Genomic DNA, 57,058 nt, shown 5'->3' on the forward strand with positions numbered 1-57,058 from the left:
GGACGCCGTCCTGGCGCCCGCCGCGTGGGGGATGTTCAGGATGAAGGTGAGCAGCGACCCGGCTCCGGAGAGCTGGACGACCAGAAAGGGCAGGGTCGCCGAGAGCGTCACCACGCAGGCCGCGATACGCACGGCCCGTCCGGGCATGGTGCGGGCCAGGACGTCGCCCATGGTGAACCTGCCGGCGTTGCGCAGGGGTTCGGCCAGCAGGAACATCAGCAGCACCAGGGACAGGGCGGTACTGACCGCGAGGACATAGCCGTCGTATCCGGTGAGCGCGATGATGCCGGTGGTGCTCAGTACCGTGGCCGCGGAGATGTAGTCGCCCGCGATCGCCAGGCCGTTCTTGAGCGGGGTGAGCGACAGGTAGCCGGTGTAGAAGTTCGTCAGGTCGTCGCGGTCCGGTCCCGCCATGACACACATCATCAGCGTGACGGTGACCAGCGTGGTGAACAGAACCAGGACGGTGCCCTGCGTCCCGGAGCTGAAGTCGTTCATCTGGTCACCCCCGCGTTCCGGCCGGCGGGGACCGCCCGCTCCCTGACGGCGCGGGCCAGCGGATCCACCGAACGTTGTGCGCTGCGTCCGTACCACAAGACGGCGGCGAAGGTGACGACGAGCTGGAGGACGCCCAGGGCCATGCCCAGACTCAGTTCTCCGGTGATCTTGGAACCCATCAGGCCGGGCGCGTAGCAGGAGAGCAGGACGTACACCACGAAGGAGCCGAGCGCGGTGAACGTGGAGATCCGGCGGAGCAGGCGGTAGGCCGAGCGCAGGGCGGCGAGGTCGGCGTCGGGCCGACGAGTCTCGTGCGCGTAGGCGGCGTCCCAGGTGGTGGGCCGCCCGTACGCGTCGTATCGCGGGACGTCGTGCCCGTACGGCTCCGGCCACGAACTCTGCCCGTACGTGTCGTGTCCGGAGGGGATCCGGTGGGGTTCGGGGTGCGGCGGCGGCCATCCCGCGGGTGCTGATGGTGGGTACCGGTTCTCGTCGGCGTACGTCATCGCCTGGCCTTCCACTGCGGCTCGGATCCGTGCGGTGAACAGAGAAGAATGCTTCAGGCGGCGCACCATACCGACTGGTTGGCATGTGAGTAAGCCTGCCGTGGGTCACGTTTCGGGATTGATGTGGTCTCCGGGTGGAGGCCGGCCGGCGGTGGCACCGACGGTGAACTCCGGCTGACGGCGATGTCATCCACGAGTGCGCGCAGTGGTGCGCTTTCGGCGACGTGTGGTTCATCACAGCCGGTTATGTTGTGCACAATTTAATTGCTGGCTAGCGTCTGAGGTCACGGCACCATCACAGGAGGCAGCACCATGGACTTCGTCCGCTACGAGGATTACCGCCCCGCCGAACGGCCGACCTATCAGCAGGAGTTGGAGGCAGTGGTCGCCCAGGTGGCGCAGCGCACCGGCACCTCGGTCGAGCGCGAGGCCGTCGGCCGCGCCGTCCGCACCGCCCACGGGAAGACCTATGGCCTCCTCAAGGCCACGGTCACGGTCGGTGAGAACCCGGACTTCCACGGGCAGGGCATCTTCGCCCGGCCCACCGAGTACGACGCTGTCGTCCGCTACTCCAACGGTCTGGGTCACCAGCGTCCCGACCACCAGCTGGGCGCGGCGTGTGGGATGGGCATCAAGATGTTCGGGGTCCCCGGTTCCACCCTGCTGGCCGACGAACCGGACACCGGTACCTTCGACCTCAACCTGATCAACAACGAGGTCTTCTTCGCGAACACCGCCTACGACTACATGGTCATCGAGGAGTTGTTCGCGGAGCTGCCCGAGGGCCTGGCAAACCCCGCCCGCCGCAAGACGTGGATGGCGGAGTTCCTGACCCGCCGGGGTACGCTCACCGATCCCGACAGCTGGCTCTGGGACGAACTGTTCGCCATGCTCTCGTTCACCACCGTCCCGCGCAGGAACCTGCTGTCGTACAGCTACAACAGCATGGGTGCCTTCCGTTACGGCGATCACATCGCCAAGATCCGCACCGTGCCGACGGCCGAGTCCCTGGCCGCCCTCACACACCAGATCGTGGACGTGCACGCGGACAACGAGGCGTTCCGCCGCACCCTGGTCGCGGAGGCCGCGGAGCGCGACCACTCCTTCGAGCTCCAAGTGCAGCTCAACACCGACCTGGCTCGCATGCCGGTGGACAACACCTCCGTGAAGTGGCCCGAAGAGTTGTCCCCCTGGGTCACCGTCGCCCGTGTCGATCTCCCGCGGCAGGACATCGGCGGGGACGACAACGTGGCGGCCGCCGACGCCACGTCGATCACACCGTGGCGCTCGCGAGAGGAGCACCGGCCCATCGGCGAGATCCAGCGGGTGCGGCAGGAAGTGTACCGGCGCTCGTCCATCGAGCGGCACCACATCAACGGACAGCAGCGGAGCGAACCGGTCGGCAGCGCGCAACTGCTCGGCTGAGCCGGTCAAGGCGCGTGCCGGGCAGCGGATCCCCGGCCCCGCGCGGGCGGCGGTGGGCAGGATCAGCGGGTGGGGTCGAGGAGGATCTTGCGGACGCCCTCGGAGCGGCCTGCGAACAGTTCGTACGCCGCCGGGCCTTCGGAGAGGGGGAAGTGGTGGGAGACGACCACCTCCGGCTTGATCCGGCCGGCGAGGGTGAGCGCGATCAGGGGCGGGAGTTCGTAGTGCACCGAGCACAGCCCGATGGCGAACTCCAGCTCCTTGATCTGCGCCAGTCCCATGTGGAAAGGGAACGCCTTGCTCTGGCTGACCCCGACGACGCTCACCCGGCCCGCCTGTCGGACGGCCTTGAGGGCGAGTTCGATGGTGGCGTCCGAGCCCACGGCTTCCACCACGGCGTCCGGTCCGCGTCCGCCGGTCATCTCCCGTATGGCGGAGCGTGCGTCGTCGCCCTCGACCGGCTCGGCACCCAGGGTGGCGGCGAAGGCACGGCGCTCCGCGACCAGGTCCGCGGCCAGCACCCGCGCGGCGCCCATCGAGTAGGCGGACTGGACGGCCATGAGGCCGACCGGCCCGAGGCCGATGACCAGGACGGTCTCACCGGGCTGGATGCGGGCACGGCGGCAGCCGTACCAGGCCGTGGGGGCGTTGTCCGTCAGGACGACGGCGGCCTCGTCTGAGATGCCCTCGGGCAAGTGCACCAGATTGACGTCGGCGTAGGGCACCGCCAGGGCCTGAGCCTGACTGCCCGGCAATTGCGGGCTCACTCCGTAGCAGAGTTCGGTGCTGGACTTCGCGCGCTCGCAGCGGGCGGTGAACCCGGCCGCGCACGACCGGCACAGGGCGCAGCCGACCGAGGCGGGCACGAGTACCCGGTCGCCGGGCTTGAAGCCGGTGACCTGGTCGCCGGTTTCGAGCACCACGCCGACGCACTCGTGTCCCGGCGAGTAGCCCAGTTCCGGGCTGAACGGGTTGCCGTGGTAGATGTGGAGGTCGCTGCCGCAGATGCCGGCCGCGGTCACCTGGACCACCGCGTCCGTGGGACGGGTGACGGCCGGGTCCGGAACATTCCCGTAGCGGATGTCGTGACGGCCGTGGTAGCTCAGTGCTTTCACCGGATCTCCCCTTCCGCTCCGCCCGGTCAGTCCGCGATCTGCAGCACGAGCTTGCCGTGGTTCTCACCACGGAAGAGCCGCATCAGGGTTTCGGGAAACGCCGCCACTCCGCCCTGCACCACGTCCTCCAGGGACTTCAGCCGGCCCTGCGTTCGCCACGTGGCCAGTTGCGCGATCCCCTCGGCGTACCGGTCGGCGTAGTCGAACACCACCAATCCCGTCATGGAGGCGCGGTTCACCAGCAGCGATAGGTAGTTGCCGGGGCCTTGCGGCTTGGTGCTGTTGTACTGGGAGATCGCGCCGCAGACGACGATGCGGGCACCGCGTGCCAGTCGAAGCAGCACGGCGTCCAGGACATCACCGCCGACATTGTCGAAGTACACGTCGACGCCGTCGGGGGCGTGCTCGCGCAGCGCCTTGCGGACGTCCTCCTTCTGGTAGTCGATCGCGGCGTCGAACCCGAACTCGTCGACCACCAGCCGGCACTTGGACTCGCCGCCGGCGATGCCGATGACCCGGCAGCCCAGGATCTTGGCGATCTGGCCGACGACGCTGCCGACCGCCCCCGCCGCTCCGGAGACGACGACGGTCTGACCGGGCTCGGGACGCCCGATGTCGATCAGCCCGAAGTAGGCCGTCAGGCCCGGCATGCCGAGAGCGCCGAGGTACGTCGGCAAAGGGGCGGCCGCCGGATCGACCTTGGTCACGTCGCGGCCGTCCGACACGCAGTACTCCTGCACGCCGAACGAGCCCGAGACATGGTCGCCGACCGCGAACCCGGAGTGCCGCGAGGCGATCACCCGTCCCACCGCGCCGGCGCGCATGACCTCGCCGATCTCCACGGGGCGGATGTAGGACCTGCCCGCGTTCATCCAGCCGCGCATCGCCGGGTCGATCGACAGACAGAGCACCTGCACCAGGAATTCACCGTCGCCCGGCTCACCGGCCGGCTCCTCGACATGCTCCCAGTCGGTGGGTCGTGGTTCTCCCACGGGACGTGCGGCCAGGCGCACCTGGTGGTTGGTGCTGCTCATCTTCGGCGGCTCCTTCGACGGTCGCGTGGGATCGGCGGCCAGTGCGGCCACGCGGGCCGCCGTCGCCGCGTATCGACGCGATTTTGCGTGGCATACCGTCCAGTCGGTATGGACGGTGAGCGTACGATGCCGTCACGTCGGAGGCAAGAGCCGCCTCGTGATCGCCTTCGAGGTGCCCGGGTTGTCGCCGTACAGCCCCTCGGAGACCTCCTCCGTCGCGGATCGCCGTCTGGTTCACCCCGGTGCTCTGCCTGCCGGTTCAGATGGGACGAAGAGAGACACCCGTGCGCGGCGGAGGGCGCCTGACGGGCCATCTGCCCAGGTCAGGCGCCCTTTCTTCGGTGTCTAGAAGAAGCCCAGCTTCTTCGGTGAGTACGACACCAGCAGGTTCTTGGTCTGCTGGTAGTGCTCCAGCATCATCTTGTGCGTCTCCCGGCCGATCCCCGACTGCTTGTAACCGCCGAAGGCGGCGTGCGCCGGGTAGGCGTGGTAGCAGTTCGTCCAGACGCGGCCCGCCTGGATCGCCCGGCCCGCGCGGTACGCCGTGTTGATGTCACGCGTCCACACTCCGGCGCCGAGGCCGTACAGGGTGTCGTTGGCGATTTTGACGGCGTCGTCGAAGTCGTCGAACGAGGCCACCGAGACGACCGGTCCGAAGATCTCCTCCTGGAAGACGCGCATCCGGTTGTCGCCCTCGAAGATCGTCGGCTGGACGTAGTAGCCGCCCTTCAACTCGCCGTCGTACTCCGCGCGTTCGCCGCCGGTGAGTACCTTGGCGCCCTCCTGGCGGCCGATGTCGATGTAGGAGAGGATCTTCGACAGCTGCTCGCTGGAGGCCTGCGCGCCGATCATGGTCTCGGTGTCGAGGGGGTTGCCCGGCTTGATCAGCGCGGTGCGGGCGACCGCCGCCTGGAGGAAGTCGCCGTAGTTGCCGCGCTGGATCAGTCCGCGCGACGGGCAGGTGCACACCTCGCCCTGGTTCAGCGCGAACATGGTGAACCCCTCGAGGGCCTTGTCGCGCAGATCGTCGTCCTTCTCCCAGATGTCGTCGAAGAAGAGGTTCGGCGACTTGCCGCCCAGCTCCAGCGTGACGGGCTTCAGGTTCTCGGCGGCGTACTGCATGATCAGCCGGCCCGTGGACGTCTCGCCCGTGAACGCGACCTTCGCCACCCGGGGACTGGAGGCGAGCGGCTTGCCCGCCTCGGGGCCGAAGCCGTTGACGATGTTCACCACGCCCGGCGGCAGCAGGTCCGCGACCAGGCTCATCCAGTAGTGGAGGGAGGCCGGGGTCTGCTCGGCCGGTTTGATGACCACCGCGTTGCCGGCCGCCAGCGCCGGCGCGAGCTTCCACGCGGCCATCAGAATCGGGAAGTTCCACGGGATGATCTGCGCGACGACGCCGAGCGGCTCGTGGAAGTGGTACGCCACCGTGTCCTCGTCGACCTCGCTGAGCGAACCCTCCTGCGCGCGCACCGCCCCGGCGAAGTAGCGGAAGTGGTCGATGGCCAGCGGGATGTCCGCCGCCAGCGTCTCCCGGACCGGCTTGCCGTTCTCCCAGCTCTCCGCGACCGCGAGGGGCTCCAGAGAGGCCTCCATACGGTCGGCGATCTTCAGCAGGATGTCCGAGCGCTCGGTCGCCGACGTACGCGCCCAGCCGGGCGCGGCCGCGTGCGCCGCGTCGAGAGCCCGCTCCACGTCCTCCTCCGTGCCGCGAGCCACCTCGGTGAACGGCTGCCCGTTGACGGGAGACGGGTTCTCGAAGTACTGCCCGCGGGCCGGCGGCACGTACTCGCCGCCGATGAAGTGGTCGTAGCGCGCCTGGTAGGAGACGATCGCGCCCTCGGTGCCGGGCGCCGCGTAACGGGTCATGCCGGTGTGCCTCCCTCAGCAGGGCCGCCCGCCGTTGGGCGGCTCTGGCGGGAGGCTAGGGACGCGGACGTTGCAGCGACGTTGCGGTGCCAGGTCCTGTCGTCACCTTCCCGTCTGCCGTGCGACGCCCGGCACGACCTGGCGGCGCGCCCAGCGCTCCGGTGCCGTCAGTTCCTTCTCCAGCGCCGTCAGGCGCGCCCGTATCGCCGCTGTCGGGCGGACCGCCGCCAGCGCCCGCCAGACGGCGAGGTCGTCCTCGCCCCACGGCGAGTGCGCCCAGTCCGCCAGCAGGTCGGGGTCCTGGCCGGCGATCAGCGCGGCGCGCAGACCGTCGGCGAGGCGCTCCCGGAGCCGTACGACCGCCGGCGCCTGCGAGGCCGGCAGCAGCGGCCCGGTGTAGGCCGCCAAAGCCGCCGTCAGCGCGCCCGAGGCCAGCCGCCGTTCGACCACCGAGACGTCGGACTCCAGGGGAACGGTGAGCCGGTAGGGGCGCGACGCCAGCAGCCCGGGGCCGAGCACCCCGCGCAGCCGGGCGAGTTCCGCCCGCAGGGTCACCGGCGTCACCGACTCGTCCTCGTAGAGCGCGCACAGCAACTCGTCGCCGGTCAGGCCCTCCGGGTGCCGGGCCAGGAGCACCAGGATCTCGCTGTGCCGGCGGCTGAGCCTGATGCCGCCGCCCGAGGTGACCAGGCGTGCCTCGTCCCTGCCGAGCGCGGTCAGCTCCGGCATGCCGGCCCGCGGCCGCTCGGGGGTGAGCAGCGCCAGCTGGGCCTCCGCGGCCCGCGCGACCGCCTGGACGAAGCCCAGGCTGTGCGGATGGGCCAGCCCGTCGCCGCCGGTGATGTCCACCGCCCCCAGCACCCTCCCGGTCCGTGGATCGTGCACGGGCGCGGCGGCGCAGGTCCACGGCTGCACCCGCCGGATGAAGTGCTCCGCCGCGAACACCTGCACCGGACGGTCCACGGCGACCGCGGTACCCGGCGCGTTCGTCCCGACGGCGCTCTCCGCCCACCGCGCGCCCGGCACGAAGTTCATCCGCCCCGCCTGCCTCCGCGTCGCCGCGTGCCCCTCGACCCACAGCAGCCTGCCGTGCGCGTCGCACACCGCGAGCAGGTGCTCTCCGTCGGCGGCGAACGTGCCCATGAGTTCGCGGAACAGCGGCATCACCCGGGCCAGCGGATGCTCGGACCGGTACGTGCCGAGATCGCCGTCGGTCAGTTCCACACTCGCGGTGCCGTCGGGACCGACCCCGGCCCGCGCCGAACGCCGCCACGAGTCCGCCACGACGGCCCGCACCGGCCTCGGTACCGTCCCCGCCTCGGTGAACGTCTGGTGCGCCCGGCGCAGGATCCGTACCCGCTCGGCAGGGTCGGCCCCCGGCTCCAGGGCCACCCACGGATCGCTCGGCAACTAGCCCTCCCGGCAGACGACACGGCTGGGGACATCGTCACGCCGGGTGTGCGGTGCGACAACCGTTTGGACAGGGTCGTCCGAAGTCGGGCATCCCGGTCCGGTCCCGACCGGGTCCGCCGCCCTTCAGACGCGGTTCACGAGTCTCATGTACCGTCCCCAGTCCCAGTTCGGACCGGGATCGGTGTGGTCCGTGCCCGGCACCTCGTAGTGGCCGATGATGTGCGCGCGGTCCCGGGGGATGCCGTACCGCGCGCAGACCGATGCCGTGAGCCGGGCGGACCGCTCGTACATCGCGTCGGTGAAGGAGGCGGGCCGGTCCACCCATCCCTCGTGCTCGATGCCGACGCTGCGGGTGTTGTACTCCCAGTTCCCCGCGTGCCAGGCGATGTCGGACTCGCGTACGCACTGCGCCACATGGCCGTCGGCGGAGCGCACGACGTAGTGCGCGGACACCTTCTTCTTCGGGTTCTGGAAGACGGACAGGGCCTGGGCGTAGTCGGTCTGTGTGACGTGGATGACGACACGGTCGATGGGGTGGGCGGCGGGGCGGTCGGAGGGGGTGCGGTTGGAGCCGGTCGCGGGCTGCCACTCGGCGTGCCGGTAGTCGACGGCCTGGGTCTGCGCGCCGGCCGGTGCGCCGGGGAGGAGGGTGTACGGGACGGCGACGAGGGCGGCGCCGGTCAGCATCCGCCGCCTGGTGGGCCCCGACTGGGTTACTGCTTGCCTGATGTGAGGGTCGCTCATGGCTGCGCTCTCCGTTCTGCGGAGACCGACGGCTCGCCCCGCGGGGATCACGTTACGGCGCTCACCGGTCGGGCAGCGGGAGGCTGTGGAGTTCGGTGGACACAAGCCCCCTTGTGGACAACTCGCTCACCCGAACGTGGAGTTTCGGCCCAGCGCAGCTCGCGGGCGGTCCCTCGGCGCCCGCGCCTTTCCCGGGCCCTCGGTAGTCCGTCACCCGCCAAGGCCCTCGGCCGTCGGTCGCCCGGCAGCCCTCGGCCGTCCGTCACGACCCAGGGCCTCGGCCACCCGGCAACCCTCGGCCGTCCGTCACGACTCAGGCCGGCCGGCGCGGCGGTGGTGGAGGCGGGCGCGGAGGCGGAGGCGAGGCCCTCGGCCACCCGTCACCCGTCAGCCCCCTGCCGCCCGCAGGCCGCGACCCTCGCGCCCCCGAGACCCAGCGCCCCGTGACCTCACGCCCCCGCCCTCCCCCGTGACCTCGCGCCCCCCGTGACCTCGCGTCCCCACCCTGACCCGTGCGACCTTTCAGGCCCCCTCCGCCCCCACCGCGGCCGGGTCGTCCAGCACGGCTCGCACCACCGAGTGGGCGGCCCCCAGCAACGGCCCCTCGGGGCCGAGCCGGGACACGGAAACGGGGCGTGCGGGGCCGGCCGAGCGCCGGGCGAGTTCGGATTCGAGTGACGGCAGCAGCCAGGGGGCGAGCCCGGCCAGGGCGCCGCCGAGCACGACGCTCTCGGGGTCCAGCAGGTTGAGCGCCCCGGTGAGGGCGATGCCGAGCGCCGTTCCCGCCTCGCGCAGGGCCCGCCGTACGTCAGGGTCGCCGTCCGCCGCGCGCCCCGCGAGGAGTCCGACGCGGTCGCCGCCCGGTTCGAGCCCGGCCGCCCGCAGCACCGCCTCCTCGCCGGCGTACTGCTCGAGACACCCCCGGCCGCCGCAGACGCACTGCGGCCCGTCGGGGTGGACCGGCACATGCCCCAGTTCGCCCGCGAAGCCACGGGTGCCACGCAGCAGGCTGCCGTCCACGACCAGCGCGGCGCCGATGCCGATCTCGGCGGAGACATGAAGGAAGTCGCGCGGCGTGCGCTCGCCGAGCCAGAGCTCGGCCAGCCCGCCGAAGTTGGCCTCGTTGTCCACCGTGAGCGGGTAGTCACCGGGCAGCAGGGCGCCGAGGTCGATGTCGTGCCAGTCGAGGTTCGGGGCGCGTACGACCGTCCGGCCGTCGCGGGCGACCAGGCCGGGGACGGCGACGGCGAGCCCGGCCGGCCACAGCCCCTCGGCCGCCGCCTCGGCGACGACCTCGCGCAGCAGCCCGGTCAGCTCCTCGATCACCGGTTCGGGGGAGCGACCCCGGTTCGTCCCGTGCCGCACGGCGCGCGCCCGCACCTCGCCGCGCAGGTCGACGGCGCAGACCGCGAGATGGTCGACGCCGATCTCGGCGCCCAGCCCCGCGGGGCCGCGTCCGCTCACCGCCAGCGCCGATCCGGGCCGGCCCACCCGGTTGGGCCGCTCCGGGCCCAGCTCCTCCAGCAGGCCGGTGCGTATCAGCTCGTCGACGAGCGTCGACACCGCCGCGCGCGTCAGGCCGATGCGGGAGGCGACCGCTGCCCGGGACAGCGGCCCCTGGGCGCTGACGGCGTGCATCACCCGCGCCAGGTTGCGGCGGCGCATGCCCTGCTGGGTGTCGGGCAGCGCACGCCCCGGGCCGGTGGCGCGGGCCTCGTGCGGAGGTGCGGTCATGCCTGAGTCGATTCGTCGTCGATGGTCAGTGGGTGGGCCGGCTCCGCTCCAGCAGCGGGGCCGCGTCGGAGAGTACCCCGGCGATCCTGGCCAGCGCCGCCTCGTCCCGCTCCACGGCGTCGAGGACCGGACCCCGCGCGGTGTTCCAGCGGCGGGCGACGGCGGCCGGGTCCTCGCCGGTCAGCAGCCCGGCGGCCTGTGCCGCCGCGCCGAGCGCGACGAGTTCCTTCGCCTCGGGGATCTGCACCGGCCGCCCCGACAGCCGCCGTACCGTCTGCTGCCAGGCCGTGCCGCGGGCGCCGCCGCCGATCAGCAGCAGCGGAGCCGAACGGTCGGCTTCCTCGTCGAGGACCAGGTCGAGCGCGCCGAGCAGCGAGTGCACGGCACCGTCGTAGGCGGCCTGCAGGAGTTGCCCGGCCGTGGTGTCGTGGCGCAGGCCGTGCAGCAGGCCCGAGGCGTTCGGCAGGTTCGGGGTGCGCTCGCCGTCCAGGTAGGGCAGCAGCGTGAGCTCCTCGGTGGCCTCCACCGCCTCGCGGTCCAGGCCCAGCAGCGCCGCGAGCCGGTCCACGGCGAGCGTGCAGTTCAGGGTGCAGGCCAGCGGCAGCCAGTCGCCGTGGGCGTCCGCGAAGCCCGCCACCGTGCCGGTCGGATCGGTGGGGCGGCGCTTCGCCACCGCGTACACCGTGCCCGACGTGCCGAGGCTCAGCACCGGAGTGCCGGGACGCAGCCCGAGGCCGAGCGCCGCCGCCGCGTTGTCGCCGGTGCCGGGCGCGACCAGGGTGCCCTTGGAGAACGGCAGGTCGTGGCTGTCGCGCACGGTGCCCGCGATCTCACCGGGGCGCACCACGCGGGGGAGCAGTGCCGGGTCGAGCCCGACATGGGCGAGGATCTCCTCGTCGTAGCCCTCCGTCGCGGACGCCCACCAGCCGGTGCCGGAGGCGTCGCCGCGGTCGGTGGTGCCCTCGCCCGTGAGGCGCTCGGTGAGGTAGTCGTGGGGGAGCCGGACGGCCTTCGTCGCACGCAGGGCCTCCGGCTCGTGCTCGGCGAGCCAGGCCCACTTCGTGACCGTGAAGGAGGCGGCCGGGACGGACCCGGTGCGCTCCGCCCAGAACTTCGCCCCGCCGAGCTCCTCGGTCAGCCGCCGGGCCTGGGGGGCCGAGCGCACGTCGTTCCACAGCAGCGCCGGCCGCACCGGCTCGCCGTGCCCGTCCAGGGTGACCAGCCCGTGCTGCTGCCCGCCGATCGACACCGCGGCGGCCTCGCGCGCCGCGTCACCGCACTGGCGCAGCGCCTCGTGCAGGGCGTCCCACCACTGACGCGGGTCGCTCTCGCGGCCGGCCCCGGAGGACACGGTGTGCGGGGCCTGGCCGCTCGCGACGACCTCGCCGGTGGCCGCGTCGACGACCAGCGCCTTGGTGGACTGGGTGGACGAGTCCACGCCGACGACGAGCGGACCCTCGGCTGCTGACATCGGGCTCTCCCTCAAGTTTTTCCGCGGCTCTGCGGGATCTGTCTTCCCAGAGATGCGTTCGCATACTAATTTGTAAACGGCCATGACGAAATAGTCAGCGAGACAGTCTTCAAGCAAGGAGCCGCGGCATGAGCTACCAGCCCACCCCCGAGGACAGGTTCACCTTCGGCCTGTGGACCGTCGGCTGGCAGGGGAGGGACCCGTTCGGCGACGCCACACGGCGCGCCCTCGACCCGGTCGAGACGGTGCAGCGCCTGGCCGAGCTGGGTGCCTACGGCGTGACGTTCCACGACGACGACCTGATCCCGTTCGGGTCCTCCGACAGCGAGCGCGAGGAGCACATCAAGCGCTTCCGCCAGGCCCTGGACACCACCGGTATGACCGTGCCGATGGCCACCACCAACCTCTTCACGCACCCCGTCTTCAAGGACGGCGCGTTCACCGCGAACGACCGCGACGTGCGTCGTTACGCCCTGCGCAAGACGATCCGCAACATCGACCTGGCCGTCGAGCTGGGTGCGAAGACCTACGTCGCCTGGGGCGGCCGTGAGGGCGCGGAGTCCGGTGCCGCCAAGGACGTACGCGTGGCCCTCGACCGGATGAAGGAGGCCTTCGACCTCCTCGGTGAGTACGTCACCTCCCAGGGCTACGACCTGCGCTTCGCGATCGAGCCCAAGCCGAACGAGCCGCGCGGCGACATCCTGCTGCCCACCGTCGGCCACGCCCTGGCCTTCATCGAGCGCCTGGAGCGCCCGGAGCTGTACGGCGTCAACCCCGAGGTCGGGCACGAGCAGATGGCCGGGCTGAACTTCCCGCACGGCATCGCCCAGGCGCTGTGGGCGGGCAAGCTCTTCCACATCGACCTCAACGGCCAGTCCGGCATCAAGTACGACCAGGACCTGCGCTTCGGCGCCGGCGACCTGCGCTCGGCGTTCTGGCTGGTCGACCTGCTGGAGAGCGCCGGTTACGCGGGCCCGAAGCACTTCGACTTCAAGCCGCCGCGCACCGAGGACCTCGACGGCGTGTGGGCGTCCGCCGCGGGCTGCATGCGCAACTACCTGATCCTCAAGGAGCGCGCGGCCGCGTTCCGCGCCGACCCGGAGGTCCAGGAGGCCCTGCGCGCCTCCCGCCTCGACGAGCTGGCCCAGGCCACCGCCGCCGACGGCCTGCAGAGCCTGCTCGCCGACCGCACCGCGTTCGAGGACTTCGACGCCGAGGCGGCCGCCGGCCGGGGCATGGCCTTCGAGCGGCTCGACCAGCTCGCGATGGACCACCTGCTCGGCGCCAGGGGCTGACCGGCGCCCCCGGACGAACCTCCGCACGGAATACGCCGGAATCATGCCCTCCCTGGCATGACCCCGTATCAACTTCCGTGTGGGGGTCGTCCCTCGTGCGGTTCGCGGGGACGCTGGACACATGGCCACGCCACCCGTACCGCCCCAGCCGCCCGGACCGCCGAGTGACACGCCGCCTCCCGGCGGCTTCGGACCCCCTCCCTCCGGTTACGGCGCCGGCGGCCCCCGACGGCGCAGGAACCCGCTCGTCGTGGTGCTCGCGCTGCTGGTCACCGCCGGAGCCGTGCTCGCCGTCGTCCTGATGGCCTCGGACGGTGACGACTCACCGGACGACGAGCCGACCGGGAGCCGCACCGGTTCCTCTCCCGCCCCTTCGATCAGCCTTCCGGTGGAGCTGCCCAGCGGGTTGCCGAGCGAACTGCCGTCCGGACTCCCGAGCACTCTGCCGACCCGGCTCCCGAGCACCCTGCCGACCGAGATCCCCAGCGACCTGGAGTCGCTGCTGCCGTCCCTCAGCGCGCTGCTGCCCTAGCGTCCCCCGCGCGCGTGGAGGTGCCGGCACCCACACGCGCGCGTACTCCGGACGCGGGGCGCGATCAGGCCGTCACACGCCCCGCGGCAGCCGCACGTAGACCACACGCGTCTCGACACCGCTGTCCACCAGCCGGCCCTGCGCGTCGAACGCGCCCGCGCCGTCCGTCATCCCGAAGTCGTTGTCGTTGATCAGGGCGAGCGTGTCGTGGTCCACGCGCGCGACGCCCTCGATCTTCCCCGGCACCCCGGCCACCGTGCCCAGGTCGACGACCAGCCGCTTGGACAGCACCGGGACCCCCGAGGCCGCCGGGTCGTCCAGTTGTTCCAGCGACGGCGACGTCGCGGCGTCGTCCCAGCGACTGCCCAGGATGTCCGCCCCGCGCCTCAGACGGACCTCCTGCAGGCGGGCGGCCTTGTCCGTCCGCTCCTCGACCAGCAACCGGTCGCCGCCCACGGCGACCACCGAGGAGATCTTGAGCTCAGAGGGGTCGTCCTCGCCCGGGTCGACGACGTTCACCGGGTCGAAGCGGTACGCGTACTCGGCGGTGACCGCCATCTCGCGCGGTGAGAAACGCAGCAGGCGCGCGGTGCGCGAGCTCTCGCCGGCGTCCGTGTCGGGCAGCGACAGGGGGCTCTGGACGGCCAGCACCAGATCACCGCCGGGCAGTTGGGCGAGCCCCTCGAAGCCGCGGTTGGTCTTCCGGTGGAGCAGCACCGGGGGCAGCGCTTCCACCACCGGGTAGTCCGCGCCCGTCAGGTGCAGCCCCTCGGGGACGTAGCGCGTCAGCACCTCCCCGCGCGCGGACACGTGCACCAGCGAGGGACCGTACTCGTCGGCGAGCCAGAAACTCCCGTCCGCGGACCGCACGATGCCCTCGGTGTCCAGCCCGTCCGGGTTGTACGACAACGGTGTCCGGGCGTCGTAGGAGTACGGCGCCTCGTCGCGCCCCGCCTGATCGGACAGGCCCGTGACGGGCTTTCCTGAGGAGGTGGTGAGCGGGATCGCCCGCAGTACCTTCACCGCGTCCCCGGTCACCCGGATCCGCACGATCGCAGGATCGAAACCGGGGACCGGGAAGGTGCGGCGCTTCGCCCCGTCGGCCTTGATCTGCCCGTTGGGCCCGCGGTCCGTGACCGTCCAGAACTCGCCCTTGCGGCCCGTCGGAAAGATGTCGCTGCCGATGCCGCCGAGGTCCACACCCCGGTCGTCGTCCACCGTGCCGGGCAGCAGGCCGTTGCTGAACGCCCCGAGCGGGATGTCGCCGAGCGTCGCGGTCCGCGTGACGTACGCCGGCCCGGAGGCGGGTCCCGCGGTCGCCGGACCGGCCGTGACGAGGGCGGCCAGCACGGCGAGAGGCACCCCCGCGGCGACGGAACGGCGGACGCGGCGGCGACCGGTGGAGTGCGGGGACATCGGGCCTCCTGAGGAGCACGTTCGGTGACAGCGGCCAGAGTCGGCGCGGCCGCCGAACGGCGTACGACCTTCCGGTGAACGCGGGGCGTCGGGTCCCCGGCGGACCGACACCCCGCCCCACCTCGAGCTGAGGAAGGCGCTTACTCGCCGTCCGGCCGGGCCGCGGCCAAGGCCGTCGCCGGGTCCTGCGCGGCGATCCCGGCCGGCATCCAGCGACCGCCTTCCTCGCGGTACGGCCACCAGCGACCGTCCCGCCCGAGGCGCAGCTGACCGGACGCCCCGACGGCCGTCCACCGGTTGCCCCTCGCCCGCAGCACCGGCCGTTCGTCCTCCTCCCAGGCCGACTCCAGCGCCGCACGCGCGCGTGCGAGCACGTCGCCCTCCACGGTCCACTCCTCCTCCAGGACCGACAGCGCGTCCGCACCTCCGTACCGCCAGGCCCGTACGGCCGCCGCCAACTGGTCGCGGCTGCGCCCCGAACCGGCGGCGAGCCGCTCGGTCACCCGGCCGTTCTCCGGCTCCCCGCCGGCGGGGGAAGCCAGTCGCACCGCGTCCTGCGCCACCGTCAACGGCGCTGCGGAGCCCAGAGGTTCGTCGCCGCCGTGCAGTGCTTGCGAGAGCAGGAGACGCGCGGTGGCGGCCGTCCGGGCGGCGAGGATCTCCAGGGCCGCCGGATCCACCCCCGGCGGAGGCGGGGCTTCCGTGTCCAGCGAAGGCGGTACGCCCGGCTCCCGGGGGAACCCGGGCACGGCCGGCAACGGCGGCAGCACGTCTCCCGCCGCGTACGCCTCGGCCGCGTCCACCCCCTCCGGCCGCGGAGGTTCCGCCTCGGCCGGAGCGACCGTGCCACGGGCCTGCAGGGCGTCGAGCACGGCCTGTTCGGCGCGTCCTCGGAGCAGCAGCAGGAGGAACGGATCCTGGTCGAGCAGTCGCGCCACCTGGTAGCAGAGCGCCGCCGTGTGACCGCAGTGGTCCCAGGCGCCGCAGTCGCACTCGGCCTCCAGCTCGCCGAGCCCCGGCAGCAGGTCGACACCGGCCGTCGCCGCGTCCTCCACCAGATGCGGCGGCATCTCACGGTCGAGGAGCGCGGCGACATGCCCGGCCCGCTCCGCCGCCAGGTCCAGAAACCGGCTCCACTCCGCGTCCGAGAGTTCGCCGAGCAGCACATCGGCCCGGTGCGCGGTCCGGTCGCGATCCCGTACGACGGCCGTGATGCGCCCCGGCCGCACCGACACCGCGCCCACCGCGCCCGCGCGCGCCATCCCGCGTCCCGTCCGCACCTGCCCGGCGTCCAGCGCGCCGTCCTCCAGCGCGGTCAGCCATGCCCGGCCCCACCAGCTCTGCGCGAACCCCCTCCCGCGCGCGGGAGGCAGCGCGGCGAACGTACGCTCCAGGTCGTCGTGCGCGTTCATCGCGTGCCCCCTCGCAGCTCGACCAGATCGGCCAGCTCACTGTCCGTCAGTTCCGTGAACGCCGCCTCGCCGGACCCCAGCACGGCGTCGGCGAGGTCCTGCTTGCGGCGCAGCATGTCGGCGATACGGTCCTCGATCGTGCCCTCGGCGATCAGCCGGTGCACCTGCACGGGCCGGGTCTGGCCGATGCGGTACGCCCGGTCGGTGGCCTGCGCCTCGACGGCCGGGTTCCACCAGCGGTCGTAGTGCACGACGTGCTCCGCGCGCGTGAGGTTGAGCCCTGTGCCGGCCGCCTTCAGGGAGAGCAGGAACACGGGGACCTCACCGTCCTGGAAGCGCCGGACCATCGCCTCGCGCTCGGCCACGGGCGTCCCGCCGTGCAGGAACTGCGTGGGCACGCCGCGCGCCGCCAGGTGCCGCTCCAGAAGCCGCGCCATGCGTACGTACTGGGTGAAGACCAGGACGCCCGCCCCCTCGGAGAGGATCGTCTCGAGCAACTCGTCGAGGAGCTCCAGCTTCCCGGAGCGTCCCGCGGTCCCCGGACGCTCCTCCTTGAGGTACTGCGCCGGATGGTTGCAGATCTGCTTGAGGCCGGTCAGGAGCTTCACGATCAACCCGCGACGTGCCATGTCGTCGGCCGCGGCGATCGCCGCGAGCGTCTCGCGCACCACCGCCTCGTACAGACCCGTCTGCTCCCTGGTGAGCGCCACCGGCCGGTCGGTCTCGGTCTTGGGCGGCAGCTCAGGGGCGATTCCCGGGTCCGACTTGCGGCGGCGCAGCAGGAACGGCGCCACGAGCCGGGCGAGCCGCTCCGCCGCCGCCGGATCCCCGCCGCCCTCGACGTCACGCGCGTACCGCCTGCGGAACGCGCCCAGGCGGCCCAGCAGACCCGGTGTCGTCCAGTCCAGGATCGCCCACAGCTCCGACAGGTTGTTCTCCACCGGGGTCCCGGTCAGCGCGACACGCGCGCGTGCGCCGATGGTGCGCAGTGCCCGCGCGGTCGCCGAGTACGGGTTCTTCACGTGCTGCGCCTCGTCCGCCACGACCAGGCCCCACGGCACCTCCCCGAGCCGGCCGGCGTCCAGCCGGAGGGTGCTGTAGGTGGTGAGCACGAACTCCCCGTCGGCCAGGGAGTCCAGGTCACGGCGCGGCCCGTGGAAGCGGCGCACCGGCGTACCGGGGGCGAATCTCTCGATCTCGCGCTGCCAGTTGCCCATCAGCGACGTCGGGCAGACCACGAGGGTCGGACCGGCGGCCGAGACGTCGGTCTGGCGGTGGAGGTGCAGGCTGATCAGCGTGATGGTCTTGCCGAGTCCCATGTCGTCGGCCAGGCAGCAGCCGAGCCCGAGCGACGTGTTCCGCGCCAGCCAGTCCAGGCCGCGCCGCTGATAGTCGCGCAGCGTGGCGTCGAGCGCGGCGGGCTGCTCCACCGGCTCCCGCGCCTCGGGGCTCGTCAGCCGTTCCCGAAGGGCCGCCAACGGGCCCGTGGGCCGCACCTCGACCCAGCGGCCGTCCACCTCGGCGGAGCCCGTCAGGGCGGCGCCGAGCGCTTCGACGGGCGTCACCTTGCGGTCCTGCCGGGCGCGTGCCCGGCGCAGTTCCCGCGGGTCGATCAGGACCCACTGGTCCCGCAGCCGTACGAGGGGCCGGCCGGCCTCCGCCAGACGGTCCAGCTCCTCACGTGTGAGCCGCTGGTCGCCCACGGCGAACCACCAGGTGAACGACAGGAGCGCGTCGGCCGAGAGGAAGGACGGCGTCTTCGGGTCCGAGCCGTCCCTTCCGTCCCCTTCCGCGTCGTCCTCCGGCAGCCCCACCACCGCGCGGGCGGTCAGGGTACGGGCCAGTTCCCTCGGCCAGTGCACCTCGACGCCCGCGCCCGCCAGCGCCCGCGAACCGTCCCCGAGCAGTTCGGCGATCTCCTCGTCGAGAAGGTCGACGGAGTCGGGGACACCGGCCGACAGCAGCGGGGTGAGCGCGGGCCAGGCCCGGGCGGCGCGGCGCAGGGCCAACAGCGCGTCCATGCGCGCGCGGGGACCGAATCCGTCGCGCGTGGCTCCGGCGTCGCCCCAGATCTCGGCGGCGTCCACGACGAGCGCGGGATCGCTCACACTGTGCACCTGAGGCACGGCCCGGAAGCGTGCCACCGTCTCGCCGGACGCCGGGACCGCTGCTCCGGGCGTCTCGATCCCGGTCGTCTCGATCCCCGACACCTCGATCCGCAGCGACACCCGTACACCCGCGTCGTGGCCCGCGGCGACGTCGGCGACCCATGCGCGCAGCTCCGGCAGGCGCCGCGGCCGCGGGGCGGCGTAGGCAGGTCCACCCGTGACGAGCGGGGCGGCGGGGGAGCGGGGCAGCGCGTCGGCGACCGCGTCCAGGAAGGCCCGCAGCAGGCGCTCCGGGTCCGGCAGCCGCAGGGGTGGTGCCTCGTCGACGGGCACGGCGTGGGCCTCGGGCGGCATCGAGGCGGCCAGCCGGCGGACCTCCTCGATGTCCTCCGGCCCGAGCGGACCGGCCCGCCAGGCGTCGTGGTCGTCCGACGACAGGCCGGGCAGCAGCAGGCCCCGCGCCACGCACTGCAGCGCCAGCAGGGATGCCGCGCCCCAGAACACGGCGGCCCGGTGCCCTGCGTCGGCGACGCGCGCGCGTGCGAGAACCGGCAGGGCCTCCCGCACCGGCAGCAGCACGGCACGCACGCGCGTGAGCGACACGCCGGCAGCGGCGGGCTGGACGACGGTCAGGTCCTCGACGGTCGCGGACGCGACGGGAGGAGCGATGTCACCGGGCCCGCCGACGTCACCATCGGGTCGCCAGAAGGCGACGCGGCCGGTGCGGGCCGGGACGCCGGGCACGAACACGGCGGGGCGCCAGGCCAGTTCGGAGATCTCGGGCACTGCTTCCACGGGAACCCTCTGCACAGTGATGAGACTACTCCTCAAATTTGACTACCGCAGTGGAGTCGCCGAGGGTACCGCACCTGCCTCCCGAACGCGCACTCTGTCTCCAGGGTTTCCGCGCGAGGGCGGAAGGGCATCTCAGGGTGCCTCGGGGGTGTAGGTCAGGGAGGTTTCAGGGTCGCGTCCGGAACCGCGCGTGGCGCGCACCCGTTTTCATGACAGAGAGCGGCAGGGGCCGCGAAGGAGGCGACGCACATGTCGAGGAACGCGAAGATCGCCGCAGGAGGTGTGGCGGTCGGACTGCTGTTGTTGATCTGGCTGCCCTGGTGGGCGGCGCTGCTGATCGTGCTGGGAGTGCCGGCGGCGGCCTACCTCACGCTGGACCCCTCGCAGCGGCGCAGGCTGCGCCGGGTCACCCGCAAGGAGCTCGGCCGCTGAGGAGGCGGGGACCGCGATGAGGCGCCCGTCCCTCGCGGGACGTGCGGGGCATGACGGCCCCGCGGCAGCACCTCGTCGCGGCCCTCGCGCACTCCCGAAGCGGACGTCGGGCCGAATTCCGTCTCAGAGCGGACGTACGGCCATCTTGTCGAGCGCCTCCAGCAGCCCCGGCAGCTCCGGGCCCCGGCCGACCGGCAGTACCTCACCGGGCCGCGCGTCGAGCAGGAGGAACGCCATGTCGTCGGTCCTGGCCACCAGCGACCAGCCGGGCCCGTCGGCGCGCAGGGTGCGTGCGTCGCCGGACGCGAAGGACGACCGCACCCGGCCCAGCGGCGGCGGGGTGTCCACATAGGACCGGGCCTCGGCGAGGACGCGCCGTATGTCGCTGCGTTTTTTCGGCGAGGCATCCCCGGACCCGCCGCCGTTCCCCTCCGCGCCCCCGTCGGCCGCCGCTCCGCCACCGTCCGCCTCGGCGGTGTCCTCCGCGGGCGGGTGGGTGAAGGCGGCGTCGTCTATCTGGTCCCGCCACATGCCCCACTGGAGCGCGATCTCGTCGGCCCCCAGGCGCCGCTGGGCCGGCCCCCAGACCGACGTGTCCGGAGGGGACAGCACGGGGCCCTCCGCGATCTCCGGGGCGGGATCGTGCGGCGCGGGTACGCCGGGCGCCGCGACGGCCACGGCGAGGGGCCATCCGGGCAGGGCGGCGACCACCGTCCGCTCGTCCGGCGACAGGTCGTGCTCCATACCGCAGTCCCAGGACGCGATCGCCACCGCCACCAGCGACACGTCGTCGATGACGACCGTCCACCGCGCGCCCTCGCCGTCCTGGCCGAGCACCAGGCCGTACCCGTCGGCCAGCGGCGCGAGGCCGAGCGCCGCACACGCCTCCGGATAGTCGTCGCCGAGCACACTCGGGAACTTCGCCGGCGTCAGCAGCGCCGCCGTGAGCACATAGAGCGCATCGTCCGCGGCGGTGACGGCGTCCTCGTCCGTCCCGGCCATCCCAGCCTCCCCATCGCTTCGTCCAACGGCGCGCACCCTAGTGCGCCGGGAAGGCGCTTGTCACGACTCCCCGACATACCCGGAGCTGCAGCTTTCCGACCTGACGGGGCGAATCGGCCACCTTTCGTCGTCCCGTCACACCGTCGGCAGCCCCAGCAGCGCCCGCGCCACGGTCCGGGGCGACTCGTCCCGCTCACGCGCGAGCGCCACGACGGCGCGGCAGGCGAGTTCGTTGACCCCGAAGGACAGCGCCTCCGGCGACACCCAGCCGGCCGCCTCGTCGATGCGGTCCTGATCGTCCTCCGCGCACGCCGAGACGTACGCGGCAGCGGCCTCGAACAGGTTGTGCGGGCGCTTCCTGGCATCGGGCCCCCGCCCGCCGGGGGCGTCGGCACGGCCGGCGTCACCGGGGCGCGGCCGCCCGCGCAACGTGTCGAGGAACCTGGCACCCGCCGTGCGAACCTTGTCGAACATGGTGATGGCCTTCCCCCTGTGTGGTTGTCATGGTCGGGTTGATCGTTTCATCTCTCTTTACCCAACGTAGAGTTGGAGTCACGGCGGCAGAAGGGGGACGAGACGGTGAAGCGCTTCGAGCGGCTTGAACAGATCCGGCGCATGGACCCGTACGAGGACGCGTTCGAGATCTACCGGCTCACTGCGGCCTACGAGTTCCCCTGGGACTTCACCCGCGCCCTGGAGCTCGCCCTGTACCGCACCTACGCGGTCCCGAGCATCGGCCGCCTGCTGGCCGAAACTGCGGAACTCACGGACCGCTCCCAGAAGCGCTACGACGACACCTCGCTGCTCCTCGACGCCGTCGTGGAGCACGGCTTCGACAGCGAACAGGGCCGTACGGCCGTGCGCCGCATCAACCGGATGCACCGCAGCTACGACATCAGCAACGACGACATGCGCTATGTGCTCTGCACGTTCGTCGTGATGCCCAAGCGGTGGATCGACGCGTACGGATGGCGCCGCCTGTCGCGCCACGAGACCGTGGCCTCCAGCGTCCACTACGGCACTCTCGGCCGCCGTATGGGCATCAAGGACATCCCGGGGACCTACGAGGAGTTCGAGGCCTGCCTCGACGCCTACGAGAAGGCCCGTTTCGCCTGGGACGAGGACGCGCGGCGGGTCTCGGACGCCACGCTCGACCTGATGGCCTCCTGGTACCCGCGGCCTCTCGCACCCGTCCTGCGGACCGCCACGCTGGCCCTGCTCGACGAACCGCTCCTGAAGGCCTTTCGCTACACCCCGCCGGGCCCGGCCGTCCGCACGCTGGTGCGCACAGCCGTACGCGCGCGTGGACGCGCGGTCCGACTGCTGCCGCCCCGCCGCACCCCGCACTACGCGCGGCAGAACTGGGAGATCAAGGGCTATCCGAACGGCTACCGCCTGGACGAGCTGGGCACCCGCCCGGTGCCCGGCGTACGCGGCTGCCCGGTCCGGCACATCGCCGACGAGTCAGCCGCCCAGTGAGTCCAGGGTCTCGCGCAGCCAGCTGATCTCGGCCCGGGACGTGGCCCGCGCGATGGTCAGCACACCGCGCCGGAACGGGTCGTCGACCTCCTCGGCGCGCAGGGGCCGGTCACCGTCGTAGAAGAAGCTCGACGGCTCTTCGAGGAAGGCCAGCCGGCGACGGAGTACGGCCGCCTGGGCGGCGGAGTCGTCCAGGTGCCGCAGGAACGTGAGCACCGTGAACCACCGGTTCTCGTCGGTGATGTCGCGCTCGGCGGGCTCGGCGAGCCGTCGGCGCAGTTCGCCCCCGCCCTCCTCGGTGAGCCTGAGGACGTGCCGAGGGGCGGCCACCGCCCCGGGCTCGGTGGCGCGCACCAGCAGGCCGGCCTTCTCGAGGCGCTTGATCGCCGGATAGAGGGTGCTCTCCGCCACCGGGCGCACGTGTCCCGTCAGCGCCGTGAGGCGTTTGCGCAGCTCGTAGCCGTGCAGCGGGGTGTCGTACAGGAAGCCGAGGATGGCGAGCTCCAGCATGCCCACATTCTGCCGGAGACGTGAGGTACCTCGCTGTAGTCGTACTACGGACTCCACATATTTCGACTACGGAATACATCGGCACCGAGGTATGGTGAGACCGGAATGATCAGTCGGATGCTCCGAGGGGGAACGATGCGGCAGGCCGAGTTCGACGACAGGGGAAGCCGGGTCCGTTGGACCGAGACGCCGGGTGCGGAACCCGCACGCGTGTACGTGCACGGACTGGGCGCCGCGTCGGCGGTCTACCACGCGCACGTGGCGGCACGGCCCGAACTCGCGGGCCGGCGCAGCCTGTTCGTCGACCTTCCCGGGCACGGTGTCAGCGACCGGCCCGAGCACTTCGGATACACACTCGAGGAGCACGCCGACGCGCTGGCGGCCGCGCTGGACGCGGCGGCCGTGAGCGGGGCGGAACTCGTCGCCCACAGCATGGGCGGTTCCGTGGCCATCGTCCTCGCCCGCCGCCGGCCCGACCTGGTCGCGCGGCTCGTCCTCACGGAGGCCAACCTGGACGCCTCCCCGCCGCCCGCCGCGGGCAGCAGCGGCATCGCCGCCTACACGGAGGAGGAGTTCCTCGACGGCGGATACGCGCGCGTGCTCGACCGGGTCGGTCCGCTGTGGGCCGCCACGATGCGGCTGGCCGACCCGCGCGCCCTGCACCGCAGTGCCGTCGCGCTCAGGTGCGGCTCCGACCCGGTCATGCGCGAGATCCTGACCGGGCTCGACCGGGTCGACCGGGTGTACCTCCAGGGCGAACTCACCGGGCCGCTCGAGGGAGCGGACGCCCTGGAGAGAGCGGGCGTCCGCGTCGTGACGGTGCAGGGCGCCGGTCACAACGTCATGTTCGACAACCCGGACGCGTTCGTCGAGGCGGTCGCCGCCGGGGCGTGAGCCGTCAGCCCTCCCGGACGGCCAGTGCCAGGAAGCGGGTGTCCTCGTCGACGTACGACGTCATGCGCCAGCCGGAACCGGCCAGCAGGGGGCGCAGGTTCGGCTCGGCGCGCAGGTCCTGCGGCGTGATCTGCCGGCCCTGCCGGGCCGCGAGTGCGGCCCGGCCGATCGGGTGGAACAACGCCAGGACCCCACCGGGCCGCACCACCCGGGCCAGCTCCCGCAGGTTCTCCGCCGGCCGGGACAGATGGGCGATGAGCCCCGCGGCGAACACCGCGTCGAGTGCGCCGGGACGCAGCGGGAGCGCGGCGACGTCGGTGAGCAGCAGCCGCCCGTCGCGGTCGCGCCCGGCCCGTACGGCGGCCTGAAGCATGGCCAAGGTGAGATCGGCCCCCACGACCACCCCCGAGGGCCCGACGGCCGCGCGCAGCGGCGTGAGGGCCCGTCCGGTGCCGCAGCCCGCGTCCAGCACGCGATCCCCCTCCCGCAGTCCGAGCTCGGCGACCGCGGCCGCGTAGGCGGGACCGTCGTCGGGGAAGCGGTCGTCCCAGTGCGCCGCGCGTGCGCCGAAGAACTCCTGGACGTGTGTGTGGTCGTCGCTCATGTTCCGCATGATCCCTCACCGACAGGGAGGACGTCGCTGCGCGCACGTTCGAGCGTCAGGCGATCGGATCGGCGCACATATGCGTCACATTCCCTCACCTTTCGAAATGCGCCCCCTTTGTGCACCCGTGCCCCCACTAGCGTCCCCTGGCCATGGGACACCTGGACCACGCCGCCTTCGGCTGGCTGACCCCCGTGCTGTCGTACGTGATGGCCTGCATCGGCGCCGCCCTCGGTCTTCGCTGCACCGTGCGCGCCCTCGGGGCCACCGGGCGCTCGCGCCGCAACTGGCTGATCACCGCCGCCTCCGCCATCGGCACCGGCATCTGGACCATGCACTTCGTGGCCATGCTCGGCTTCGGCGTCGGCGGCACCGACATCCGCTACGACGTTCCGCTGACCGTGCTCAGCCTCCTCGTCGCCATGGTCGTCGTCTGCGCCGGTGTCTTCGCCGTCGGCTACGGCCGCGACCGCACGCGCGCGTTGCTCATCGGCGGGCTCACCACCGGTCTGGGCGTCGCGAGCATGCACTACCTGGGCATGGCCGCGGTCCGCCTGCACGGCGACGTCGCCTACGAACCGGCACGCGTCGCGCTCTCCGTCCTCATCGCCGTCGTCGCCGCGACCGCGGCTCTGTGGGCGGCGCTCAACATCAAGTCGCCGGTCGCCGTCACCGTCGCCTCACTCGTGATGGGGGCGGCGGTCAGCAGCATGCACTACACCGGCATGTTCGCGGTCAGCGTGCGGGTCACGCCGTCCGGAGCGGCACTGCCCGGGGCCACGGCGATGCAGTTCATCTTCCCCCTCGCCGTCGGCCTCGGGTCCTATCTCTTCCTGACCTCGGCCTTCGTCGCCCTGTCGCCCACCACGGGGGAGCGCGACGCCTCCGCCTCGGCCCAGCAGCCGGTGGAGAGCGTCACCGGCCGCAGGCCGGCCCGGACCGTCTGACGGGCGTGGACGGCACGCCCCCCGAACTTCTTCCGAGCGAGGAGGCCATGCGTACACCCCGGAGGACCCCCACGGCAGGCGCCGAGGCGCCGCCGCCCGTGCGCGGCCGTCGCGCCCACGCCGGGCCGCCCGCCGACGAGGGGCCGCGCGAGCGGACCGGCCCGTCGGCCGACGTCATACCCCTGCGCGCAGGACGCTGGCAGATCCGTCCGCGCACCGTGCGAGCCAAGATCATCTGCCTGCTGATGGTGCCGGCCGTCTCCTTGCTGGCCCTGTGGGCGTACGCCACCGTCAGCACCGCCCAGGACGTCTCCGCACTGCGCCAACTGCAGCGCGTTGACTCCCAGGTCCGCACCCCCGTATCGGCCGCGGTGGCCGCCCTGCAGGCCGAGCGGGCGGCCGCCGTCCGCTACGCGACCGATCCGGCAGCCGGACGGGACACCGACCTCAGGACGCTCGCGCGGCAGACAGACGCGGCCGTGGCCAGGCTCCGGCTCGGCGACCACAGCACCGTCGCCGACGGCCAGGACCTGCATCCCGAGGTCGCCCGGCGGCTCGCGGCCTTCGTCTCCGGAGCCGACGGGCTGCGCACCCTGCGGACCGCCGTCCTCGACGGCAGCGCCGGCTGGGAGGAGGCCTACGACCGGTACACGACCACGATCTCGGTGGCCTTCTCGGTCGGCGGCGCGCTCTCCGGCATCCAGGACGCGGAACTGGGCTCCGACGCGCGCGTGCTGCTCGAGTTCTCCCGCGCGGGCGAGGCGCTGGCCCAGGAGGACGTCGTCCTCGCCGGCGCCCGCCCGACCGGCCGCCTCGACGGCCGGCGGCTGCGGCTGTTCACCGGCGCCGTCGAGACGCGCCGCGCCCTCACGGAGGCGGCCGTCGCCGACCTGCGGGGCCCCGAGCGCACCGCCTGGCAGCGCCTGGCCGCAGGCGGCGACTACGCGGCGCTGTCCGCCACCGAGGACAAGGCACTCGCGGGCGGACCGGGCAGAAGGGCGATGGCGGCGGCTCCGGCGGCCACCTGGGACAAGGCCCGGGCACGCGTGCAGGACGGCATGCGCGACATCGAGGAGGCCGCCGGGCGGGACGCAGCGCAGCGCGCCGACCCGTTCACCCGCGGGCTGCTCACCCCGGCCGGTGCCGCGGTCCTGTTCGGCCTCGCCGCCGTCGCCGCCTCCCTCGTGATCTCCGTCCGCATCGGACGCGGTCTCGTCGTCGAACTGGTCGGCCTGCGCAACGACGCCCTGGAGATCGCCCGGCGCAAACTCCCCGAGGCCATGCGCAAACTGCGCGCCGGGGAAGAGATCGACATCCGGGCCGAGGCCCCGCCCGGCCCGCCCTCCGAGGACGAGACCGGCCAGGTCGCCGAGGCCCTGACCACCGTGCACCGGGCCGCACTGCGAGCCGCCGTCGAGCGCGCCGAACTCGCCAGCGGCATCTCCGGGGTGTTCGTCAACCTCGCCCGGCGCAGCCAGGTCCTCGTCCACCGCCAGCTGAGCCTCCTGGACACCATGGAACGCCGCTCCGACGACCCGAACGAACTGAGCGACCTCTTCCGGCTCGACCACCTCACCACCCGCATGCGACGCCACGCCGAGAGCCTGATCATCCTCTCCGGAGCGGCACCCGGCCGGGCCTGGCGCATGCCGGTCTCCCTGACCAACGTGGTCCGAGCCGCCGTCTCCGAGGTCGAGGACTACGCGCGCGTGGAGGTACGACAGCTCCCCGAGGCGTCCGTCGCCGGCGCCGCCGTCGCCGACCTCACCCACCTGCTCGCCGAACTCGTCGAGAACGCAGCCCAGTTCTCGCCCCCGCACACGCGCGTGCGCATCACCGGTGAACCCGTCGGCAACGGCTACGCCGTCGAGGTCGAGGACCGCGGCCTCGGCATGGGCAAGGAGACCCTCGAAGAGGCCAACCGGCGCATCGCGCAGTCCGAGGCGCTCGACCTGTTCGACAGCGACCGGCTCGGTCTGTTCGTCGTCAGCCGGCTCGCCGCCCGGCACGGCGTCAAAGTGCACCTGCGGACCTCGCCCTACGGCGGCACCACGGCGGTCGTCCTGCTGCCGACGGCCCTGCTGCACACCGGCAAGCCGGAACGTTCCGCCCGGGAGGCGGCGGAGGCCGGGCAGCCGGCGGAACACGCGTACGCGCGGGTGCCCGCACCCGACCGGACCGCCGCCGAGCAGGAGGCCGTCCCCGCTCCCGCCGACCGGCCCGCGCTGGTCGCCCCCGTCCGGGCCGCCGCCCGCCCGGCGGCCGCCGACCCGCCGCCCCCCGGAGTCACCGCCTTGCGCCTGCACCGCCCACCGGACGACTCCCATGGACCCGACCGCTGCGACGGACCGGACGACTTCCACGGCCCGGACGACTCTCACGGCCCGGACGGCTCGCACGGATCGGATCGCTCCGACGGATCGGACGACCTCCCGCGCCGGGTCCGTCAGGCGCACCTCGCCCCCCAGCTGCGCCGGCCGCCCGCCGAGGAACCGGCCCCCGAGGCACGCCCGCGCGACGACGCACGCACCCCCGAACTCGTCCGGGACCGGATGGCCGCCTATCGGGCCGGCTGGGCACGCGGCGGCGGCAGGCAACCCGGCCGCGGTGCCACCCCGGAATCCGCACCGGGCAGCGACAGCAGCGAAGGAGACCCCGCATGATCCAGGACCCGAGCACGCGGCCGACCCAGCGGTCCGGTGAACTCGACTGGCTGCTGGACGACTTGGTGATGCGCGTCAGCGAGGTACGGCACGCCGTGGTGCTGTCCAACGACGGCCTGGCCGTCGGCGCCTCCACCGGCCTCAGGCGCGAGGACGCCGAACACCTCGCCGCCGTCGCCTCCGGCTTCCACAGCCTCGCCAAGGGCGCGGGCCGCCACTTCGGCGCCGGCGGCGTCCGCCAGACCATGGTGGAGATGGACGACGGCTTCCTGTTCGTGGCCGCCGCCGGAGACGGCTCCTGCCTCGCCGTCCTCACCGCCGTGACCGCCGACATCGGCCTCGTCGCGTACGAGATGGCGCGGCTGGTCAAGCGGGTCGGTGAGCACCTCTTCACCCCGCCGAGACTCACGACGCGGCCACCCGCCGCCGGATGACACGAGAGAGCGACCGGCCGAGATGACCGAGGACATGACCGGCGTCCCGCGCGAGCTGGGCAGCCAGTGGTACGACAACGAGGCCGGGCCCCTGGTGCGCCCGTACGCCATGACGGGCGGGCGCACCCAACCCGGTCCCACCGGAGTGCGCTTCGATCTGATCGCCCTGGTCACCCTGGACCCGGGCGCGCCCGGCACGGACGGCATGGCGCTCGGGCCCGAACACCGGACGCTCATCGCCCTGTGCCGCACGGAGACCCAGTCCGTCGCCGAACTCGCGGCCGGCGCCGATCTCCCCGTGGGCGTGGTCCGGGTCCTCCTCGGCGACCTTCTGGAACTCGGCTGTGTCACCGTCAGCCGGCCTGTGCCGCCCGCTCATCTGCCCGACGAACGCATCCTGCGCGAGGTGATCGAGGGGTTGCGGGCCCTGTGACCCGCGGCGCACACCTTCGGACCGCGCATGCGCAGAGGACGGCCAGATCAGGCGAATTTCGGTCGAACTCCCCGGAAAGGGGACCCGGTTGTCATGATGCTGACTTCGCACACCTGCACACAAGCCGTCCTCTCCCGAGAGAAGTGATCCATGGTCCCCGAGCACTCCGACGCCGCGGGTGGCGACACGGCCCCCCTGGCGTTGAAGATTCTGGTCGCCGGCGGGTTCGGCGTGGGCAAGACCACCCTGGTGGGCGCCGTCAGTGAGATCAAGCCGCTGCGTACCGAGGAACTCCTGAGCGAGGCGGGCCAGTGGGTGGACGACACGGACGGAGTGGACCACAAGGTCACGACGACCGTCGCGATGGACTTCGGCCGGATCACCATCCGCTCCGGCCTCTCCCTCTACCTGTTCGGCACCCCGGGGCAGGACCGTTTCTGGTTCCTCTGGGACGAGTTGTCGCAGGGAGCCCTGGGCGCGGTGGTCCTGGCGGACACCCGGCGCCTGGAGGACTGCTTTCCCGCCGTCGACTACTTCGAGCACCGGCACATCCCGTTCGTCGTCGCCGTCAACTGCTTCGCGGGCGCGCGCAGTCACGGCGCGCAGGACGTCTCGCGGGCCCTCGACCTCGACGGGGGCACCCCGGTCGTCCTGTGCGACGCCCGGGACCGGGACTCGGGCAAGGAGGTGCTGATCCGGCTCGTCGAGTACGCCGGGCGGATGCACACCGCCCGGCTGCTCGACTCGGTGAGCTGACGAGACGCCGCTCAGCCGGCGACGGCGTTCATCGCCAGCACCTTGTCGATCCCGACGCGCACGAGCAGTTCACCGGGCACGCCGTTGCGGACGCCGAACTCCTCGGCACGGTCCTCGCCCATGTACCGGGCGCCGATACGGGCCGCCCAGTGACGGACTTCGTCGAGGTCCTCCGTCAGCCGGGCGCGGCCCTGGAGCACCACGTAGCCGAACGGCGGCCGGTCGTCGTCCACACACAGGGCGACCCGGCCGTCCCGCGCCAGATTGCGCCCCTTCACCGTCTCCTTGCCGGTGGTGAACACCACCTCGTCACCGTCGAGCACGAACCAGATCGGCGCCACGTGCGGACTGCCGTCGGCCCGCACCGTGGACAGCTTTCCCGTGCGGGTGCCGTACGAGACGAACGCCCGCCACTCTTCGTCGGTCATCTTCTGCGCCATGCCGCCATCCTCCTTGCTCCGGCAGCGGGTCCTGGGTAAGGCTGGCGGGCGTTTCCTCCCGCGAGGCGGAGGCGACACGGGGGACATCACACGGGGAACGTCACCACGGGGAGACGGAACATGGCGCAGAACCAGGGACTGGGCTGGCTGCTGGACGACCTGACCCAGCGCGTCGACCATGTCCGGCACGCACTGGTGCTGTCCAACGACGGGCTGGTCGCGGGGGCGAGCACCGGACTGCGCCGCGAGGACGCCGAGCACCTCGCCGCGGTCTCGTCCGGACTGCACAGCCTGGCCAAGGGATCCGGACGGCACTTCGGCGCGGGGCAGGTACGGCAGACAATGATCGAGTTCGATGACGCGCTGCTGTTCGTCACCGCGGCCGGCTCGGGGAGCTGTCTGTGCGTGCTCAGCGGTGCCGAGGCCGACATGGGCCAGATCGCCTACGAGATGACCTTGCTCGTCAGCCGGGTCGGCGAGCACCTGACCGTGGACGCACGGCAGCCCGACCGGGCCCCGCTGACAGATCTCTGACCTGCGTGTTCTCGGCTCTCCCGGAGTTATCCACAGGGTCGCCACGGGATCCGCGATTCCGGCTACGGTTTTTTCCGAGGCCACCGCGGACGATCGCGGGCCGCCTGATCCCACTTCACTCCACGGGGGAGACCGATCATGTCCGGAAACACCGTCGCACCACAGCGAGCCCCGTCGTGCTCCGCGGGCCGCGCCGCCCGGGAACTGGGCCTGAAGCGCAGCGAGTTCGACCTCGCCGTGCATCTGGGGCGCATCAGGACCGTCCCCGACGAAGGCGGAGGGGGCCGCCGGGTGCCCCGCACGGAGATCGACCGGCTGCTCGGTTCGGCCGGTGAGGTGCGCGAGGACGTCCGGGTCGTGGGCACGGGCGAGGCCGCCGCCCTCATGAACGTCCCGGCCTCCCGGTTCACCCGGCTCGCGCGACTGGGCCTGCTCGTACCGGTCAAGTTCTACCTCAACCGCTATCGGGCCGTCGTCTGGCTGTACCTGGCCGCGGAAGTGGAGCAGTTCGCGGCCGACGAGAACAACGCACCTTGGCTCACCGGCCGGACACCCGAGCGGATGCGCGCGCACATGGCCGCGGGCCTGGACCTGCGGGCCCGGAACTGGCGGGGCCGCCACCTGGGCTTCCTGCTCCGGCTCGCCGACGGGCCCTGGCAACGGGCCGGAGCCCTGTCCGGGTTCCTCGACCCCCTGCACGTCGCGGAACTCGTCGAGGATCCCTACGAGCGCTCCCACCTGAACAGGTTCCGGCCCCCACCGCCGGCCCAGGGCGCACCGGGGACCCCGGCCGGGCACCTCGTCGAGAAGCTCATGACGGCGGACGACCCCGACGAGAGCGGATGGCTGAGGTCCGACCTGGTTCGCACCCTGGCCGAGGCCCGCGCGCAGGAGCCCGCGCCACGCCCCACCCCGGCTCCGCCGGTCCCCTCCGCCCTCGCTGTACGGCCGGTTCCGCACCCGTCCCCGTCCCCGCCTCCGGCGCCGGAACCGCGGACGCCGGAGCGGCCCCGGCGCTCGCCGCGCGGCCTGCTGGGCCGGCTGTGCCGCAGAAGCTCCTGACACACGCGCCCTACAGCGCGCGGAACAGGCCTTCCTGGACGACCGACACCAGCAGACGCCCCTGGAGGTCGTAGATCCGCCCGCGGGCCAGCCCGCGTCCACCGGTCGCGATCGGTGACTCCTGGTCGTACAGGAACCACTCGTCCGCGCGGAACGGCCGGTGGAACCACATCGCGTGGTCCAGCGACGCCATGTCGAAGTTCCGCGGACCCCACAGGGGTTCCACCGGCAGCCGGACGGCGTCCAGGAGGGTCATGTCACTGGCGTACGTCAGCGCGCAGGTGTGCACGAGCGGATCGTCGCCCAGCGGCCCGACCGCGCGCATCCACACCGCGCTGCGCGGCTCGGCGCCCTTGACGTCCTCCGCGCTCCAGCGCAGCCGGTCCGCGTACCGGATGTCGAAGGGCTGACGGCGCGCCATCCGCTCCAACTGCTCCGGCAGTGCCCCGAGATGCGCCCGGACCTCCTCCGTCACCGTCGGCAGCGACTCCGGGTCCGGGACCTCGCGGGCCGGCGGCAGCTGGTGCTCGAAGGGACCTTCCTCAGGCTTGTGAAAGGAGGCGGTGAGATTGAAGATCGTGCGGCCCTGCTGCACGGCGGTGACCCGGCGGGTCGTGAACGACCGCCCGTCCCGCACCCGTTCGACCTGGTACACGATCGGCACGCCCGGCCGCCCAGGGCGCAGGAAGTACGCGTGCAGCGAGTGCACGGGCCGGTCGCCCTCGGTGGTCCGGCCGGCCGCGACCAGTGCCTGGCCGGCCACCTGGCCACCGAAGACCCGCTGCAGGGACTCCTGCGGACTGCGGCCCCGGAAGATGTTGACCTCGATCTGCTCCAGGTCGAGCAGGTCGACGAGCCTGTCGGCGGGGTTCGTCATCGGTGCGCTTCTCCTGTGCCTCGCGCTGTCGTCACAGTTGGCCCACGTCCGTGACGCGGACGACCGCCCGTCCCTCCGCGTCGGAGGCCGTGAGGTCGATCTCCGCGCTGATGCCCCAGTCGTGGTCGTCGTTGGGGTCGTCGAAGATCTGGCGGACCCGCCACAGACCGTTCTGCGGCTCCTCCTGGAGCACCAGCAGTTTGGGTCCGCGCGCGTCCGGACCCGTGCCGAGGTCGTCGTACTCGTCCCAGTACTTGTCCATCGCCTCGCCCCACGCGTCGGCGTCCCAGCCGGACTCGGCGTCCAGTTCGCCCAGCTCCTCGACCTGGTCGAGAGCCGCCAGCTCGACCCGCCGGAACATCGCGTTGCGGACCAGGACCCGGAAGGCCCTCGCGTTGGCGGTGACCGGCTTGACCTCGTCGGCCTTCTCCTGGGCCTCCTCGGCGGTCATCTCCTCGGGGTTGGCGAGCTGCTCCCACTCGTCCAGCAGGCTGGAGTCCACCTGGCGCACCATCTCGCCCAGCCACTCGATCAGATCCTGCAGGTCCTCCGACTTGAGGTCGTCGGGGACGGTGTGGTCGAGAGCCTTGTAGGCGCTGGCCAGGTAGCGCAGCACGATGCCCTCGGTACGGGCCAGCTCGTAGTGCGACACCAGCTCCGTGAAGGACATCGCCCGCTCGTACATGTCACGGATGACGGACTTCGGCGACAAGGGGTGGTCGCCCACCCACGGATGGCTCTTGCGGTACGTGTTGTAGGCGTGGAAGAGCAACTCCTCCAGGGGCTTCGGGTACGTGATGTCCTGGAGCCGCTCCATGCGCTCCTCGTACTCGACACCGTCCGCCTTCATCGCGGCCACGGCCTCGCCGCGCGCCTTGTTCTGCTGGGCGGCCAGGATCTGCCGCGGGTCGTCCAGCGTGGACTCGACGACGGAGACCATGTCCAGCGCGTACGACGGCGACTCGGGGTCGAGGAGTTCGAACGCGGCCAGCGCGAACGTGGACAGCGGCTGGTTCAGCGCGAAGTCCTGCTGCAGGTCCACGGTGAGGCGGACGATCCGGCCGGTGGCGTCCGGCTCGTCCAGCTTCTCGACGATCCCGCCGTCCAGCAGCGAGCGGTAGATCGCGATCGCGCGCCGGATGTGCCGCAGCTGCTGCCGGCGCGGCTCGTGGTTGTCCTCCAGCAGATGGCGCATCGCCTCGAAGGCGTTGCCGGGCCGGGCGATCACCGACAACAGCATCGTGTGCGTCACCCGGAACCGGGACGTCAGCGGCTCCGGCTCCGACTCGATCAGCTTCTCGAAGGTGTTCTCCGTCCAGCCGACGAAGCCCTCCGGCGCCTTCTTGCGCACCACCTTGCGGCGCTTCTTCGGGTCGTCGCCCGCCTTGGCGAGCGCCTTCTCGTTCTCGATGACGTGCTCGGGCGCCTGCGCGACCACGAAACCGGCCGTGTCGAACCCGGCCCGCCCGGCCCGGCCCGCGATCTGGTGGAACTCACGCGCCCGAAGCGTGCGCACCCGGCTGCCGTCGTACTTCGTCAGCGCCGTGAACAGCACGGTGCGGATGGGCACGTTGACACCGACGCCGAGCGTGTCCGTACCGCAGATCACCTTCAGCAGTCCGGCCTGGGCGAGCTTCTCCACCAGACGCCGGTACTTGGGCAGCATGCCGGCGTGGTGGACACCGATGCCGTGCCGTACGTACCGGGAGAGGTTGCGGCCGAACTTGGTGGTGAAGCGGAAGTTGCCGATCAGCTCGGCGATCTGCTCCTTCTCCTCACGCGAGCACATGTTGATGCTCATCAGCGCCTGCGCCCGCTCCACCGCCTGCGCCTGCGTGAAGTGCACGATGTAGACGGGCGCCTGCTTCGTCTCCAGCAGGTCGGTGAGCGTCTCCGTCATCGGGGTGTAGCGGTACTCGTAGGACAGCGGCACGGGCCGGGTCGCCGAGCGGACCACCGCGGTGGGGCGGCCGGTGCGCCGGGTGAGGTCCTTCTCGAAGAAGGAGACGTCGCCGAGCGTCGCCGACATGAGGACGAACTGCGCCTGCGGCAGCTCCAGGATGGGGATCTGCCAGGCCCAGCCGCGGTCACCCTCGGCGTAGAAGTGGAACTCGTCCATGACGACCTGGCCGACGTCCGCGTGCTTGCCGTCGCGCAGCGCGATCGAGGCGAGCACCTCGGCGGTGCAGCAGATGACCGGGGCGTCGGAGTTGACGGACGCGTCACCGGTCAGCATGCCCACGTTCTCCGTGCCGAAGATCTTGCACAGCTCGAAGAACTTCTCCGACACCAGCGCCTTGATCGGGGCGGTGTAGAAGGTGACCTCGTCCCGCGCGAGGGCCGCGAAGTGCGCGGCCGCCGCGATCATGCTCTTGCCGGAGCCGGTCGGCGTCGACACGATCACGTTCGCCCCGGAGACCACCTCGATCAGCGCCTCCTCCTGGTGGGGGTAGAGCGTCAGACCGCGCTCCTCGGCCCAGGACTCGAAGGCTTCGTACAGGGCGTCGGGATCTGCGGTCGGTGGCAACTGATCGATGAGGGTCACGCCCCCATCTTGCCTGCCCGCGCGCCCGATGGGGGAATCGGCTGCCGGCCCGAAGATCACGGCCGCTACGCTGTGTCGCCGACGGAGCGTCATCGCACCCGGTCAACTGGACAGCGGCACACAAGGAACAGGGCGGGCAACGGCCATGATGGGACCAGCACACTCACTGTCGGGAGCCGCCGCCTGGCTCGGCGTCGGTGCGGCGGCCGCGGCGGCCGGCCACACCATGCCCTGGCCGGTGCTCCTGTGCGGTGCGCTGATCTGCGCCGGTGCGGCGCTCGCACCGGACCTCGACCACAAGGCCGCCACGATCTCCCGCGCCTTCGGTCCCCTCTCGCGCTGGCTGTGCGAGGTCGTCGACAAGCTCTCCTACGCCGTCTACAAGGGCACCAGGAAGCAGGGCGACCCGCGCCGCTCCGGCGGGCACCGCACGCTCACCCACACCTGGCTGTGGGCCGTCATGATCGGCGCGGGCGCCTCGGCGCTGGCGATCGCCGGTGGCCGCTGGGCGGTGCTGGCGATCCTCTTCGTGCACATGGTGCTGGCGATCGAGGGCCTGCTGTGGCGGGCGGCGCGGGGCTCCAGCAGCGATGTGCTGGTGTGGCTGCTGGCCGCGACCAGCGCGTGGATCCTCGCCGGAGTGCTGGACAAGCCCGGCAACGGCGCGGGCTGGCTGTTCACGGAACCCGGTCAGGAGTACCTGTGGCTCGGGCTGCCGATCCTGCTCGGCGCCCTGGTGCACGACATCGGGGACGCGCTGACCGTCTCCGGCTGCCCGGTGCTGTGGCCCATCCCGATCGGGCGCAAGCGCTGGTATCCGGTGGGTCCGCCCAAGGTGATGCGGTTCCGGGCCGGCAGCTGGGTCGAGCTGAAGGTGCTGATGCCGGTGTTCATGGTGCTCGGGGGAGTGGGCGCGGCGGCGGCGCTGAACGTCATCTGACGCGGGCCGCGCGCGGGGGCGAGCGCTCAGGCGCTTCCGCCCTCGCCGTAGCGGCGCTCGAAGCGGGCGATGCGGCCCTCCGTGTCCACCGTGCGGGCCTTGCCGGTGTAGAAGGGGTGGCTCTCCGAGGAGATCTCCACCTCCACCACGGGGTACGTCTCGCCGTCGTCCCACTCGATCGTTTGGTCGCTGGTCGCGGTGGACCGGGTGAGGAAGGCGTATCCGGCGGCGCGGTCGCGGAAGACGACCGGGCGGTAGTCGGGGTGCTCGTCCTGCCGCATGAGGGCTCCTCGTCGTCGAGCGGTGGGGGCGACGGAACAGGTGCCCGCCGGTCAGCCGGACAGGGTGTCCTCGTCGACGATGTGCATCGCGGCCTCCTCCGCGGAAGCGGCCGCCCCGTCGATGCCGACATCGGTGGCCACCAGGGCGCTCTCCTCGTCCTCGTGGGTCCCCTCGTCCGGTGCCACGAGCCGGCCCGACCGGGCCGCGCCGACCTCGTTGTCGAGGAGTTCCCCGTCGGTGCCGTCGCAGTCGCCGAGGCCGTCCCCGTCGGGGGCGGCGAGGTCGGGCATCTCCTCCGCGAGCCGTTGGTCCAGGGTCTCGCCCTGCCGACGCTCCGCGGCCGTCACCCCGGAGTGTTCCACGGCCCAGGGCCGCTCCGGAGGGGACCAGCCGCGGTCGAGGGGATCCGCGACGCCGTCGTCCACGAGCGTGTCCTCCGCGTCGAGCAGTCCCGTGTCCTCCTGGATGTCGGAGGCGTCGGGCTGGTAGACGTCGTCCCCCCATCCGTCGGCGCTGTTCACGGGTACCTCCAGGGGGTGACGGGCCCGTTCTCACCGCGATCGGCGGTGCGGCACCGCCGTACGGGGCACCGGCCGGGCCCGGCGTGCCGCGGACGGATCCGGGCGGCCGTGCCCCGCGCGGGTGCCGGTATCCAGCGTTCCATCCCGCTTCGGCACCGCGCAACGCCAGAGCGGAGGTGGAGCCGGGAGCGGGGCGCCGGGGCCGGCGGGCCGGGCGGTGCACCTGCGACGACCCGCAGCCCCACCGCGCGTCGGCGGGTCCCACCGACGCGCTTCCCGGCCCCGCCCGCCGACGCTACCGCCGACGGGACCCCCTCACCCGTGCCAGGACCGCCACAGCGCCGCGTACGCCCCGTCCGCCGCGACCAGCTCCGTGTGGCTGCCCAGCTCGCTGATGCGGCCGTTCTCGACGACGGCGATGACATCGGCGTCATGGGCGGTGTGCAGGCGGTGGGCGATGGCGACGACGGTGCGGCCGTCCAGGACCCGGGCGAGGGACCGCTCCAGGTGCCGGGCGGCACGCGGGTCGAGCAGCGAGGTCGCCTCGTCCAGGACCAGGGTGTGCGGATCGGCCAGCACCAGCCGGGCCAGCGCGATCTGCTGGGCCTGCGCCGGAGTGAGCGCGACCCCGCCCGAGCCGACCTCGGTGTCCAGGCCGTCGTCCAGCGCGCGGGCCCAGGCGTCCGCGTCGACCGCGCCCAGGGCCGCCCACAGCTCGGCGTCCTCGGCCCCGGTCCGGGCGAGCCGCAGATTGTCCCGCAGGGAGCCGACGAAGACGTGGTGCTCCTGGTTGACGAGCGCCACGTGGGAGCGGACCCGCTCGGCCGTCATCCGGGACAGCTCGGCGCCCCCGAGGGTGATCCGGCCGTCGCGCGGCGCGTAGATGCCGGCGAGGAGGCGGCCCAGGGTGGATTTGCCCGCGCCCGAGGGTCCGACCAGGGCCAGCCGGGTTCCCGGGGCGACCTCCAGGGACACCTTGCGCAGCACGTCGACGCCCTCGCGGTAGCCGAAGTGGACCCGCTCAGCGAGCACGTCCCGCCCGTCCGGCGCCAGCCCGCTCTCCCCGGCGTCCGGCTCGATGTCCCGCACCCCTACGAGACGGGCGAGCGACACCTGCGCGACCTGCAGCTCGTCGTACCAGCGCAGGATGAGGTTCACCGGGTCGACGAGCATCTGGGCCAGCAGCGCCCCGGCGGTCAGCTGGCCGACGCCGATCCAGCCCCGCAGGACCAACACGCCGCCGAGCATCAGGACCGATCCGAGCACCGTGACGTGCACCAGGTTGATGACCGGGAACAGCACCGACCTCAGCCACAGGGTGTAGCGCTCCCAGGCGGTCCACTGCCGGATTCGCAGCTTCGACAGTTCGACGCGGCGCTCGCCGAGGCGGTGGGCCTCGACGGTGCGCCCGGCGTCCACGGTCTCGGCCAGCGCGGCGGCCACCGCGGCGTACCCGGCGGCCTCCGAGCGGTAGCCGGACGGCGCCCGCTTGAAGTACCAGCGGCAGCCGGCCAGCAGCAGCGGCACCGCGACCAGCACGGCCGGTGCGAGGGGCGGTGCCATGACGACGAGGCCGCCGAGCAGCAGCCCGGCCCACATCACGCCGATGGTCAGCTGGGGCACGGCCTCGCGCATCGCGTTGGCCAGCCGGTCGATGTCGGTGGTGATGCGGGACAGCAGGTCTCCCGTACCGGCCCGCTCCAGCACGCCGGGCGGCAGCCGGACCGACCGGACGAGGAAGTCCTCGCGCAGATCGGCCAGCATGCGCTCGCCGAGCATGGCGCCGCGCAGCCGCACCTGATGGACGAAGGCGGCCTGGACGACCAGAGCGAGCACGAACAGCGTGGCGGTGAACCCCAGATGGAGCTCGCGCGTCCCGTCGGACAGCCGTTCCACCAGATCGCCCAGGAGCCACGGACCCACCATCGAGGCGACCGTGGCGACGGTGTTGACGAGCAGCAGGACCAGGAAGGCTCGGCGATGCCGGCGCAGCAGTTCGGCCACGTAGGCGCGTACGGTCGCGGGGGCGCCGACGGGCAGCGTGTTCGCCGTCGTCGGTGCCGCCGGGTCGTACTCCGGTGGCGGCACGCCGATCATGCGGTCTCCTCGATCTCTTCCAGTTCGTTCAGCTTGTTCTCGCCGAGCCGGGTCAGCGCGTCGCCCAGAGCCGTCTCCTCGTCGGTCTCGCGGGTGACCACGGCCCGGTACCGGGGCTCGCCGAGCAGCAGTTCCCGGTGCTCACCGGCCGCGGCGACCGTGCCCTCGTGCACGAGCACCACCCGGTCCGCCCGGTCGAGCAGCAGCGGGGACGAGGTGAACACCACCGTCGTGCGTCCGGACCGCAGTTCCCGCAGCCCCTCGGCGATCCGTGCCTCGGTGTGCGAGTCCACGGCGGAGGTGGGCTCGTCCAGGACGAGGACCTCCGGGTCGGTGAGCAGCGACCGGGCCAGGGCGAGCCGCTGCCGCTGGCCGCCGGACAGGGAGCGGCCGCGTTCGGTGATGCGGGCGTCCATCGGGTCGTCGGCGTCCAGGGAGCCCTGCACGAGGGCCTCCAGGACGTCCTCGCACTGGGCGGCGGCCAGAGCGGCACGTGCGTCCACGGCGCCCGACGCGGGCACGTCGAGCAGTTCGCGCAGTGAACCGGACAGCAGTACGGGGTCCTTGTCCTGCACGAGGACGGCCGTACGCGCGGTGTCCAGCGGGAGTTCGTCCAGCGGGACGCCGCCGAGCAGCACCGACGGACCGTCCTCCGGCGGATGGCCGCCCAGCCGTTCGGCGAGCCGCCCGGCCGCGTCCGGGTCGCCGCACACCACCGCGGTGAGCCGGGCGGCCGGGGCGAGCAGTCCGGTCGACGGGTCGTACAGGTCGCCGGAGGGAAGGTCCGCCGCGCGCGATCCGCCGGCGTCCGTGACCCGTTCCAGCGACAGCACTCGTGCCGCGCGTGTGGCCGAGGGCCGCGAGAAGGAGTAGGCCATCGCGATCTCCTCGAAGTGCCTGAGGGGATACGTCAGGACCATCACGGAGCTGTAGACCGTGACCAGTTCACCGACGGAGACCCGGCCCTCGCGGACCAGATGGACGCCGTAGCAGACGACCGCGATCAGCAGCAGGCCCGGCAGCAGCACCTGGAGGGCGGTGATGAGGGACCACATGCGGGCGCTGCGCACGGCCGCGTGCCGGACCTCCTGGGAGGCGCGGCGGTAGCGGTCGAGGAAGAGTTCCTCGCCGCCGATGCCGCGCAGTACGCGCAGGCCTGCCACGGTGTCCGAGGCCAGTTCGGTGGCGCGCCCCGCCTTCTCGCGCTGGAAGTCGGCCCGGCGCGTCGCGTGGGGCAGCAGCGGCAGCACCGCGAGCGCGAGGACGGGCAGTCCCAGGGCGACCACGATGCCGAGGGCCGGCTGGTAGACGACCAGGCCCACGCAGACCAGCACGACCGTCAGCGCCGCGGCGGTGAAGCGGGAGACGGCTTCCACGAACCAGCCGATCTTCTCGACGTCACCGGTGGAGACGGCCACGACCTCGCCGGCCGCCACCCGCCGGGTCAGCGCCGATCCGAGGTGCGAGGCCTGGCGGGCGAGCAGTTGCTGGACGCGCGCGGCGGCGGTGATCCAGTTGGTGACGGCGGCCCGGTGCAGGAAGGTGTCCCCGAGTGCGGTGGCCGCACCGCACAGGGCCATCAGTCCGCCGGTGAGGGCGAGCCGGGTCCCGGAACGGTCGACCACCGCCTCGATGGCGAGGCCCACGCAGAACGGCTGTGCGGAGACGGCGACGAAGTGCAGCAGCCCCCAGGCCAGGGATTTCAGCTGGCCGCCCAGTTGGTTGCGGCCGAGCCACCACAGGAAGCGAGGTCCCGAGCGCGCGTCCGGCACACCCGGGTCGGGATACGGAAGGTCTTGGATCTGCATGACGTCCCAGTGGCTCGTGTCAGGGGGTGAGGGGGGAGAGAGGCGGGTGAACGTACGGGAAGGGCCCGCGAGGGGCGGCAACAAACCGTGAAAGGTTCGCGTCACAGCGTGGTCGGAATCAACTGGTTTTCCGCGGCGGGCGCATCGATCCGGCTGCTCGCCGACACGATGGGGATGTCCGGAATCTGACGTGAATGCCCGGAAAGTGATGCGAGCATGGGCGGATGCGACATGGCGGTAGGTGGTCCCAAGGGGCCGTGAAGGTGGCCGGAGTTCTCCTCCTCGCGGCACTGTCCGCTTGCGGCAGCGCCGGCACGGGTCAGGGCGGTGGCAGGGCGCAGGTGGGTGCCGGGGGCGGTCGTGCGGCGCCGAGTACGCCCGCGCCCGAGCCGACCCGGATCCCGGACCTGGGGGACCGGATGCACGGGCGCATTCCCGCCGCGTCCCGTCAGGTGCTCGCGGTGTACGGCGAGGGAGAGGACTCCGCGGAGGCCACCGCCGTGCTGTACACCAGGCGGGGCCGGGTCTGGGAGCGTGTCCGCGGCTGGCCCGCGCACAACGGCAAGAAGGGCTGGACCGCGGACCACCGTCTCGGGGACAACCGCAGTCCCGTCGGCGTGTTCACGCTCACCGCCGCGGGCGGCGTCCTGGACGACCCCGGGACGAGGCTGCCGTACACCCAGTCGGAGGACTACGCGGCGCCGCGCTGGTGGGACCGCTCGCACTGGCACGACTTCGACTACGTCATCGCCATCGACTACAACCGCGTCGCGGGCACCCCGCCCGACGATCCGACGAAGCCCCTGGGCGAGGAGAAGGGTGGCGGGATCTGGCTGCACCTGGACCACGGTGACGGCACGTCCGCCTGCGTCAGCCTGTCCAAGGACGCCATGGAGTACCTGCTGCGCACGCTCGACCCGGATCGGTATCCGGTGGTGGTGATGGGGGACAGGGCCGCGCTGAAGGCGTAGCGCCGGTGGGGGAGGTGTCATTGCGGGGAGCGGCCGACTCCCCGTAGAACACCGCCCATGAAGAGACGGTTAATCATGTCCATGCTCACCGGGGTGGCCCTTCTGGTGAGCACCTTCCCGGGCGCGGCTCCGGCGCGATCGGCAGACATCCCCGCCGAGTTCGGCGCAGACTGGCACGACCCGGTGACGGCGGCGCCGCCGGTGGACCGGCCTTCCGGCGGGTCCTGTCACGTCACGCTCGCCGAGGCGCAGTTCCGGGACTTCACCCCGTACAGGGGCACCTACACCCCGCCGAAGGGCTGTGACGACCGCTGGAGCAAGGTCGTTCTGCGCCTCGACGGCAAGGTGAAGGGACGTCAGTTCGACCGGCTCGGTTTCGTGCGCGTCGGCGGGGTCGAGATCTTCCGTACGTCGACGCCGGAACCTTCACCCGACGGCATCGGGTGGTCCGTGGAGAAGGACGTCACCCGGTACAGCGACACCTTCCGCGGCAGCCGGGACGTCGAGATGCTGATCGGGAACGTCGTCGACGACACGTACACCGGAGTCATCGACGTGAAGGTCACGCTGACGTTCTACGCCGGGAAGCCGGCCGCGGCGCCCGACCGCGTCCTCACCCTGACCGACGGCGCGACCCTCACCACCCCCCGCAACAGCGAACGCGTCGTCGCCGAGGTGTACGCCACCGGATCCGGAGGAGGGTGCGAGGAGTACTGGTATCTGACGGTGCCCGAGGAGGCGCCCTACTCCTGCCGGGCGGAGGACGGCCCGTACCGTGAGGTGCAGGTCAGGGTCGACGGACGGCTGGCCGGCATCGCCACCCCCTTCCCGGCCGTGTGGACCGGCGGCTGGTCCAACCCCTTCCTCTGGTACGTGATCCCGGGCCCCCGCGCCTTCGACGTCAAGCCGATCGAATACGACCTGACGCCCTTCGCCGGAATCCTCAACGACGGGCGCCCGCACCACGTCGAGGTGTCCGTCGTCGGTGTGCCGGAGGGGCGGAGCGGCTGGAGCACTCCGGTCAACGTGCTGGTCTGGCGGGACGCCGGCAGGGCCGTCGTACCCGGAAAGCTGCTGGGGAGCGAGGCGGGCGACCTCCTCGACGCCACCGTCCACACGCCCGGCGCGGAACACCGCCTCGACACCGAGGGCGGGCACCGGCTGACCGTCGCCGGGTACCTCGACACCTCCCGCGGCCGCGTGACCACCACCGTCACCCGCAGCCTCGCCCACACCTCCGTGCACCGCTGGACCGACGGCGAGACCGTGGACGGCCTGGACGCCACCTGGACGGACGACGAGAAGATCACGGTCGACCTCCGCGGACGGGCCGTCACCACCCGGACGCACCGCACCTACACGATGAACGGCGCGACCACCCTCGGCGCCGACGACCGACTGCGGACGGTACTGACGCTCGGCGACCGGGCCGACGCCCTGACGACCCGGAACGGCCGGCGTGTGGCGTGGTCGCGGCTCGACGACACCTACACGGGTGACGCCACGTACACCGTGGGCGTGCCCCGCGACCAGCGTCACGCGGTCGGTACGACGAGCGAGCGCTACCGGCTGCGCGGTTCGGGCGGCTGTCACGACCGCCGACTGACCACGGTTCAGGGGGTGCTGACCGAGGATCACGCCGACTGTTGAGCCGCCACGCGTGCGACGCGTCACGCGTGGCGGGATTTACGCGACGGAAACGCGCAGGTCTTGTGCGCGATCAACGACACCTTCAAAGTGATCGCCACGGAAATCGCTTTCCGCATCGCAGAAGTCCAGTTCCGTCCCCTCAGGCCTTCCGCGTTCCGTCGTCCCCCCACCAGGAGTGCCCGTGCCGCCGTCCGTCCCGTCCCTGCCGCGACGCGTCGCACGCATACTGCGTACCTCACTCTTCGCGCAGGTCGCCTGCGCGCTCGTGCTCGGAATCGCCGTCGGAAACCTGTGGCCCGACGTGGCCACGGACCTCCAGCCGCTCGGTGACGGTTTCACCCGGCTCATCAAGACGATCATCTCGCCGCTCGTGTTCTGCGTGGTGGTCGTCGGGATCGCCAAGGCGGGAGACCTGGGGGCCTTCGGCCGGATCGGGCTCAAGGCCCTGATCTGGTTCGAGGTCGCCAGCACGCTCGCCCTGCTCATCGGGCTCCTCGCCGCCAACGTCGTCCAGCCCGGTTCGGGGATGGACGTCGACCCGTCCACGCTGGACGCCTCGGCGGTCGACGCCAGGACGGGCGGCGGCTCGCTGCCCTCGACGACCGAGTTCGTCCTGAACGCGCTGCCCACCAGTTTCATCGGCGCCTTCGCCGAGAACTCCCTGCTCCAGGTGCTCGTCCTGGCCTGTCTGGTGGGTGCCGCGCTGCTGCACCTCGGGCACACCAGGGTGCCGCAGGTCCTGCCCGCGATCGAACAGGCACAGGAGATCATCTTCGCGGTCGTCGGCTTCGTCATGCGTCTCGCCCCCCTCGCGGTGTTCGGCGCGATGGCCGTCCTCATCGGCAACTACGGGCTCGGCGTCATCGAGATCTACGGCAAGCTGATCGTCCTGTGCTACGCGGCCGCGGCGTTCTTCGTCGCGCTTCTCGCCGTGGCCCTGCGCGTGGTGACCGGGCTCAGTCTCTGGAAGTTCCTGCGCTACATCCGTGAGGAGATGCTGCTCGCGCTCGGCACCGCCTCCACCGAGTCGGTCATGCCGCGGGTGATGCAGAAGCTGCGCAGGGCGGGCGCCCGCGACGACGCCGTGGGCCTGGTGCTGCCCACCGGGTACTCCTTCAACCTCGACGGTGCCTCGCTGTACCTGTCCATCGGCACGCTGTTCATCGCCCAGGCGGTCGGCGTTGACCTGAGCCTGGGTCAGCAGATCACCGTGGTCCTGGTGCTGATGCTGACCAGCAAGGGCATGGCGGGCATCCCCGGGTCCGCCTTCCTCGCCCTGTCCGCGACCGCGTCCTCGCTCGGCGCCATCCCGGCCGGCGCCGTCGCCCTGCTGCTCGGCGTGGACCGCATCATGGACTCGATGCGCGTCGTCACCAACCTTCTCGGCAACTGCGTCGCGGTGTTCGCGGTCTCCCGCTGGGAGGGCGCGCTGGACCTGGACCGCGCGAGGAAGACGCTGGACGGCGAGGCCGTCGCCGAGGGGGAGGAGGCCTCGGTGCCGGAGGCGACGGCACCCGTCGCCCAGTAGGCCGGTCCGTCCCGACGCGCGGGCGGCCGCGGCGCGCGGGGCCGCCCGCGCACTTCCCCCGCGGCCTCGAAGGCGGGACCACGGTCCTGCCCGAAGGGGCGCCGGACCGGCGCGACCGGCCGGGCATCCCCTGCCACGCAGCCGATGAGGGTCCTACGGGTTGCCGCGGGACGGTTCCGGCTCGTGCTGCGACGTCTGGTCGTGCCGGGGAAGCAGGAACGGGGTGGTCAGGATGAGCAGTCCCGCGACCGTGAGAGCGGTGCGGGGGCTCGTGACGTCGGCGAGCAGACCGGCGAGCGCGGTGCAGACGGCGATGGCCGCCTGCTGGCCGATCGACCAGGCCGACAGGGTGCGGGCGACGAGATGCCGGGGGGTGTGTTCGAGCCGGTAGGTGGCGAGCACCGGGGTGTACAGACTCATGTTGACGATGATCGCCAGCTCGACGGCGATCACGGTGACGAGACCGACGACGCCGGGACGGACGAAGGCCAGGCCGATCAGCCAGATGACGCGCAGGGTGCCGACCGTCCGGAAGACCCGGTGACGGCCGTGGCGGGCCACCACGCGGCGGGCCAGCCGGGAGCCGATGAGCCCGCCCACACAGGGGGCGGCGAAGGCGAGGCCGTACTGCCAGGGCGGGAAACCGAGTTGGCGCAGCAGGAGCACGGCCAGCAGCGGCTCGGTGGCCATGATCAGACCGGAGACGAGCATGTTGTTGAGGTAGAGCGCCCGCAGACCGCGATGGCCCATGACGTGTCGCCAGCCGTCGAGCAGTGCGCCGGCTCGCACCGGGTCCCTGCCGGTCGGGCGCGGTGCCTCTTCCCGGCCCCGGATGGCGGTGATGCCCAGCGCGGAGAGCAGGTGGCTGAGCGCGTCGGCCGTCACGGTGGCGATCGGCCCGAACAAGCCGATCGCCGCCCCGCCCAGGGGTGGCCCCACCGCGATGGAACTCCAGTTCGTGGACTCGAACCGCGCGTTGGCCACGAGCAGGTCGTCCGGCCGGACGAGATCCTTGAGGCAGGCGCCCCCGGCCGCGTTGAACGCGATCTTGGCTGCGGCGACCACGGCCGAGATCACGAGCAGTTGGACGAAACCGAGCCGATCCAGGGCATAGGCGAGCGGGATCGTCGCCATGACCGCGAACCGGGTGAGGTCCATCGCGATCATGACCGGGCGCTTGCGCCGGAACTCCACCCACGGCGCGAGGGGCACCGCGATCAGCGCACCCACCGCGGGCCCCACCGCGGACAGCGCGGACACCTCGGCGGGGCCGGCACGCAACACCAGCACGGCGATCAGCGGCAAGGCCCCGAACCCCAGCCCGGACCCGTAGGCGCTCACCGCGTACGCCGCCCACAACCAGCCGAACTCCCGGCCCAACGGTCTTCTGCCCACGATGCTCCGCGCTCCCGGAGAACAAACCGACGTTGACCGGTGAGAGCCAAGCGAGCCGCACAGCGGCAGGTCAAACAACCGCACGGCCGGTCATGCACAACCATCCGTTGTTCACCGAGCTCACGGGGTGAGGTCTAGGGTGGCTCGTCGTGGATCTCGAAGCAGTGCGCACCTTCGCCGCCGTCGCGGAAGCGGGGCAGTTCCAGAAGGCCGCCGCCGACCTGTCGGTCACCCAGCAGGCCGTCTCCAAGCGCGTCGCCGCGTTGGAGCGCACCCTCGGCGCGCGGCTGTTCACCCGCGCTCCCCGCGGCGCCGAGCTCACCATCGACGGGCAGGCGTTCCTGCCCCACGCGCGCGAGCTGCTGCGCGTCGCCGAGCGCGCGGTCGCGTCCGTGCGCCCCGGCCGCCGTCCGCTGCGCGTCGACGTGATCGCCTCACGCGGCGCGGCATCGGGCCTGATGCGCGGCTTCCACCGCGCGCACCCCGAGATCGACCTCGACGTGGTGATGCTGCTGGGCATCGAGACGGCCGTCGCAGCCCTCCGCTCCGGTGCGATCGACGCGTCCTTCCGGGCCGTCGCCGCGCCCGGCCGGCCCCTTCCCGAGGAACTCGAGTCCGTCCGGGTGCTCGACGAGCCGCTCCAGCTCCTCACCGGCCCCGCCCACGCGCTGGCGGGCGCCCGGTCGGTGCCCCTCGCCCGGCTTGCCGGGCACCGGATCTGGATGCCCGGCATCGTCCCCGGTACCGAGTGGGGCGCCTACTACGACGACCTCGCAGCCGAGTTCGGCCTCACCATCGAGGCGACCGGTCCCAACTTCGGCTCCGACGCGCTCCTCGACACCATCGCCGACACGCCGGCCCTGGCCACCTTCATGGGCGAGCACACCCGCCTCATCTGGCCCGCCGGTCACGGCCTGCGCCGCATCCCGGTGACCGGTCCGACGCCCGTCTACCCGCACTCGCTCCTCTGGCACCGCGACAACCCCCACCCGGCGCTGGCCACCCTCCGCGCCCACCTCGCCGCCGCGGCGGCCGGCCACGACGGTGCAGGGACCTGGGTGCCGGGCTGGGTGATTCCGCGCCGGACGCCGCCGGCCGCCGACGGCGAGTGAGCCGGGAGCGGCCGCCTCAGCAGCGTCTGTCCGGCACCCCGTCCACCAGGGTGTCCAACAACCCCCCGAGCACCTGGCGCTGTTCGTCGGTGAGCGGGGCCAGGATCTCCTCCGCGGCGGACCGCCGCGCCCCCCGCAGCTGACGCAGCGCCTTGTCGCCGTCGGCCGTCAGCTCGATCCGGATCACCCGGCGGTTCGTCGGGTCGGGGACCCGGCGGACCTTGCCGCCCGCCTCCAGGCCGTCGACGAGTGTCGTCACCGCCCGCGGGACCACCTCCAGGCGCTCGGCCAGGTCGGCCATGCGCGGCGGGGAGCTGTAGCACGCCAGTGTGCGCAGCAGGCGGGACTGGGCCGGGGTGACACCGAGGCCGCACTGTTCGATGTGCCGCTTCTGGATCCGGTGCACCCGGCGGGTGAACCGCAGCAGCTGCTCGGCGAGCACACTGTCGGAATCGGGGGTGGTCATGCGGGAACAATATCAGGATGCAGTTCATTGTGAGCATAGGTAACAATGAGCTATGCTCCGCCCGTCCCTCCCGCTCACCTCCCGTAGGAGCCCATGCACCCCGACAAGCCAGACTCCTGGACCCCGTCCGCCGACGCCGAGGGACAGCCCCGGCAGGTGCGCCGCATCCTCGCTCTCTTCCGCCCCTACCGAGGCCGTCTCGCCGTGGTCGGCCTGCTGGTCGGCGCCGCCTCGCTGGTCTCGGTGGCCACGCCCTTCCTGCTGAAGGAGACGCTCGACGTCGCCATTCCGCAGGGGCGCACAGGTCTGCTGAGCCTGCTCGCCCTCGGCATGATCCTCAGCGCCGTCCTCAGCAGTGTCTTCGGTGTCCTGCAGACGCTGATCTCCACGACGGTCGGCCAGCGCGTCATGCACGACCTGCGCACCGCCGTCTACGGCCGGCTGCAGCGCATGTCCCTCGCGTTCTTCACGCGCACGCGTACCGGCGAGGTGCAGTCCCGCATCGCCAACGACATCGGCGGCATGCAGGCCACCGTCACCTCCACGGCCACCTCCCTGGTCTCCAACTTCACCAGCGTGGTCGCCACGATCATCGCGATGATCGCCCTCGACTGGCGCCTGACCGTCGTCTCCCTGTTGCTGCTGCCGGTCTTCGTGTGGATCAGCCGCCGCGTCGGCAACGAACGCAAGAAGATCACCACCCAGCGCCAGAAGCAGATGGCCGCCATGGCCGCCACGGTCACCGAGTCCCTCTCGGTCAGCGGCATCCTGCTCGGCCGCACCATGGGCCGCGCCGACTCGCTCACCGAGTCCTTCGCCGGGGAGTCCGAGCGCCTGGTCGAGCTGGAGGTGAAGTCCAACATGGCCGGCCGCTGGCGCATGGCCGTGATCACGATCGTCATGGCCGCGATGCCGGCGGTCATCTACTGGACGGCCGGGACGGCCCTGCAGCTCGGCGGTCCGGACGTCTCCCTCGGTACGATCGTCGCCTTCGTCTCGCTCCAGCAGGGCCTGTTCCGCCCTGCCGTCAGCCTGCTGGCCACCGGTGTGCAGATCCAGACCTCCCTCGCGCTCTTCCAGCGCATCTTCGAGTACCTCGACCTGCCGATCGACATCACCGAGCGCACGGACCCCGTCCACCTCGACCAGGTCAAGGGCGAGGTCCGCTTCGAGGACGTCGCGTTCTCCTACGACGGCAAGGGCGGGGCCGTTCTCGAGGGCATCGACGTCACCGTGCCGGCCGGCGGCAGCCTCGCGATCGTCGGCCCGACCGGCGCGGGCAAGTCCACGCTGGGCTACCTGGTGCCGCGTCTGTACGACGTGACCGGCGGCCGGGTCACCCTGGACGGCGTCGACGTCCGCGACCTCGATTTCGACACCCTCGCGCGCGCGGTCGGCGTCGTCTCCCAGGAGACGTACCTCTTCCACGCCTCGGTCGCCGACAACCTGCGCTTCGCCAAGCCGGACGCCACCGACGAGGAGCTGTACGCGGCCGCGCGGGCGGCGCAGATACACGACCACATCGCCGCCCTGCCCGACGGCTACGACACCGTCGTGGGCGAGCGCGGCCACCGCTTCTCCGGCGGGGAGAAGCAGCGTCTGGCGATCGCCCGCACCATCCTGCGGGACCCGCCGGTGCTGATCCTCGACGAGGCGACGAGCGCGCTGGACACCCGCACCGAGCACGCCGTCCAGGAAGCCATCGACGCGCTCTCGGCCAACCGCACCACGCTCACCATCGCCCACCGGCTGTCCACCGTCCGCGGCGCCGGCCAGATCGTGGTCCTCGACGCCGGCCGGGTGGCCGAACGGGGCACGCACGAGGAGCTGCTGGCGCGGGACGGGCGGTACGCGGCCCTGGTGCGACGGGATGCCAGCCTGGAGCCGACAAGATGACGATATGACAGATTGCGGAGAGGTGTGCCGGTTTTGGGATGATGTGAGAGTTACCGTGCCCGCATGCAGAAGAACACTCCGCCACGGAGCACGATTCGACTGACGCGCCGGGGCCGTCTCGCCCTCGTCGCGACCGGAGCCGTCGTGGCCGGTACCGCCGTGGCGGTGCCGCTGCTGAGCCCGGAGCAGACGGAGAAGGAGGCGCCGAGGAAACCGGCCACCCTGGTCATTCCGGAGGGCTGGCGCGCCGGCCAGATCTACCAGGCCGTCGACAAGGCCCTCGCCCTGCCCGCCGGCACCACCAGGAAGGCGCTGCCCAAGGCCGCCCTGAAGCTGCCGGAGGACGCCGAGGGCAACCCGGAGGGCTACCTCTTCCCGGCGACGTATCCGCTGGACAAGAAGCCGACCCCGGAGGCGCTGCTGGCCTCCATGGTCGACACGGCGAACAAGAAGTTCAACAGGGCCCCGATCGCCGCCGGCGCCCAGCGCAACGCGATGAACGTCTACCAGGCGGTCACCATCGCCAGCCTCGTCCAGGCGGAGGCCGCCACCAAGGCGGACATGGGGAAGGTGGCCCGGGTCGTCTTCAACCGGCTGGAGCGCGGCATGCCGCTGCAGATGGACTCCACCATCAACTACGCGCTGAACCGCTCCACGGTGCGGACCACGGAGCGGGACATCCGGATCGAGAGCCCCTACAACTCCTACCAGCGCATGGGCCTGCCGCCGACGCCGATCGACAACCCCGGCGAGGAGGCGATGCGCGCCGCCATCGCCCCCACTCCCGGCGACTGGCTGTACTTCGTCACGGTCAAGCCGGGCGACACCCGGTTCACCGCGAACTTCCAGGAGCACCAGCGCAACGTCGCCGAGTTCAACCGGAACCAGCGGAGCCCGGCGGCGAAGGCGTCCGGGTGACGCGACGGGACGTCAGGCGGCGACCGGTTCCCGGTCCGGCTCCCCAGTGCCCTCGGCCAGCAGCCGTCTGATGTCCCGCACGGCCGCGCGGCCGGCCCGGTTGGCGCCGATGGTGCTGGCGGAGGGCCCGTAGCCCACCAGATGGATCCGCGGGTCGGCGACCGCGCGGGTGCCGTCGATCCGGATCCCGCCGCCCCCCTCACGCAGCCGCAGCGGCGCGAGATGGTCGATGGCGGCCCGGAAACCCGTCGCCCAGAGGATGACGTCGGCGTCGACGTGCCGCCCGTCGTTCCACACCACACCCTCAGGAGTGATCCGGTCGAACATCGGCAGCCGGTCGAGGACCCCGTCCGCCAGCCCCTGCCGGATCGCGTCGTTCAGCGGCAGCCCCGTCACGGACACGACGCTCCGCGGCGGCAGTCCCCGCCGTACCCGTTCCTCCACCAGCGCGACCGCCGCACGGCCCGCCTCCTCGTCGAAGGGCCCCTCACGGAAGACGGGCGGGCGCCGCGTCACCCACGTCGTGGCCGCGGCGTGGGGCGCGATCTCCAGCAGATGCTGGGTACCGGACGCGCCGCCGCCGACCACGACGACCCGCCGGCCCGTGAACGCCTCGGGACCCGGGTACTGCGCGGTGTGCAACTGCCGTCCGCGGAAGGTCTCCTGGCCCGGATAACGCGGCCAGAACGGCCGGTCCCAGGTCCCCGTCGCATTGATCAGGGCGCGCGTGGACCACATGCCCGCGGACGTCTCGACGAGCAGCCGGCCCCCGGACCCCTCACGCACGGCGCGCACGTCCACCGGCCGCCGTACCCGCAGACCGAAGGCGCGCTCATAGGCGTCGAAGTACTCGGGGATCACCTCGGACGAGGCCCGCGCGGGATCGGCCCCCGTCAGCTCCAGGCCCGGCAGCGCGTGCATCCCGTGCACCGTGCCGTACGCCAGGGAGGGCCACCGGAACTGCCAGGCGCCGCCCGGACCGGGCGCGTGGTCCAGCACCACGAAGTCACGCTCGGGCTCGAAGCCGGTGCGCCGCAGGTGATAGGCGCCGGCCAGACCCGCCTGACCGGCGCCTATGACGACCACCTCGACCTCACGTGTTTCGTTCACGCTTCTACCAACAGCGTGGGTCGGGCGGATCTTCCCCGGGCCGCGCAGCGGGTGTGGAACCCGGCGTGTGGGTCAGGATGGGGGCATGTCAGATGCGTTCACCACCCGAGTACTGCACGTCGCCTCCGGCACCCGGGAACGGGTCGTCGATCTCACCCAGGACTGCGAGGCCTTCCTGCGGGAGGCGGCGGCCGGCCGCGACGGCCTGCTGAACGTCTTCGTCCCGCACGCCACCGCCGGCATCGCCGTCATCGAGACCGGCGCCGGCAGCGACGACGACCTCCTCGCCGCCCTGCACACCCTGCTCCCGGCCGACGACCGCTGGCAGCACCGCCACGGCAGCCCCGGCCACGGCCGCGACCACGTCCTCCCGGCCCTCGTCCCGCCCCACGCGACCCTGCCGGTCGTGGGCGGGAGGCTGGAACTGGGCACCTGGCAGTCGGTGTGCCTGGTGGACACCAACAAGGACAACCCCGACCGCCAGGTGCGACTGAGCTTCCTCGGTCAGTGACGTGGCCCGCGGGCCGACGGCGTGCGTCGGCCCGCGGACCCGGTTCCGGGCGGCTGCGCCGCCTCCTCACCGCCTCACAGATCCTCCGGCCACCGTCGGCCGAGGACGAGCACGCCGTGACGGGGGCGCGGTCAGTTGGGCACGTACACGTCCTCCGTCCACGTCATCTCGACCTCGATGGGCTGCTGCCCGTCGGGGAAGAGGCTCTTCGCGGCGTCCGACAGACCCTTCATCACGGCATTGCTCTCGCCCTTCTCGTAACCGGCGTCGGACAGTGACCGGGTCGCCGACTCGACCGTCATCTTGTTGGTCACGGTCACCTCGACCGAGGCCTTGATGCCGCCGTTGTCCCATTCCGACGTGGACCTGTAGCAGCTCAGTCCGAGGATCTCGTAGTCGAGGTCGTAGGAGCCGAGGGCCAGGCTGGACGGCCGGCCTCCGTAGATGCCCGCGGTCAGGTATCCGGTCACGTCGGTCAGGCCCTCCCACGCCTTCTCCCAGTCGTTCCGCCTGGAGTGCTTCTTGTGGTAGTGGCCGGCCAGACCGGTCGCGCCCAATCCCTTGTCCCTGACCAGCTTCTGGATGATCCGGCGGAACTTCCTGAAGTGGTCCTCGAAGCGAAGGTCCTCGACGAGGTCGCTGTCACTGCTGATGCGCAGCTTCGGGGGTCCTCCGGTCGCGAAGATGGCGACGATCTCGTAGGGACCCACGTTGACGGGCACCCTGCTGCTGATCTCGCCCGCGCGGTCCCGTGCGGCGACGAACCTGCGGTGTGTGGCGGCCCGTGCGCCGGCCTCCTTGGCCCTGTTCGCGATGGCCCGGGCGGCCCGCTTGATCGCGTTGACGGCCTTCGAGGAGAGGCCCGTCTCGTCCATGTAGTTCACCGGGTTGTTGAGCGAGTAGGTGTACGCGCTCAGGCCCTGCGGGTCGTACGGGTCCGCCAGCTCGTCGGAGCTGAGGAACCGGCCCAGTGACGCGTCGTACATCCGGGCGCCCAGCAGCGACAGCCCGGTGCCGTCGTCCTCCGGCTTGCCGAGGAAGCCCCGGTCCGTCGCCGACGGCAGCACGCTGCTGTCACTGCGGTCCTCGCCGAAGGGCTTGTAGCGGCGGCGCGTGACCACGCCTGCCATGCTGATCAGCAGGCTGGTGGAGGACTGGGTGTCGCCCAGCAGCCAGGTCAGGGTGCCGTTCGCCGAGCCGTCCGCGACGCGCAGGGCGACCGAGGTGCCGTTCGCCGCGTACATCCGGGTGGCCTTCGGCGTCCCGCCCTGTGCCCGGTGCACCTCGTGCCCGTCGAGGTAGAGCACGTTCTCCGTCGGGGAGGTCCGCAGCAGGACGTTGCCATCGGCGTCGTAGACGTAGGTCGAGACCTCGTCGCCGGTCGGCTTGTCCTGGGTGATCCTGCTGATCCTGTTCTGGCCGTTCCACTCCAGAACGGAGGAGACGCCCTTGACGGTCCGGCCCGTCATCTGTCCGGCGTCGTTGTAGGAGAAGCTGTCGTCACCGGCCTTGGCGACGGCGTGCGGCCGGGGCTGGTCCGGGGTGTACGTCTGCTCGTCCGCGCTGTAGCCGGGGTAGGTGTAGTTCTTCGTGGTGCTCCCGAAGCTTGTGGTGTCGGTGACGGACTGGAGATTGCCCAGCCGGTCGTAGGTGTGCTTCACCTGGTACGGATCCGGACCCGTGAAGTCCGATGCCGGGGTGGCGGAGCAGGTCGTCGACGCCGTGGTCCAGGCGTCCGTGAGACGGTCGAGGTCGTCGTAGCGGAAGCATTCCTGCTGGCCGGCGACGTTCTCCCGGGCGGCGGTGACCTGTCCGGAGTTGTCGCGGGTCAGTGTGTCGTCCTGGACCTTCCGGGTGACGCCTGCCGTCAGGGTGCTCGTGGTGATGTTCTTGAGCCAGCCGCTGCCGTTGGCGTCGTCGTAGGCGTAGGCCCGGGTCACGGAGGTGCCGTTGCCGGCCGTCCCCAGTGAACGTGAGGTCACCCGGCCGTGGTCGTCGTAAGCGGTGCCCGCCAGGTAGGTGCCGAGACCGCCGGTGAGCGAGGCGACACGGCCCTGCGTGGTGTAGCCGGTGGTGACGGTCTCCGCGGGGAGTCCGCCCACGGCCGGGTGGGCGACGGAGGTCAGATGGTCGGCGGCGTCGTAGCCGTAGCCGAACGTGTAGGTGCCGTTCAGTCCGGAACCGTCGTCCGGCACGGTCACCGACTTGGAGGTGATCCTGCCCCTGGCGTCATAGGAGTTGACCTTGGAGACGTACGCCTTGCCGCCCGAGTGGGTGGTGGAGGAGGCGAGCAGGCCCTTGCCGCCCTCGGCGGAGTCGTAGGCCAGGGCCTCGACCACCGTGCTCCCCTCGAGCGTCTTCTTCAGCCGGTTCAGCGTGTCGTACTCCCGGGTCAGGACCCTCCCCGCCCCGTCCGTCGTCACACTCAGGTTGCCGTTGTCGTCGTACACGGCCGTGGAGTCACCCGCGTCCGGGTCGTCCGCGGTGACGCGCTCACCGGCCCAGTTGTAGGTGTAGTGAGTGGTGTTCTCCCGAGAGTCGTGGATGTACTTGAGCTGACCGCTTCGGGTGTACTCGTAGCGGGTGGTCAGCGATTCGGCGCCGATGTGCTCCACCAGGCGCACCTTCTGCCCGTAGACATCGGTGTAGGTGTCGGTGGAGCCGCCCACCGGCGGGAACTCGGTCACCAGGTCGGCACCCAGGTAGCGGGTGACGCTCTTACCCGCCTCCTGCGGCACTCCCTTCACCTGGACCTGCGACAGGGTCGTGCGCCCGGCCCAGTCGGCCACCACGTCCGTGTAGGACGGGATGTCGGCGACGGCGGGGTTCACCAGGCCGGATCCGGCGGCGGCGGAGTTGTAGAACGCCGAGGACGTGCCCGCGACGTTCCCCGACGAGTCGTAGCGGGTGACGGTGACCAGCCGGCCGGTCCCCGACGGGGCCGGTGTCTGCGTCTCCCGGGCCCGGCCCAGTCCGTCGTAGTAGCCGACCGACTTGATGTACGAGGAGCCGGACTGGAGGGTTTCGGAGGTGACCTTCATCGCCGCGCCGGTCGCCACGTCCGGTACCCCGGTCGCGGAGGCCGCCGTCGGAATGCTGTAGGCGAACCGCATCGACGGGTTCCCGTCGGGGTAGTCGGCCGCCTCGGTGGGCTTGAAGACCTGTGACATACGGCCGACGGCGTCGTACACGACGCGGCTGGTGCGGCCGTTGACGTCGACGACCTTCCACGGCTGGCCGAAGTACCGGGAGATGTACTCCGTCGTGGTCATGGGGCCGGCACCACCCGTCCCGTCCGGGTCGGGGGTGGTCGTCGCCACACCGTCGAGGGGCCACGAGGTGGCCGGGGTGTACGTCGTGGTCGTCAGGTTGTTCCTGCCGTCCCACGCCTTGACGGTGCGTCCGGCCGCGTCGTACTCGGCCCGCGTGGTGCGGTGGGCGGCGGCGCCCGTGTGGGTGCGTATCTGGGTCGCGTTCCCGTCGCTGAGCCTGGCGTCGTTCTCGGCGAAGGAGGTCGCGCCGTCGTAGAAGGTCACCTTGCGCCGGTCCTGGTGCAGGGTGTCCTGGCCGTTCGCCTGGTCCTCCGCCTGGGTGGTGCAGGAGACGGTGTAGTGCCGCTCGTCGTCCGGGAAGACCATCCAGCGCTGCGCGCCGGTCGAGTCGAGCGTCCCGGTGTTGTACGCGCGCCCGTACTCGGTGCAGTGGTTGTCGGAGACTCCGGTCGCCCCCCACTCGTCCGTGCGCAGCGGCAGGCCGAAGGTGCCGCTGGCGGCTTCGGCCTCCTCGTACTCGTACTGGGTCACGTGCTCGCGCCAGGTGGAGGTGTCGGAGTCGGTCGAGGTGTGGACCTTGTCCAGGGTGCGCACCTCCGTCTCACGGACGAAGCGCGCGTCGGGCAGACCCGTGTACCGGGCCGTGGTGTGCACCCAGTACGTGTGCCACTGCCGCTGCTGGGACTTTCCGTCGTGGTCGCGTGTGGAGGTCTGCAGAGTCTTTCCCGCCAGCCAGGCGGAGTCCTTCCACTGCACGTCCTCGGAGTCGGTGACGTTCACCGAACGGGTCTGCGAGGCATCGGTCTTGGAAGTGCGGTCGCCGTCGAGTCCGCGATAGAGCCAGTGATAGGTGGAGTGCTTGTTGGCGCCGGCGCCGGTGGTGACCAGGACCCGGCCGTAGCCGCGCCATTCGGACCAGCTCTCGTCCTCGTCGGCGACCAGCGGGTCGGCCGTGAAGCGCCAGCCGGGCGCGCCGTCGTACTGGTACGTCGTGGTCATCGACGGGTTGCCCTCGGTGAGGTCCCCGGGGTCGACGACGACCTTGGTGACGACGAACTTCTTGAACCAGCCGGTCCTCTCCGTCTCGCTGCCGTCCGGCGTCCACTTCTGCCAGAAGCACTCGAAGGCGTTGCCCGACTGGGAGGGCGGGTTGTTCTCGTCGCACTGGCGGGAGACTGCGCCGTCGCCGTCCGTGGCGTGCCCGTAGGTCGCGGTGATCGTCGAACCCGTGTCCGTGAACACCTTGTTGACGCGGCGGAAGTTCAGCTCACCGTCGCCGACCTTGTTGTCCTGCCACTCCCCGTTGAAGTTGAGGGTGGGGAGGGTGACGTCGGTGCCCGCGTAGCCGCGGCGCTGGATGTAGTCCAGCCACAGCTGCCCGCTGACCGAGCCGGACGGGTTCACCAGCGCGTACTTCATCTGGTACTGCATGACCAGGTCCCAGTCCGCGGTGTCGTCGTCGCGGACGTAGGTCTTGATGTCCCACAGCAGCTTGCGCTGGAAGAACGTCGGATAGTACGTCTTGCCCGCGCAGGACTCACCGTCTTCGGGACCGTCGCAGATCAGGTCCACCGGCACGTCCGGGTACGACGCCGGCTTGGC

48 protein-coding genes (2 of these 48 cut by a window edge) are annotated in these 57,058 nt (G+C 72.0%); 21 read left to right on the forward strand and 27 right to left on the reverse strand.

Annotation, left to right across the window (positions count from 1 at the left end):
* Positions 1–498, reverse strand: partial view of a cation acetate symporter gene (locus tag ACFY30_RS10845; RefSeq protein ID WP_390844859.1) — the start only. 1,119 nt of this gene lie to the left of the window's left edge; the window shows 498 of its 1,617 coding nt (coding positions 1–498); it begins with the start codon at positions 496–498; its stop codon lies off the left edge, out of view.
* Positions 495–1,004 (reverse strand): DUF485 domain-containing protein, encoded by a 510-nt coding sequence (locus tag ACFY30_RS10850; protein WP_390844860.1) that lies wholly within the window; start codon positions 1,002–1,004, stop codon positions 495–497. Before ACFY30_RS10850 ends, ACFY30_RS10845 begins: the two co-directional genes overlap by 4 nt.
* Positions 1,005–1,316: 312 nt before the next feature.
* Between ACFY30_RS10850 and ACFY30_RS10855 the strand changes: the two genes are divergently transcribed.
* Positions 1,317–2,429 (forward strand): catalase family protein, encoded by a 1,113-nt coding sequence (locus ACFY30_RS10855; protein WP_390844861.1) that lies wholly within the window; start codon positions 1,317–1,319, stop codon positions 2,427–2,429.
* Positions 2,430–2,491: 62 nt separating this feature from the next.
* Here ACFY30_RS10855 and ACFY30_RS10860 read toward each other — a convergent pair whose 3' ends face one another.
* From ACFY30_RS10860 to xylB, 7 genes are all read right to left on the reverse strand, one after another.
* The gene (locus ACFY30_RS10860) at positions 2,492–3,544 is read right to left on the reverse strand and encodes an alcohol dehydrogenase catalytic domain-containing protein (protein ID WP_390844862.1); all 1,053 of its coding nucleotides are present in this window, start codon (positions 3,542–3,544) and stop codon (positions 2,492–2,494) included.
* A gap of 26 nt (positions 3,545–3,570) precedes the next feature.
* Complete coding sequence (locus tag ACFY30_RS10865; protein ID WP_390844863.1) at positions 3,571–4,578, reverse strand: NADP-dependent oxidoreductase; 1,008 nt, start codon at positions 4,576–4,578, stop codon at positions 3,571–3,573.
* A 345-nt stretch (positions 4,579–4,923) separates the two neighbouring features.
* Positions 4,924–6,447: an aldehyde dehydrogenase family protein gene (locus tag ACFY30_RS10870; RefSeq protein ID WP_390657465.1), complete on the reverse strand. Its 1,524-nt coding sequence runs from the start codon at positions 6,445–6,447 to the stop codon at positions 4,924–4,926.
* A gap of 102 nt (positions 6,448–6,549) precedes the next feature.
* Positions 6,550–7,857, reverse strand: coding sequence for a GAF domain-containing protein (locus ACFY30_RS10875; RefSeq protein ID WP_390844864.1), 1,308 nt, complete (start codon positions 7,855–7,857; stop codon positions 6,550–6,552).
* Between the two features lie 126 nt (positions 7,858–7,983).
* Positions 7,984–8,604 (reverse strand): N-acetylmuramoyl-L-alanine amidase, encoded by a 621-nt coding sequence (locus tag ACFY30_RS10880; RefSeq protein ID WP_390844865.1) that lies wholly within the window; start codon positions 8,602–8,604, stop codon positions 7,984–7,986.
* A 522-nt stretch (positions 8,605–9,126) separates the two neighbouring features.
* Positions 9,127–10,338, reverse strand: coding sequence for an ROK family protein (locus tag ACFY30_RS10885; RefSeq protein ID WP_390844866.1), 1,212 nt, complete (start codon positions 10,336–10,338; stop codon positions 9,127–9,129).
* A gap of 25 nt (positions 10,339–10,363) precedes the next feature.
* Complete coding sequence (gene xylB / locus ACFY30_RS10890) at positions 10,364–11,809, reverse strand: xylulokinase (RefSeq protein WP_390844867.1); 1,446 nt, start codon at positions 11,807–11,809, stop codon at positions 10,364–10,366.
* A 128-nt stretch (positions 11,810–11,937) separates the two neighbouring features.
* On the opposite strand from xylB, the gene xylA reads away from it, so the two are divergent.
* Both xylA and ACFY30_RS10900 read left to right on the forward strand, forming a co-directional pair.
* The gene (gene xylA, locus ACFY30_RS10895) at positions 11,938–13,104 is read left to right on the forward strand and encodes a xylose isomerase (protein WP_390844868.1); all 1,167 of its coding nucleotides are present in this window, start codon (positions 11,938–11,940) and stop codon (positions 13,102–13,104) included.
* A 121-nt stretch (positions 13,105–13,225) separates the two neighbouring features.
* Positions 13,226–13,636, forward strand: a complete 411-nt coding sequence (locus tag ACFY30_RS10900; RefSeq protein ID WP_390844869.1) for a hypothetical protein — start codon at positions 13,226–13,228, stop codon at positions 13,634–13,636.
* A gap of 72 nt (positions 13,637–13,708) precedes the next feature.
* On the opposite strand, the gene ACFY30_RS10905 is transcribed toward ACFY30_RS10900, so the two are convergent.
* The 3 genes from ACFY30_RS10905 to ACFY30_RS10915 all read right to left on the reverse strand — a co-directional run bounded on the left by ACFY30_RS10905 (position 13,709) and on the right by ACFY30_RS10915 (position 19,382).
* On the reverse strand, positions 13,709–15,052 hold the full coding sequence (locus ACFY30_RS10905; RefSeq protein ID WP_390844870.1) for an esterase-like activity of phytase family protein: 1,344 nt from the start codon (positions 15,050–15,052) through the stop codon (positions 13,709–13,711).
* Between the two features lie 140 nt (positions 15,053–15,192).
* On the reverse strand, positions 15,193–16,464 hold the full coding sequence (locus ACFY30_RS10910) for an SWF or SNF family helicase (RefSeq protein WP_390844871.1): 1,272 nt from the start codon (positions 16,462–16,464) through the stop codon (positions 15,193–15,195).
* Positions 16,461–19,382, reverse strand: a complete 2,922-nt coding sequence (locus ACFY30_RS10915; protein ID WP_390844872.1) for an SNF2-related protein — start codon at positions 19,380–19,382, stop codon at positions 16,461–16,463. The genes ACFY30_RS10910 and ACFY30_RS10915 overlap by 4 nt, the downstream gene beginning before the upstream one ends.
* Positions 19,383–19,616: 234 nt before the next feature.
* Between ACFY30_RS10915 and ACFY30_RS10920 the strand changes: the two genes are divergently transcribed.
* A complete protein-coding gene (locus ACFY30_RS10920) occupies positions 19,617–19,799 on the forward strand; it encodes a hypothetical protein (protein WP_189713538.1) in 183 nt (60 codons plus the stop codon).
* 123 nt (positions 19,800–19,922) lie between these two features.
* Here the strand turns inward: ACFY30_RS10920 and ACFY30_RS10925 are convergent, their stop codons facing one another.
* Together ACFY30_RS10925 and ACFY30_RS10930 are read right to left on the reverse strand one after the other, a co-directional pair.
* On the reverse strand, positions 19,923–20,801 hold the full coding sequence (locus ACFY30_RS10925) for a hypothetical protein (RefSeq protein WP_390844873.1): 879 nt from the start codon (positions 20,799–20,801) through the stop codon (positions 19,923–19,925).
* A 135-nt stretch (positions 20,802–20,936) separates the two neighbouring features.
* Positions 20,937–21,275, reverse strand: a complete 339-nt coding sequence (locus ACFY30_RS10930) for a hypothetical protein (RefSeq protein WP_390844874.1) — start codon at positions 21,273–21,275, stop codon at positions 20,937–20,939.
* 105 nt (positions 21,276–21,380) lie between these two features.
* On the opposite strand from ACFY30_RS10930, the gene ACFY30_RS10935 reads away from it, so the two are divergent.
* Complete coding sequence (locus ACFY30_RS10935) at positions 21,381–22,280, forward strand: oxygenase MpaB family protein (RefSeq protein ID WP_390844875.1); 900 nt, start codon at positions 21,381–21,383, stop codon at positions 22,278–22,280.
* On the opposite strand, the gene ACFY30_RS10940 is transcribed toward ACFY30_RS10935, so the two are convergent.
* Positions 22,266–22,790, reverse strand: a complete 525-nt coding sequence (locus ACFY30_RS10940; protein ID WP_390657478.1) for a PadR family transcriptional regulator — start codon at positions 22,788–22,790, stop codon at positions 22,266–22,268. The two genes, ACFY30_RS10935 and ACFY30_RS10940, sit on opposite strands and share 15 nt — an antisense overlap.
* 135 nt (positions 22,791–22,925) lie before the next feature.
* Here ACFY30_RS10940 and ACFY30_RS10945 point away from each other — a divergent pair, with 135 nt between their 5' ends.
* Entirely contained in the window at positions 22,926–23,684 is a 759-nt protein-coding gene (locus ACFY30_RS10945; protein WP_390845269.1) for an alpha/beta fold hydrolase, read from the forward strand.
* A 4-nt stretch (positions 23,685–23,688) separates the two neighbouring features.
* Here the strand turns inward: ACFY30_RS10945 and ACFY30_RS10950 are convergent, their stop codons facing one another.
* Positions 23,689–24,288, reverse strand: coding sequence for a class I SAM-dependent methyltransferase (locus tag ACFY30_RS10950; RefSeq protein ID WP_390844876.1), 600 nt, complete (start codon positions 24,286–24,288; stop codon positions 23,689–23,691).
* A 152-nt stretch (positions 24,289–24,440) separates the two neighbouring features.
* Here ACFY30_RS10950 and ACFY30_RS10955 point away from each other — a divergent pair, with 152 nt between their 5' ends.
* The 5 genes from ACFY30_RS10955 (at position 24,441) to ACFY30_RS10975 (ending at position 29,521) form a co-directional block, all read left to right on the forward strand.
* Complete coding sequence (locus tag ACFY30_RS10955; RefSeq protein WP_390844877.1) at positions 24,441–25,235, forward strand: MHYT domain-containing protein; 795 nt, start codon at positions 24,441–24,443, stop codon at positions 25,233–25,235.
* Positions 25,236–25,282: 47 nt separating this feature from the next.
* Positions 25,283–27,898 (forward strand): nitrate- and nitrite sensing domain-containing protein, encoded by a 2,616-nt coding sequence (locus ACFY30_RS10960; protein WP_390844878.1) that lies wholly within the window; start codon positions 25,283–25,285, stop codon positions 27,896–27,898.
* Entirely contained in the window at positions 27,895–28,332 is a 438-nt protein-coding gene (locus tag ACFY30_RS10965; RefSeq protein WP_390844879.1) for a roadblock/LC7 domain-containing protein, read from the forward strand. Before ACFY30_RS10960 ends, ACFY30_RS10965 begins: the two co-directional genes overlap by 4 nt.
* Positions 28,333–28,354: 22 nt before the next feature.
* Complete coding sequence (locus ACFY30_RS10970) at positions 28,355–28,765, forward strand: DUF742 domain-containing protein (RefSeq protein WP_390844880.1); 411 nt, start codon at positions 28,355–28,357, stop codon at positions 28,763–28,765.
* Positions 28,766–28,915: 150 nt separating this feature from the next.
* Entirely contained in the window at positions 28,916–29,521 is a 606-nt protein-coding gene (locus tag ACFY30_RS10975) for an ATP/GTP-binding protein (protein ID WP_390844881.1), read from the forward strand.
* Positions 29,522–29,532: 11 nt separating this feature from the next.
* On the opposite strand, the gene ACFY30_RS10980 is transcribed toward ACFY30_RS10975, so the two are convergent.
* A complete protein-coding gene (locus ACFY30_RS10980) occupies positions 29,533–29,961 on the reverse strand; it encodes a PPOX class F420-dependent oxidoreductase (protein ID WP_390844882.1) in 429 nt (142 codons plus the stop codon).
* Positions 29,962–30,081: 120 nt separating this feature from the next.
* On the opposite strand from ACFY30_RS10980, the gene ACFY30_RS10985 reads away from it, so the two are divergent.
* Complete coding sequence (locus ACFY30_RS10985; RefSeq protein ID WP_390844883.1) at positions 30,082–30,495, forward strand: roadblock/LC7 domain-containing protein; 414 nt, start codon at positions 30,082–30,084, stop codon at positions 30,493–30,495.
* A 138-nt stretch (positions 30,496–30,633) separates the two neighbouring features.
* Complete coding sequence (locus ACFY30_RS10990) at positions 30,634–31,557, forward strand: DUF6397 family protein (RefSeq protein ID WP_390844884.1); 924 nt, start codon at positions 30,634–30,636, stop codon at positions 31,555–31,557.
* A gap of 10 nt (positions 31,558–31,567) precedes the next feature.
* Here ACFY30_RS10990 and ACFY30_RS10995 read toward each other — a convergent pair whose 3' ends face one another.
* Both ACFY30_RS10995 and ACFY30_RS11000 read right to left on the reverse strand, forming a co-directional pair.
* Positions 31,568–32,434 (reverse strand): acyl-CoA thioesterase, encoded by an 867-nt coding sequence (locus tag ACFY30_RS10995; RefSeq protein ID WP_390844885.1) that lies wholly within the window; start codon positions 32,432–32,434, stop codon positions 31,568–31,570.
* Positions 32,435–32,465: 31 nt separating this feature from the next.
* A complete protein-coding gene (locus ACFY30_RS11000; protein ID WP_390844886.1) occupies positions 32,466–34,979 on the reverse strand; it encodes a DEAD/DEAH box helicase in 2,514 nt (837 codons plus the stop codon).
* A 145-nt stretch (positions 34,980–35,124) separates the two neighbouring features.
* Between ACFY30_RS11000 and ACFY30_RS11005 the strand changes: the two genes are divergently transcribed.
* A complete protein-coding gene (locus tag ACFY30_RS11005) occupies positions 35,125–35,919 on the forward strand; it encodes a metal-dependent hydrolase (protein ID WP_390844887.1) in 795 nt (264 codons plus the stop codon).
* A gap of 26 nt (positions 35,920–35,945) precedes the next feature.
* On the opposite strand, the gene ACFY30_RS11010 is transcribed toward ACFY30_RS11005, so the two are convergent.
* The 4 genes from ACFY30_RS11010 to ACFY30_RS11025 all read right to left on the reverse strand — a co-directional run bounded on the left by ACFY30_RS11010 (position 35,946) and on the right by ACFY30_RS11025 (position 40,627).
* Positions 35,946–36,200, reverse strand: coding sequence for a type B 50S ribosomal protein L31 (locus ACFY30_RS11010; RefSeq protein WP_390844888.1), 255 nt, complete (start codon positions 36,198–36,200; stop codon positions 35,946–35,948).
* 51 nt (positions 36,201–36,251) lie between these two features.
* Positions 36,252–36,722 carry a DUF5709 domain-containing protein gene (locus tag ACFY30_RS11015; RefSeq protein WP_390844889.1) on the reverse strand — a complete coding sequence of 157 codons (471 nt, stop codon included), beginning with the start codon at positions 36,720–36,722 and terminating at the stop codon, positions 36,252–36,254.
* A gap of 315 nt (positions 36,723–37,037) precedes the next feature.
* On the reverse strand, positions 37,038–38,819 hold the full coding sequence (locus tag ACFY30_RS11020) for an ABC transporter ATP-binding protein (protein ID WP_390844890.1): 1,782 nt from the start codon (positions 38,817–38,819) through the stop codon (positions 37,038–37,040).
* Positions 38,816–40,627, reverse strand: coding sequence for an ABC transporter transmembrane domain-containing protein (locus ACFY30_RS11025; RefSeq protein WP_390844891.1), 1,812 nt, complete (start codon positions 40,625–40,627; stop codon positions 38,816–38,818). The genes ACFY30_RS11020 and ACFY30_RS11025 overlap by 4 nt, the downstream gene beginning before the upstream one ends.
* Positions 40,628–40,851: 224 nt before the next feature.
* Between ACFY30_RS11025 and ACFY30_RS11030 the strand changes: the two genes are divergently transcribed.
* The 3 genes from ACFY30_RS11030 to ACFY30_RS11040 all read left to right on the forward strand — a co-directional run bounded on the left by ACFY30_RS11030 (position 40,852) and on the right by ACFY30_RS11040 (position 44,776).
* Positions 40,852–41,598, forward strand: coding sequence for a L,D-transpeptidase family protein (locus tag ACFY30_RS11030; RefSeq protein ID WP_390844892.1), 747 nt, complete (start codon positions 40,852–40,854; stop codon positions 41,596–41,598).
* A 57-nt stretch (positions 41,599–41,655) separates the two neighbouring features.
* Complete coding sequence (locus ACFY30_RS11035) at positions 41,656–43,248, forward strand: peptide-N4-asparagine amidase (RefSeq protein WP_390844893.1); 1,593 nt, start codon at positions 41,656–41,658, stop codon at positions 43,246–43,248.
* 181 nt (positions 43,249–43,429) lie between these two features.
* Entirely contained in the window at positions 43,430–44,776 is a 1,347-nt protein-coding gene (locus ACFY30_RS11040; RefSeq protein WP_390844894.1) for a cation:dicarboxylate symporter family transporter, read from the forward strand.
* 153 nt (positions 44,777–44,929) lie between these two features.
* Here the strand turns inward: ACFY30_RS11040 and ACFY30_RS11045 are convergent, their stop codons facing one another.
* Positions 44,930–46,174: an MFS transporter gene (locus ACFY30_RS11045; RefSeq protein ID WP_390845270.1), complete on the reverse strand. Its 1,245-nt coding sequence runs from the start codon at positions 46,172–46,174 to the stop codon at positions 44,930–44,932.
* 146 nt (positions 46,175–46,320) lie between these two features.
* Here ACFY30_RS11045 and ACFY30_RS11050 point away from each other — a divergent pair, with 146 nt between their 5' ends.
* The gene (locus tag ACFY30_RS11050) at positions 46,321–47,283 is read left to right on the forward strand and encodes a LysR family transcriptional regulator (RefSeq protein ID WP_390844895.1); all 963 of its coding nucleotides are present in this window, start codon (positions 46,321–46,323) and stop codon (positions 47,281–47,283) included.
* 16 nt (positions 47,284–47,299) lie between these two features.
* Here ACFY30_RS11050 and ACFY30_RS11055 read toward each other — a convergent pair whose 3' ends face one another.
* Positions 47,300–47,749, reverse strand: a complete 450-nt coding sequence (locus tag ACFY30_RS11055; protein ID WP_390844896.1) for a MarR family winged helix-turn-helix transcriptional regulator — start codon at positions 47,747–47,749, stop codon at positions 47,300–47,302.
* Between the two features lie 93 nt (positions 47,750–47,842).
* Between ACFY30_RS11055 and ACFY30_RS11060 the strand changes: the two genes are divergently transcribed.
* Both ACFY30_RS11060 and mltG read left to right on the forward strand, forming a co-directional pair.
* Entirely contained in the window at positions 47,843–49,645 is a 1,803-nt protein-coding gene (locus ACFY30_RS11060; protein WP_390844897.1) for an ABC transporter ATP-binding protein, read from the forward strand.
* A gap of 63 nt (positions 49,646–49,708) precedes the next feature.
* The gene (gene mltG, locus ACFY30_RS11065; protein ID WP_390844898.1) at positions 49,709–50,563 is read left to right on the forward strand and encodes an endolytic transglycosylase MltG; all 855 of its coding nucleotides are present in this window, start codon (positions 49,709–49,711) and stop codon (positions 50,561–50,563) included.
* Positions 50,564–50,575: 12 nt separating this feature from the next.
* Here mltG and ACFY30_RS11070 read toward each other — a convergent pair whose 3' ends face one another.
* Positions 50,576–51,673 carry an NAD(P)-binding domain-containing protein gene (locus ACFY30_RS11070; RefSeq protein WP_390844899.1) on the reverse strand — a complete coding sequence of 366 codons (1,098 nt, stop codon included), beginning with the start codon at positions 51,671–51,673 and terminating at the stop codon, positions 50,576–50,578.
* Positions 51,674–51,758: 85 nt separating this feature from the next.
* Between ACFY30_RS11070 and ACFY30_RS11075 the strand changes: the two genes are divergently transcribed.
* Positions 51,759–52,184, forward strand: a complete 426-nt coding sequence (locus tag ACFY30_RS11075; protein ID WP_390844900.1) for a secondary thiamine-phosphate synthase enzyme YjbQ — start codon at positions 51,759–51,761, stop codon at positions 52,182–52,184.
* 131 nt (positions 52,185–52,315) lie between these two features.
* Here the strand turns inward: ACFY30_RS11075 and ACFY30_RS11080 are convergent, their stop codons facing one another.
* Positions 52,316–57,058 carry the 3' portion of an RHS repeat domain-containing protein gene (locus tag ACFY30_RS11080; protein ID WP_390844901.1) on the reverse strand. The gene runs 1,635 nt beyond the window's last position, so 4,743 of the gene's 6,378 nt are visible here — the last part of the coding sequence; its start codon lies beyond the right edge, outside the window; its stop codon occupies positions 52,316–52,318.

Source organism: Streptomyces sp. NPDC000345 (assembly GCF_042898825.1).
Classification (GTDB): Bacteria; Actinomycetota; Actinomycetes; order Streptomycetales; family Streptomycetaceae; genus Streptomyces.

Excerpts from the sequence above, each read along its gene's own strand:
- ACFY30_RS10910 (WP_390844871.1), bottom strand. The coding sequence starts at position 16,464 with ATGAACGCGCACGACGACCTGGAGCGTACGTTCGCCGCGCTGCCTCCC.
- ACFY30_RS10865 (WP_390844863.1), bottom strand. The coding sequence starts at position 4,578 with ATGAGCAGCACCAACCACCAGGTGCGCCTGGCCGCACGTCCCGTGGGA.
- ACFY30_RS10950 (WP_390844876.1), bottom strand. The coding sequence starts at position 24,288 with ATGAGCGACGACCACACACACGTCCAGGAGTTCTTCGGCGCACGCGCG.
- ACFY30_RS11060 (WP_390844897.1), top strand. The coding sequence starts at position 47,843 with ATGCACCCCGACAAGCCAGACTCCTGGACCCCGTCCGCCGACGCCGAG.
- ACFY30_RS10930 (WP_390844874.1), bottom strand. The coding sequence starts at position 21,275 with ATGTTCGACAAGGTTCGCACGGCGGGTGCCAGGTTCCTCGACACGTTG.
- ACFY30_RS10880 (WP_390844865.1), bottom strand. The coding sequence starts at position 8,604 with ATGAGCGACCCTCACATCAGGCAAGCAGTAACCCAGTCGGGGCCCACC.
- ACFY30_RS10985 (WP_390844883.1), top strand. The coding sequence starts at position 30,082 with ATGGCGCAGAACCAGGGACTGGGCTGGCTGCTGGACGACCTGACCCAG.
- ACFY30_RS11010 (WP_390844888.1), bottom strand. The coding sequence starts at position 36,200 with ATGCGGCAGGACGAGCACCCCGACTACCGCCCGGTCGTCTTCCGCGAC.
- ACFY30_RS11005 (WP_390844887.1), top strand. The coding sequence starts at position 35,125 with ATGATGGGACCAGCACACTCACTGTCGGGAGCCGCCGCCTGGCTCGGC.
- ACFY30_RS11035 (WP_390844893.1), top strand. The coding sequence starts at position 41,656 with ATGAAGAGACGGTTAATCATGTCCATGCTCACCGGGGTGGCCCTTCTG.
- ACFY30_RS11025 (WP_390844891.1), bottom strand. The coding sequence starts at position 40,627 with ATGCAGATCCAAGACCTTCCGTATCCCGACCCGGGTGTGCCGGACGCG.
- ACFY30_RS11030 (WP_390844892.1), top strand. The coding sequence starts at position 40,852 with ATGCGACATGGCGGTAGGTGGTCCCAAGGGGCCGTGAAGGTGGCCGGA.
- ACFY30_RS11055 (WP_390844896.1), bottom strand. The coding sequence starts at position 47,749 with ATGACCACCCCCGATTCCGACAGTGTGCTCGCCGAGCAGCTGCTGCGG.
- ACFY30_RS10905 (WP_390844870.1), bottom strand. The coding sequence starts at position 15,052 with ATGTCCCCGCACTCCACCGGTCGCCGCCGCGTCCGCCGTTCCGTCGCC.
- ACFY30_RS10995 (WP_390844885.1), bottom strand. The coding sequence starts at position 32,434 with ATGACGAACCCCGCCGACAGGCTCGTCGACCTGCTCGACCTGGAGCAG.
- xylB (WP_390844867.1), bottom strand. The coding sequence starts at position 11,809 with ATGTCAGCAGCCGAGGGTCCGCTCGTCGTCGGCGTGGACTCGTCCACC.
- ACFY30_RS10920 (WP_189713538.1), top strand. The coding sequence starts at position 19,617 with ATGTCGAGGAACGCGAAGATCGCCGCAGGAGGTGTGGCGGTCGGACTG.
- ACFY30_RS10955 (WP_390844877.1), top strand. The coding sequence starts at position 24,441 with ATGGGACACCTGGACCACGCCGCCTTCGGCTGGCTGACCCCCGTGCTG.
- ACFY30_RS10960 (WP_390844878.1), top strand. The coding sequence starts at position 25,283 with ATGCGTACACCCCGGAGGACCCCCACGGCAGGCGCCGAGGCGCCGCCG.
- xylA (WP_390844868.1), top strand. The coding sequence starts at position 11,938 with ATGAGCTACCAGCCCACCCCCGAGGACAGGTTCACCTTCGGCCTGTGG.
- ACFY30_RS10980 (WP_390844882.1), bottom strand. The coding sequence starts at position 29,961 with ATGGCGCAGAAGATGACCGACGAAGAGTGGCGGGCGTTCGTCTCGTAC.
- ACFY30_RS10855 (WP_390844861.1), top strand. The coding sequence starts at position 1,317 with ATGGACTTCGTCCGCTACGAGGATTACCGCCCCGCCGAACGGCCGACC.
- ACFY30_RS10990 (WP_390844884.1), top strand. The coding sequence starts at position 30,634 with ATGTCCGGAAACACCGTCGCACCACAGCGAGCCCCGTCGTGCTCCGCG.
- ACFY30_RS10885 (WP_390844866.1), bottom strand. The coding sequence starts at position 10,338 with ATGACCGCACCTCCGCACGAGGCCCGCGCCACCGGCCCGGGGCGTGCG.
- ACFY30_RS10970 (WP_390844880.1), top strand. The coding sequence starts at position 28,355 with ATGACCGAGGACATGACCGGCGTCCCGCGCGAGCTGGGCAGCCAGTGG.
- ACFY30_RS10945 (WP_390845269.1), top strand. The coding sequence starts at position 22,926 with ATGCGGCAGGCCGAGTTCGACGACAGGGGAAGCCGGGTCCGTTGGACC.
- ACFY30_RS10965 (WP_390844879.1), top strand. The coding sequence starts at position 27,895 with ATGATCCAGGACCCGAGCACGCGGCCGACCCAGCGGTCCGGTGAACTC.
- ACFY30_RS10900 (WP_390844869.1), top strand. The coding sequence starts at position 13,226 with ATGGCCACGCCACCCGTACCGCCCCAGCCGCCCGGACCGCCGAGTGAC.
- ACFY30_RS11075 (WP_390844900.1), top strand. The coding sequence starts at position 51,759 with ATGTCAGATGCGTTCACCACCCGAGTACTGCACGTCGCCTCCGGCACC.
- ACFY30_RS11020 (WP_390844890.1), bottom strand. The coding sequence starts at position 38,819 with ATGATCGGCGTGCCGCCACCGGAGTACGACCCGGCGGCACCGACGACG.
- ACFY30_RS10925 (WP_390844873.1), bottom strand. The coding sequence starts at position 20,801 with ATGGCCGGGACGGACGAGGACGCCGTCACCGCCGCGGACGATGCGCTC.
- mltG (WP_390844898.1), top strand. The coding sequence starts at position 49,709 with ATGCAGAAGAACACTCCGCCACGGAGCACGATTCGACTGACGCGCCGG.
- ACFY30_RS10850 (WP_390844860.1), bottom strand. The coding sequence starts at position 1,004 with ATGACGTACGCCGACGAGAACCGGTACCCACCATCAGCACCCGCGGGA.
- ACFY30_RS10870 (WP_390657465.1), bottom strand. The coding sequence starts at position 6,447 with ATGACCCGTTACGCGGCGCCCGGCACCGAGGGCGCGATCGTCTCCTAC.
- ACFY30_RS10975 (WP_390844881.1), top strand. The coding sequence starts at position 28,916 with ATGGTCCCCGAGCACTCCGACGCCGCGGGTGGCGACACGGCCCCCCTG.
- ACFY30_RS10940 (WP_390657478.1), bottom strand. The coding sequence starts at position 22,790 with ATGCTGGAGCTCGCCATCCTCGGCTTCCTGTACGACACCCCGCTGCAC.